Origin of the sequence: Trichlorobacter lovleyi, assembly GCF_015239775.1 — a bacterium.
Lineage (GTDB): Bacteria > Desulfobacterota > Desulfuromonadia > Geobacterales > Pseudopelobacteraceae > Trichlorobacter > Trichlorobacter lovleyi_B.
Window position 1 is genome coordinate 1,394,400 of the sequence record NZ_CP058409.1, and the last position, 57,671, is coordinate 1,452,070.

Consider the following 57,671-nt stretch of genomic DNA (forward strand, 5'->3'; position numbering starts at 1 on the left):
AGATCATTACCACCGGTCAGGTATGCAGAATAACCACCTGCAGCCAGTGACAGCCACCCGGGCCCTGGTGGTCTGTATCGGTAATGAACTGGTGGCTGATGACGCCGTGGGGCATGCTGTTTTTACCCGGCTGACCGAACAAGGACTGCCGGAAACGGTCCGGCTGGAGTACTGCGGTGTCGGCGGTATCGCCCTGCTGGAACTGCTGAGCGGGCAGGAAGAGCTGATGATGGTGGTTGATGCGGTCCAGCTTGGGAGCCCCATCGGCACGGTGCGGCTCTGGCCCTGGGATGAACTGCCGGCGTTAGAGGGGGGCAGTGCTATCTCTGCCCACGGCATCGGCCTGAAAGATACGCTGGCCATCGGCCGGACCCTGTACCCCGAGCGGATGCCCCGACGGATCCTGCTGGTGGGGGTTGAGGGCTGTTGCTTTGATCAACTGGGGGCAGCCATGACCCCGGAAGTTGCTGCTGCCGTACCGCGTGCGGTAGCGGCCGTCTATAATGAATTGCATCTGTCGCCAGTATCTAATCAGGCAGGAGACCAGCCATGAGTGACCACCAACTGACCGTCTATAACGCCATCCATGCCGTTGCAGAAGCAATGGTGGCAGGCAGGCTTGACCAACGCTGCGATACCACCGGGCACACGACCCAGGATGCTGAACTTTTGCATCTGGTGAATGGCATGCTGGACGCGCTGATTGCGCCGATGCGGTTAGCCGGCCACGCCCTGGACGAGATTGCCCACGGGCGGATTCCTGCCTTTGTGATTGATGACTATCAGGGGGAGTACAATACCATCAAGCAGAACATCAACACCCTGCTGGCCATCCTGTACGGCATGCACAAAGAGACCACCAACCTGACCGATTCGGTGCGTGAGGGGAACCTGAAGACCCGTGGCAATGACTGGGATTACGACGGCATCTGGAAAGAACTGATTCAGGGGATGAACGGCACGCTGGATGCGGTGCTTGACCCGGTTAGCGAGGCCAGCAGTGTACTGGGCCGGTTGGCCGGCTATGACCTGAGCGCCAGGATGCGGGGCCGCTACCACGGCGATCATGCCGTAATCCGTAAGGCCATGAACACCACCGCAGAGGCGCTGCACAGCGCCATCTCGCAGGTGGCGGAAACCGTGGAGCTGGTTTCAGAGGCGGGCCAGCAGATCAGTGAAGGCAATGCGGTCGTGTCTGATGGCGCTGCAGAGCAGAGTAATCAGCTGGCTGAGACATCCAGCAACCTGGAACGGATTGCCGTCGGTGCGGCAACCAGTACCAGCAAGACCAGCGAGGCCAGGGAAAAGGTTCACGAGGCAGCCCAGACCATGGAACAGGCCCAGGAGTCAATGGAGCAGATGCTGGGGGCGATGGTCAAGGTGCGTGAGGCCGCGGAAAATACCACCGCTATTGTCAATGAGATCGACGGGATTGCCAAGGAGACCGGCACCCTTTCCACCAGCGCCATGGACAAGGCGATCAGGATCAGGACCTCGGCAGGCGGATTCGGCGTGGTTGCCCACGAGATCAGGAAACTGGGACAGCGCTGTACCGAAACGGCAAAGGGGATGAAACAGTTCAGCAAACAGGTCGCATTGGGCGATGGTGAAGAGGCTGACAAGCTGCGGGATGACTTCCAGTTGCTGATCGATGATCTGGAAGATGTGGCCATGTTCTCAAACCTGCTGGGGGTGAATGCCGCCATTGAGGCCGCCCATGTGGAGGGGGCCGGTAACGACTTCAAGCTGTTGACCGACGAGATTCACAGCCTGGCCAGCCGTTCTGCCGATGCAGCCAAGCGGACCGAACAGATGACCCGTACCTCGCTGCAGCTTTCCCGCAACGGTGAAGAGCTTTCACGGGATATCAACCGGCAGCTGCGCGGTGCCGTAGAAGGGGCCAGGACCATCAGTCTGCTGACCGACGAGATCTCCAGAGCTACGGCAGAACAGGCTGACGGCATTGACCAGATCAATCAGGCTGTTGCCCAGATCAACCAGGTCACCCAGAAGAACGCCGACAGTGCGGCACACTCATCTGAAGCAGCCCAGGGGCTCGAGCGTCAGGTGGATAAGCTCTCCAGCATGGTACAGAAGTTCAGGTTGGAGACAGCGCCTGCCCAGGCGTGACCAAGCAGCAGCTGCTGCTGAACTATCCCCTCTGTCCTGGATACAGGATGCAACCCGGCATGGGTGGATCACCTTGTAGATAAAGCTGTTATCAGCGTGATCATGATCTGTCTGTTTTAGATTGCGCGTTTACCTCTTCCGTCGTATTCATTTCTCCTCGTTGCCGGCCCATTGCGGCAGGACCGGCAGCATCATGTTTCTGAGGCGCCTGGTTGTATCCGGTGTGGAGTGCACTGCCACTGTTTCTGGCGGGCACGCTCTACTGTGCGGGCCATGCCCTGCGGTTGGAAAGAAGGTTCAGGGGTGAACAGACACGATGATTGATCCGTTATTGAAATCCTACACCAGTGATCTTGCCGTGCTTTGTGTGGAGGATGATCCGGTTGGGGCAGCCCTCATCCGTAAAATGCTGGAGCCGCTCTTTGGTCATGTTTACAGCGCCCCGAACGGGGCTGAGGGGTTGCGGCAGTTTCATCAGCAACAGCCTGACCTGATTGTCAGTGACCTGATGATGCCGATCATGGATGGCATCGATATGCTCAGGGAGATTCGCAAAAGCAACCAGAAGACGCCGGTACTGTTGATGACCGCTTCGCTGGAGCATGTCCATCTGGTTGAGGCGATCAATCTGGGGGTCTCCAAGTTTCTGGCAAAACCGTTGCGGGTCGATGCCTTGCAACGGGCGCTGTTTGCTGTTACCAGAGAGCTGTATCTGGAAAGGGTGGCTGAGCAGGCCCGGCAGCAGGAGGTGGAACTGCTGCAGTACCGCAACCGCTACCACTCCCTGCAGCAGGAACTGGCGCAGGCCAAGGAACGTCATATTGTCAGCAACCTGCTTGAGACACAGTATCTCCAGCATGCTGAGCAGGGTGGCTGGCTGGTTGATCTGGTGCAGCAACCCCGTGATATCATGTCGGGTGACAGCTATTCGGTTGTCAGGACGAGCGACAATACCCTGTTGCTGTTTCTGGCAGATGCCATGGGCCATGGTCTGTCCGCCTCGGTTACCTCCATGCTGGCCACTGCGTTCTTCAACTATGCGGTACAGGGCTACAGCCGCGGGGAGCCTGAATTCGCGGCCCTGGCCACCAGCGTGATGAGCTTTGCCGCCCAGAATCTGCTGGAAGATGAGGTGTTCAGCGGGCTGGTGCTTGAGCTGGACCCACAGCGGAAATCAGTGCAGCTTGCCAGCTGCGGCATGCCGGCTCTGCTGCTGGCGCGTAACGGCAGGGTTGAACGGATACGGGGGGCAAACCCGCCGGTTTCCGCTTTTCTGCCGCCACTGCAACTGCAGCGGATCGACCTGGAGGGGGTCAGCGATATCCTGCTTGCAACCGATGGGCTGGGTGATGCGTCGACCCGGGAAGGCGGGGCGTATCGTGAGCGTCTGAGCACGGATCTGCTCGGCACTGCCACCACCCGTGAACTGTTTGCCCAGTATCGTTCTCAGAGCGATGACAGCCAGAACGATGACGATATCACGATCGTCAGGCTGACTGCCGTGGCTACCGAAGGACAGCGCTATTGCTTTACAGCACCACCGACCCTGGCCGGCCTCTCTTACCTGCAAAGTCAGGCAAGTCAGCAGCTGCAAGCAGCAGGGGCTGCCGGTGAGCGCCTGGACAACCTGGAACTGGCGTTGAGTGAGGCGCTATTGAATGCCTTTGAACATGGTTTTCTGCGTCTTGGGGCGGACAAGCAACGTCTGATGCAGGATGATGCGTACGATGAACTGGTGATGGCGGCAGCACCGGAGCAAGGGGTGGAAATCAGCCTGGAGCTGATACTTGTGCCACGGATGGGCCGTTTGCAGGTGTGGGTCGAGGTGGCGGACCCCGGTCCCGGTTTTGAGGTGCCGCAGCGGCCTGACCGGAAGCCGGTTGCCACGGCAACTGCGGGGCGGGGATTCATGATAATGCAACGTTCGGTTGATCTGGTCAGGTACAATCCGGCCGGAAACCGGCTGCTGCTGATGCAGATGTTCGAAGGTGAAAATACGCTGACCTAAAGGAGCTGGTTATGGAGATCAGGACCGTTGGAAGTCATGAACTGGTTGTCAGTGGCACGATCAAGACCATTAATGACAGCATTTCCGTGCGTGAGGCCTTGCAAAAGCTGCATGATGGCGGAGTAACGGCCATTACCCTGCGGATTGAGGATTCTTTTGCGTTGCCGTCGGCAGTAATCGGCTATCTGATGAAACTGGTCAATCGTGAAAAAGTCAAACTGACCCTGCTGGCAGGAGACAAACGTTTGTGTGAGCTGCTGGAAGAACTGCAACTGACCGATCTCTTCGGTGTGTCCTGTACGGCCTGTTAACAGCCGGCTTGACCTGCTGCCTTATTTTACGCTGTCCCGTTTTTACGCTAGCAGGAGTGCCTGCCGGAACGGCTGAAGGTTGTATCCGTCCGGATCGACTTGTTGCAGCCGGCCGGTGATTCCGCTAATGTCAGTGATCAATGCCAGCTCGAGCTTTTCCGGGCCGCCCTTGCCGGAGGCGCTCTGGTGATTAAATCTCCTGCCGGGCAGGGGATACGAATTTTTATGGAGTTGCCATGTCATTGATCCGATTGGTCATTGCTGATGATCATGCCATGTTTCGTCAGGGGTTATGCTCCCTGATCGCCATGACAGAAGATTGTGAGCTGGTTGGCGCATGCAGCCGGGGTGATGAGGCCCTGGAGCTGATCCGGCAACTGCGGCCAACCGTTGCGGTTCTGGATATCTCAATGCCCGGCCTGGATGGGCTTTCAGTCGTGGCAACCCTGCGGCGCGAAGGTGATACCACGCCGGTGATTATTCTGACTGCCCACGATGATCCGCTGATGCTGGAGCGGGCCAGGTGTTTCGGGGTAAACGGCTACGTCAACAAGGAGTTTGCCTTTGAGCAGCTGCTGGTGATCCTGCGGAAGGTGGCAGATGGCAGTACCCTGCTGAAAGAACATGAACCCGTGACCTCCTCAACGGCATTAACGGAGCGGGAGCGTGAGGTGGTCAGGCTGGTGGCCAGCGGGATGAACAGCCGCATGATCGGTGAATTGCTGGGTATCAGCAACAAGACCGTGGATAACCATCGTACCAATATCATGCACAAGCTGCATATCCATACCACGGCCGAGCTGGTGCGCTATGCCGTTAAGCTGGGGTTGGGGTAAGTGGCCGTGTCTGCCACAGGCAAAAAGATCGAGGCGTTGATCCGTACCGCAGGTGCTACCGCACTGGATCTGAAGTTGGCCCGTGTCTGCGAGCTGTGTCCGGTCTGCCGTCATGCCCGCAAGCAGCAGCAGGGGCTTGCCTTCAGGTTGGTGAAGGGGATTGAGCAGGATATCTGTCCCTTCTGTCGGGCCTATGAACGGGTGCATGGCAGAAAAGCCCATCAACAGAAGCAATAACTGCTGGACGGGTCTCAGGAGATGAGGCTGCTCAGCGCACATGCCGTGTCAATGAACCGGTTGCTTGCACTGGTATCCGCCATGATTATTACCTCTGCATACGGTGCAGAACTGCCTCCCTGTCCGGCATCACCCAACTGTGTCTGCAGCCAGGCAAAAGACAGCCACCGGATCGCTCCGTTTTCAATCAAGGGGGACCCTGACCAGGCCTTGAGACGCCTGCATGCTCTGTTGCTGGAACGCTCAGATACCACTGTGATTGCCGTTGATCAGGATCTGATCAAGGTTGAATTCAGAACCCTGCTGGGATTTGTGGATGACGGCGTGTTTCTGCTGGATCGGGAGCTGGCAGTGATCCATCTCCGTTCGGCTGCACGCCTGGGCTATTGGGATCTGGGTAAAAACCGGCGGCGTATGGAAGAAATCAGGCGGCAGTTTGAACAGCCGTAAGGGGGTGGTTTGACTGAAGACAGGTGGATGTAAAACTGCCATGATAGACAGCCTGCCACCATCCGCCATAGTTACCCGTCCCCGTCTGTTGTTTGTTGATGATGATCCGGGGGTACTGGCTGCCGTGACCCGTTTTATGCGGCGTTACCGGTTTGAGGTGAAAACCGCTCTGCATGGCCAGGTGGGCTTGCAGGAGTTGCAACAAAACGGGCCGTTTCATGTGGTAATTTCAGATTTTCGTATGCCCGGCATGACCGGAGAGATGTTTCTCGGTAAGGTTGCCGAGCTGGCTCCGAATACCCGTAGGATGATCCTTTCGGCATATGCGGATAGTGACCTGCTGCTGGCAGCCATCAATGCCGGACGGGTTCACCGCTACCTGACAAAGCCGTGGGATTCTCAGGAACTGTTGACGATCATTCGTGAGCTGATTGACGAATACCAGCAGGTCGTACTACGGAATGACCAGGTTCAGCTGCTTTCGGATACCAACCAACAACTGGAAACCAGCCTCCATCAGCATACCTCGGAAATGGAGGCCCAGGGCCGCCGGCTCCAGGAGTCAAATCGTCGACTTTCCCTGCTTTCCGCCCATCTTGAAAAAGTACGAGAGGATGAGCGCCGATCAATTGCCCGTGATATTCATGACGATCTGGGACAAACCTTAACAGCTATGCATCTTGAAATAACAGCCATGCTGCACGCTGACAACGTAATTGACCTGACGCCTCGCCTGTGTGATCTGAAAAAACAGGTTGACGCAGCTATTGGCACGGTGCAACGGATCATCTCGACAATGCGTCCTCAAGTACTGGAGGAACTTGGCCTTGAAGCGGCATTGGAAAGTTTAGCCCAAGAGGTGCGAAAGCGTACCAACATTACGTGCGTGACCTCCTGCACGTTGGCAGGAGAGCCTATTTCCCAAGAGGTCGCCTCTTGTCTGTACCGTGTGGCACAGGAGTCTCTCACCAATGTATTCCGCCACTCCAAGGCAACTAAGGTGCTATTGACAGTGCGGCGTCGGGATGGATGGTTGCAGCTACAGATCAGGGACAACGGGGTGGGCGTTTCAGAAGCACAAACCGCTGCCTCAAATGCTTTTGGAGTGATGGGAATGAGAGAGCGTGTTGCCCGCTGTGGAGGTAGCTTCAGTATCAGTCCCCGGGTTGGCGGTGGAACCATTGTGGAGGCGCAGGTGCCTGAAAAAGTAGAGGAGGCAGGTCTGTGAAGCGGCTGTTACTCGTTGACGATCATGCCATGGTGCGCAAAGGACTGGTGAGTATTCTTTCCGTACTCCAGGAAGATGGCATGCTGCTGAGCTGCGATGAGGCCGGATCCGGAGAGGACGCCTTGGGGCTGCTCAAACAGTATAGGTACGACCTCGTTGTCCTTGATATAGCAATGCCGGAGCTTGGAGGGCTGGAGTTGCTGTCAATTATTCATGAGAACTGGCCAACACTACCGGTGCTTATGCTCTCCATGTTTCCTGAAGAACAATTTGCCCTGCGTTCCTTAAAGCTGGGAGCTTCGGGGTATCTGACCAAAAAGGAGGCTGCTGATGAGTTGTTACTGGCGGTGGGTCAGCTTTTAAAAGGTAAGCGCTACCTGAGTCAGAGTCTTTCCACTAGTCTCATCAACCAGGCCCTTGCCAGCGGTGATAACAGCCGCCCCTCCCATGCGACACTCTCTAACCGCGAATTTCAGATCCTGCGTAGCCTGGCAACAGGCAAAAGCCTTAAGGCAATTGCGCTTGACCTGGAACTGAGTATCAAGACAGTCAGTACCTATAAAGCCCGTCTTTTCGCAAAACTGGGTTTTCATAACGATGTTGACTTGATCGCATACGCCAACAATCATCAGCTTACTTGAAGCGCAGCTATCCTGGCTCCTCAATATTCCCTCCTGCTCTTCCTTCCTGCTGCATCTGACAGCAATCCTTTATTGTAGGATCATTCTTACGGTCATTTTGTCAGTGTCTGTTGTACTCCGACAGCTATTTTCCGAATTGTTTCCTGTTCTTTCCCGAGGCATGCTGATAACGACAGCAGACCGTTCTATCCTGCGAAAGGGGCAGTCTCATGGTGAAGATACTGCTGATTGATGATGACAGGCGTTTCAATAGCCAACTGAAGTCACATGTGGCTGAGTACTACCCCTGCCTCAGTATGGTTGCCTGTGCAGATCCTCTGGAAGCCCTGTTACTGCTCAGAATAGAAAAGTATGACCTGCTTTTGATTGATTATGAAGTGCCTCCTTTTGATGGGCAAAAGTTGTTGCAGTATGCCATTCAGGCCGGTGTTGAACGCAACAGAATTGTGCTGCTTTCAGGTCATGATGCAGCATTTCTGCATAAGGTCTGTCCTTCCGGTCGTTGTCTGGCTGTATTGAATAAATTTGAAGCGGCCCAACGTGAAGTGCTGGATATGATTTTGTCATCTCTTAATGACAAAGCAGAAAAGGCCATGTCTCACGACAGTATTGTACCGCAGATATAGTGCTTGTCCTGTTTTGCGACGAAGTGTTGTGACCGCCGAACCGTTTTATCTGTCTCAGAGTACGCACAGGCTGTGATTGAATCGTGTCATTTTCAATCAGAAACCATGGAGGTTGCTCTTGTGAACAGTTCTGAAAAATGTGGCGCAACATCTGCAGGGGAACCGCCCTGCTGGGAACAGTTGCAGGAACTGCGAGATCTCTTTCAGGAAGAAGTGCTACGCGGCCTTGAAAAGGATCGTATTCTACTCCAGCAGGATAAAATGGCCTGTATCGGCCAGCTTGCAGCTGGCGTAGCCCATGAGATAAACAACCCGATGGGGTTCATTATGAGCAACCTGGGTAGTCTTAAAGAGTACGTTGAGAATTTGACCCAGTATATTCAGGTGCTTGAAGTGATGCTTGATCGTTTTTGTCCCCCTGAGCAGAAGGGGCATGTAGGGGTTTTGCGTGAGCGGCTCGACATTGCCTTTATCTGTGATGATGTAGGCTCTCTAGTACGGGAGTCACAGGACGGGGCCAACCGAGTCAAGCAGATTGTGCTTGATTTGAAAGACTTTGCCCGGATTGATGAAAACATGGTGAGAGAGTCTGATCTTAACCAGTGCATTCGCCGTACCACCAATATCGTAAAAAATGAACTCAAGTACGTTGCACAACTTGATCTGCAGTTGGGAGATCTGCCACCAGTGTACTGTAACAGTCAGCAGATTAATCAGGTTGTCACCAACCTGCTGGTAAATGCAGCTCAGTCAATCACAGGAACAGGCACCATTACAGTAAAAACATGGCACGAACAAAGCGAGGTGCTGATTCAGATCGCAGATACCGGATCCGGCATTTCCCCTGAAATTGTTAAACGTATCTTTGAACCGTTCTTTACTACCAAGCCGGTCGGCAAGGGAACCGGTCTGGGGCTCACCATTACCTATGACATTATCAGGAAACATAACGGATCAATTACCGTTGAAAGTGAGCTAGGAAGGGGAACAACCTTTACGGTGCGTCTACCGATTAATCAGGGAGAGGAGGATGTATGAAAGCTGATACCCGGATCCTGCTGGTTGATGACGAACAGTCTGTTCTGAATGCCCTGCATCGATTTTTCAGGCGTTCCGGCTACCAGGTGATCAGCTGTACATCCGGTCGTGATGGATTGACTTTACTTGAATCATCAGAACCGTTTCAATTGGTCATTTCTGACTACCGCATGCCGGAAATGAACGGTGTTGAATTTTTGAAGGCGGTGCGAATCCGTTGGCCAGACACGGTGCGCATGGTCCTGTCAGGCTTTGCCGACACCAGTGCCATTATTTCTGCCACCAATGAGGGGAATATCTACAAGTTCATTCCAAAACCCTGGGATGAGGAGTTTCTTTTGCAATCAGTACAGGAGGCCATCGAGATTCACGCCGCAAACAGGCGTTCAAAGGAACAACTACAGGCTCTGAGCGAGTCAATAGACTGCCTTGATCTGCTGCACACAAAAAATCTGAATAATCAGACTATTACTATCTCTGCGTATCATACACTGCTGGATCAGATGCCGGTGGGGCTGATCGGTATTGACCGGAACTCTGAAGTTGTCAGCATGAATGAACGTGCCAGGCTGATACTGGGATTATCCGTTGCTCCGCTGGGTGAATCGGCTACCTCTGTATTGAACGGCATTTACGATGCAGTACTGCGTCACTATATCCCGAAGCAGGAGAACTGCATTATTACGGTTAATGAAAAGCAGATCAGGGTGCTGACCAAATTCCTGCAGGAAGGGAAGTCGGATGGCGTAATGCTGATACTGGTTCTGCTGGAAGAGGGGGGCTGACCATGGAGGTTGTGGCAGACAGCGTAGACCGCATTGAGACAACGGTCTTACTGGTTGATGATGAACTCAATATCCTCCAGGCACTTCAGCGCCTGTTACGGCGGGAAACCTTCAGGATTGTTACGGCAGCATCTGGAACAGAGGCTTTGCAACTACTTTCTCAGCTACGTGGTGTTGCGGTGATTCTTTCTGATATGCGGATGCCAGCTATGAATGGTGCAGAATTTCTGAAACGATCCCGTGAGTTTGCGCCGGAATCGGTCAGGATGCTCTTGACCGGTTATTCTGACATAAGTGACGCCGTTGATGCCGTTAACCAGGGGGGGATTTCCCGTTACCTGAGCAAACCCTGGAATGATACGGATCTGCTCCAGGCAGTGCGCATTGCTGTGGAAAGCTACTCGTTGAGCTATGAAAACAAGCGGCTGCAAGAACTGGTCAGCAGGCAGAACAAAGAACTGCAAGACTGGAATCAGAACCTGAAAGAGCGTGTCCTGCAGCAGACCGCCGCTATACGCCAGAAGAATGAAGAACTGCATAATTTCATTAAACAGCAGAAAGAGGCCTTTCAGAGTTTGATCAGTTCGTTTGGTTCGCTGGTTGAGATGCGCGGAGCCAGGAGCAGGCAACACGCAGCCAATGTGGCAAAACTCTCGGTGCTGGTTGCAGGCGAGATGGGGCTTGCTAAGGATGATCAGGAGATTATCCGTACTGCCGCTATGCTGCATGATATTGGGGAGATAGGGCTTTCAGAACGGATTACACTGGTTAGCCCCGAGTCACTTTCGCAGGATGATTTTGTTGAATACTCTCAACACCCGATCCGGGCCCAGCTGCTGATAGATCCGATTGAAGAATTGCGGCCGGCAGGTGTTCTGATCAGGCATCATCACGAGATGTTTAATGGTAACGGTTTTCCGGATCATCTGGCAGGCGATGAGATTCCGCTCGGAGCGAGAATCATTGCGTATGCAGATCTGATGGATCGTGCTGCCCGCCAATGTTCGGGCAATGTGGCTGAGCAGGCGCTCCAGTGGACTGATATCCATGTCGGAAAGGCGCTTGACCCTGCACTGCGTACGCTGTTTCGCAAGTTTACCAAGTATGTCTACCTACCTCCTCCCAGGTTCAGTGGCGGTCTGGAATCCGGGGAGCGGGATGTCAAACTGGACGACCTGGAACCTGGCATGACGCTGGCGAGGAGTATCTACAGCGGCAGCGGAATACTGCTGTTGCATGTTGGCGTTACCCTTGGTGCCAAACATATTGGTGCCTTACGGCGCTATTTTGAGCTCGATCCAACGGATGAACCGATCTGTATCCTGCGGAAGGGGCGGACAACAGCCGGAGTAATGGTCTGAGAGGTGGAGGCTATGTCTGACACAATTTTACTGGTAGATGATGAACCTTCGGTGCTTTCTGCCATAACCAGGGCGCTGCGGGGCGAACCATATGAGGTGGTGAGTGAGTTGAGTGGTGAGCTGGCATTGGAGCGGATGGCGGCACAGCCATTTAAAGTGGTGCTCTCTGATGAACGGATGGCCAGGATGCAAGGCTCAGAGTTTCTTGCCATTGCACGAAGCAGGTACCCGGGTACGGTGCGGATTCTGTTGACTGGTCATGCCACGCTGGACGCGGCCATACGGGCTGTTAATGACGGCGGAATTTACAAGTTTCTGACCAAGCCTTGGCAGGATAATGATCTGAAACAGGCTATTCGTGATGCCCTGCTGAAACATGATACCGAGCAGGAGGCCTGGCGTCTTTTCGGGCTACTCCAGCAGCAGCATGACATGGATGACCTGGAGAAGCTGCATCCAGGGATCAGCCGACTGGAGCGGGATCAGGAGGGTAACCTGATGCTGCCGGAACTTTCCGATGATGCGCTTAATGATCTGCGCAGGCAGTGCGAGAAGGCCTTTCTGGATCTTGATCCTGCCTCAGATTCTGCCTCAGATCCTGCTGATATGGTGCGTGGTATGTTCCTGCATGGAATTAGAAACTAACAGCAAGAAAACAATGAAAACGATACTGATTATAGATGATCACACCATGTTCCGTCAGGCGTTACGTTCGATGTTGATGGAGCGGATGCCTGCCGGCACGATCACCTGTGATGATGCTGGCAGTGCTGCTGCAGCCCGGGACAAGCTTGCTCATCAGGACTTTGATCTCATTGTTCTCGATATCGGCATGCTTCACACCAATGGTATGGAGTTACTGCCTGAGCTGAAATCCTGCTACCCGGCGCTGCCCGTGCTTATGTTGAGCATGTATCCTGAAGAACAGTTTGCCTTGCAGACTTTGAAACTTGGCGCAAGCGGTTACTTGACCAAACAGGAGGCTGCTGATGAATTGTTGACGGCCATTGAAAAGTGCCTGGCAGGAGAACGGTATCTGAGTAGCTCTTTTTCATCTTTGCTGATCAGCCAGGTCTTACAGCACTGTAAAGCTGAGGAGCTACCCCATACACGGCTATCTCGAAGAGAAATGGAAATATTCAGGCTGCTTGCCAGGGGATATATGTTGAAACGGATTGCCAACGACCTCGGCTTGAGCATCAAAACAGTCAGTACTTACAAGGTCCGGCTCAGCGCCAAGATGGGCTTCAAGGATAACGCGGCTCTGATCCGTTATGCTGTGGCTTATCAACTGAACTGATATAGCGTCGATATTCATTGATAGATATGAGTAAAATACCCACCGGGTCCAAACTGTCTTAAAGAGAAGAGTGTCCTGATGTCCCAGAAACCTGACCGGTTATTTGATGTCGTACAGTGGCAGCAGGTCTTTGAAAGTGCAGATTTTTGCCTTGCCCTTTCTGATGTGGCTACAGAGCGGTTTGTTTCGGTAAATTCCGCTTTTGCCACCCAACTGGGATATCAACCTGAAGAGCTGGCAGATGCTTCAATTTTCACGATATACGCGCCTGAAGTCCATGATCAAGTCCGTGAGCTGCTTGTTGACCTTGATAGGAAAGGCCATATTGTTTACGAGTCAATTCATATCCGTAAGGATGGTAGTCGCTTTCCTGTACGAGTTGAGGCGACAATCTTCAGAGACAGCCACGGTTGTACTGCTTTTCGAGTTTCAACAAGTACTGATATATCTATTCAGCGTATGCAGGCGGAGCGTTTTATTAGATATATGCGTTGCCAAAATGCTCAACTGAAACTGTATGCTGCTGGCTATAGCTGCTGTAACGAGCTGCTTGATTCTGCGCTCGAAGAAGCTGTTGCACTGACAGAAAGTTGTGTCGGCTACATATTTATCTATGAAGAGGATTCCCGTCTCCTGACTTTGTATGCCTGGTCGCATGCTGTGGCATCATCCTTCACAGCGCAGGTGGAGCGAGGGGTCTGGGAGCTGGATGGGATCGGGCTGTGGGGCGAGGCAATCCGGCAGCGTAAGCCGATTATCACCAATGACTATGTTGCTGACAATCCGTTAAAAAAGAACTTCCCGGAGTGTTCTCTGCTGCTTGAGCGATATGTTAGTTTGCCGATCATGCGCAGCAACAGAATTGTCGCCCTGGTCGGAGTTGGCAACAAGGAACAACCCTATACTGAAGATGACGTCCGGCAGTTGCAGCTGTTCATGGGCGGTTGCTGGAATGTACTGGAACGGCTAAAGGCCAGAGATGAGTTAATGGCGGTTAAAGAGCTTGCCGAGTCGTCAGCCAGAGTCAAAGGCGAGTTGCTTGCCAACATCAGCCATGAGTTACGTACGCCGTTAAACGGTATTTTGGGTGGTACACAGCTGATGGCACTTACCGATCTGACACCAGAACAGCAGACATATCTTGAGATGATTGAGGTCTCTTCTGCCCATGAATTGAGTTTGATTACATCGTTACTTGATCTGGTTAGTTTGGAGTCAGAAGGGATACAGGTGGCAGAACAACTGTTTTCCCTAGTAGTTGCAGTAGAGGACGTAATCAAGCATTACCGGTCGGTAGCCTCTGAAAAGGGGTTGCGATTGTTACTTGATATCGCCCCGTTGACACCCGAGCAAGTGATTGGTGATAGCGTACGTATCAGGCAGATACTGCATAGCCTTGTCGGCAACGCAATCAAGTTTACTGATCAAGGCGACGTTATTGTTAATCTCTCCGTTGTGGTAGAAGAAAACGGCGCGGCGTTAGTCCGGTTGACTGTTAGTGACACAGGCGTTGGCATTGCTGCAGAGCAGCAAAAACTGATCTTTGATATTTTAACTCAGTCAGATATGTCAAATACCCGCCAGCATGGAGGGCTTGGTTTAGGGCTTGCTATTTGCAATCGATTGGTAGCGGCATTAGGTGGGAGGATCTGGGTTGAAAGCACACTATCTTTGGGTAGCACGTTTAAGGTGGAGTTGCCGATTATTGTCGTTACTAACGAACGGCAGTGGACGCAGGATTTTTCGGTGCTGTTAGTTGAGAATGATCATTTGAGCGCCCTGACCGCAACCGGGCTGTTACGCAAGATGGGGCTTGCAGTGACAGTGGCTGTAGATGCATACGAAGGGCTTTCAATCTGGCAACGGCAGAGTTTTGATCTGGTCTTGATGGATATCCAGATGCCGAAGTTGAGCGGTTTTGAAGCTGTTCAAAAGATTCGGCAGGTTGAAAATGAACAGGGCAGAAAACGGACACCAGTCGTTGCCCAGGCCGTCTATGCCCGTCGTAACTTTCATGAATCATTTCTAGGGGCGGGCTTTGATGGTTTGATTTCCAAGCCACTGATGCGTGCCGACTTGGAAGAAACGATAAAGCTTTTCTGTAGGTGATTTGTTTTCTTACCCACCCTGAGCCAAAACATGGTGATTGTAGGTCTGGTCTTACATCTGCTCTGCTGTTTCCAGCCTTCTTCTGACGGAGGTTTTCCTAATTGCTTCAAGCCTGTAAACGGTCCATGCTGCAATTACAGCCAGTTCATTTCCATGGACAGGAGACTCATGTGTTAGAAACGCACATTCTGATAGTTGATGATGAACAACATGTGCTGCAGTCTTTGAGCCGGGCACTGCATGCTGAACCATACATTCTGCATTTGGCATCTGGAGCTGAGCAAGGGCTTGACCTGCTGAAACAACAGCCGTGTAAAGTGGTGCTATCCGATCAGCAGATGCCCGGTAGGCAGGGACTTGAATTTATTAGAGAGGTAAAAGAAATACAGCCAAAAGCAGTCTGTATTTTGCTGACCGGAAAAGGCAGTCTTGAACTGTATGAGGAGGCTTTCTTCGAGACTGACGTCTTTAATCTGCTCCTGAAACCATGGGACACTAGACAGTTAAAAGCTGCTGTACGTAGCGCAGTACTGCAGTTTGGTCAGCAGTCAGAACAGAAAGCGACAGACTGGCGGCATTTGCGGTTTCTTAAATGATGTAACGTAAGATTTCCGGGTAACCGAAGAGGAGGTATCTATGAAGAGTATAGTCATATTTGTAACGGTCTGTGCCATGCTGTTGCTACAGTTTGTGCAGGCAACGGCAGCAGATATCCTGGTTATTGGCGTGGCGCCCCATACCAGCGCCCGGATCATTCTTGAGATGTATCAGCCGTTACGTTTACATCTGGAAAAGTCATTGGGGATGCCGGTGGATATTGTCACCGCTACTGATTTCAATGCCTTTGCCAGGCGTGGACTGGCGCAGGAGTTTGATGTTGCAATAACCACAGGGCAGCAGGCCCGACTGTTGCAGGTTGATGCCGGTTATCAGCCCCTGGTGACCTATAAGGCGGACTTCAAGGCGGTCGCCTTGGTGCCGTCAACTGCGCACTACCGCTCAGCAGCGGACCTGAAAGGAAAAACGGCTCTGGGGTTGAGTCCCACATCGCAAGTGACCGTATGGGGGCAGCATTGGCTTGCCGATAATAGCCTGCAGGGGATGCCGATTAAGTATGTCAGCGCCTCTGACAGTGTTGCCCACCTACTGGTGGCTGGTGAGGCTGCAGTCGGTTTTACTTCTCTGGCAAATTATCAGAAACTGCCGCTGGATTTGCGGGGCAAACTACATCTGTTTGCCCAGAGCAAGTCAATGCCCGGACGTGTCTATATGTTGAATAAACGCCGGGCTGCACTGAAGAAGAAGATTGAAGTGGCTTTGCGCGGGTTTGCTGCCAGTGCTGAAGGGAAACAGTATTTCAACTCAAACAAGCTGGAAGGCTACCGTCTGCTCAAACGTGATGAATTGAAAAGCATGGATCATTTTGCTGAAGAAGTGCGCAAAGTGCTGGCCAGCGAAAAATGAAACAGTCGATGCTCTGGCAGACCGTTAGAGGGCGGCTTTTACTGCTTGCCATTGGGGTCGAGCTACTAATGCTGACTCTGCTGGTACTTAACAGCGCCCGCCTCTTGCATGGGGCCATGACCAAGCAGGCGGCATGGCATGCCAAGCAGATTGCACCGGTTCTTAATGCAGCATTGACGGCTCCCTTGGCGCAGCGTGATTTTGCGACCTTGCAGGCTGTACTGGATGAAAGCAGAGCCACAGAGGAGCTGGTCTATCTGGCCGTTAGTGACCGTTATGGTGCGCGGGTTGCCTCCAGCGGTCGGATTGATACTGTTCAACCATCAGTTCAGGCAGGCAGTACGGTGAAGATGGCGCTGCATCCCTTGTTGCCGCAGTATGTGGTTGCGGTGCCGATCAGTCAGAGCGGTCAGCAACTGGGGGTGCTCCACTTTGGTCTCGACCTTTCCAGAATTTATGAAGCACGCAGCAAACTGATCATGCAGGGGGTCGGCATCGCTGCTGTCGAGCTGGTACTTTCTTCGATCGTACTTTTGCTGATCGGTCTCTGGATGACCCGCCATCTGAGTACACTGACAAAAGTCAGCCTGGAGGTGGCTGCCGGTAACCTGAGCCCAACGGTTCTACCGGAGGGGAGGGATGAACTCGGACAACTGGGAGCTGCCTTCAATACCATGTCTAGCGCCATTTTCGAGCGGGTGCAGGAACTTGACCGTCAGAAGGCGTTGCTGTCTGCCACAATTAATTCAACCACTGATATCATGTTTTTTAAGAATTTACAGGGGGTCTATCTCGGATGCAACCCGGCCTTTATGGAGTTTGTAGGCAGGTCGCGTGAAGATATTGTCGGCTCAACCGATTACGATCTTATGCCCAATGATCAGGCGGAATTTTTCAGGGAGCAGGATCGCCAGATGCTGGCAATCGGCATGCCCCGCAGCAATGAAGAATGGATCAGCTATCCTGACGGGCGCAAGGTGCTGGTAGAGACGAAAAAATCCCCTTTGCGTGATCAACAGGGACAGATTATCGGCTTGATAGGGATCAGCCGTGACATGACTGAGCGCAAGAAGTTGGAAGATGAACTACATCAACAGGCGGCACAGCTGGAACTGGAAATGGCAGAACGTCAGAAGGCGCAGGAAGCATTGCAACTGCGTGCCGGAGGTCTGGAAAGCCTTAATCTGACGCTTGAAAGCCGGGTCCAGGATGAACTCCGTAAAAACCGGGAAAAAGATGCGATTATGCTGCAGCAGGATAAGCTGGCCTCCATAGGGCAGTTGGCTGCAGGAGTTGCCCACGAGATCAACAACCCGATGGGGTTCATCATGAGTAATCTGTCCACGTTGCGGGAATATAGTGCCATCCTGATCCGCTATCATCGCTTTCTTGAACAGCAGCAGATGACCGGAGCCGGATCTTCTGCCGAACAGCAGGCAATTTTAAAAGAGCTGGATATTGCTTACATACTTGAGGATATGCAACCGCTGGTTGACGAATCGCTTGAAGGGGCCGAGCGGGTCAAGCGGATCGTGCAGGATTTAAAGAATTTTGCGCGTGCCGATGAGAATCGCTTTGTGAAGGCCGACCTGAATCAACTTGTTCAGAGCACCATCAATATCGTGCGTAATGAGATCAAGTATGTTGCTGATCTTGAGCTTCACTTGGGCGAAATCCCCGAGATCGTCTGTATCCCACAGCAGATCAATCAGGTTATTACCAATCTGTTGGTAAATGCGGCCCAGGCAATGGATAAACAGGGACAGATTACTATTACTACTCGGCAGGATGGCGACAGGGTGCTGCTGAAGGTACGCGACACAGGTTGTGGTATGACCGATGAGGTCCGCCGCAAGATTTTTGATCCCTTTTTTACTACCAAAGAAGTCGGCAAGGGGACAGGTTTGGGGTTGGCAATCTGTTACGACATCATCCAGAAACACCAGGGAGAGATAGAGGTGGAAAGTAAGTCGGGTGTCGGTACCCTTTTCTGGGTCTGGCTGCCGACGGCAGGCCTGTCGGTAACTGAAGAGTCATTACAGCCCTGATCATGCAGATAACATTGAACGTGCGGTTTGTGGTGACTCCACCAGCAGTGGAACCTGACTGGCAGTATTTTAAAAATGGCTGAGAAGTCCGTCTACAACATTGCACCATAGCGCAACTCCGTGTACCCTGTAACAAGTACATAGAGGGAGCGATCATGTCGTTGGTGCATGTTTTTATGCTATCGGGTGGGCTGCTGCTGGGGGCGGCAGCGGGATTTGTAATGCACCGGTCCGGCTACTGTGTGGCCGGTATGTTCCGTGACCTGTTTATGTTTCGTAGTACGCTGTTGCTGAAAAGCCTGATTCTTCTGCTTGCCGTTTCCCTTCCACTGTTTGAACTGATCCATTTAAGCGGGTTTGTTGCTTTGCCGTTTCCCTTCTTTGGTCCTCCTTCGCTGGCTAACCTGCTGGGGGGGCTGCTGTTCGGGATCGGTATGGTGCTGGCAGGCGGTTGTGTGGTGGGTACCCTGTATAAACTGGGCAGTGGCAGTTTTCCTGCTCTGCTTGCCCTGGCCGGCCTGGTCGGAGGAAGCACACTCTACGCCTTTTTTCATCCCACCTGGGCGGTCTTTGCCAAGGCGGTTGCCTTTCCTACCAGAGCAGTAACCTTGTCGCAACTGTTGCTGCAGCCACCCTGGCTGCTGGTTGTGGTGCTGGAGGTGCTGCTGATACCGCTGCTGTTTGTCTGGTTTCGGCAGCGCCGGATGGAGCGGCCTGCCGTGGTGGCGAGCTACCTGCAACCCTGGAAGGCAGCACTGTTGCTGGCATTGATTGGGACGGCCTCAGTGCTGTTGGTGGGGATGCCGTTGGGGATCACGACATCGTACAGCAAGATGGGGGCCTTTTTGCTGCAACTGGTTATGCCTGATGTCGCTGCAGGAGTGTCCTATTTTAAGCTACTGCCACTTAACTATACCCCGCCATTGGGAGGCGGGGTGCTGGTTGGCGGGCCTGGGGCGGCATTCGATGGTGTTGCTCTGGTGCAGTATCCGCTGATTATCGGGATTATTGTCGGTTCAGCTCTTTCCGCGTTATTGCTGGGGGAATGGCGCATGCACTTCGGGCTGCCCTGGCGCCAGGCCGTCTCGGTGTTGCTGGGGGGTGTGATCATGGGGCTTGCTTCGCGCATGGCTCCAGCCTGCAATATCTGGCACCTGTTCGGCGGGCTGCCGATACTGGCATTGCAGAGCATGCTGTTTTTGCTCGGGCTGTTACCGGGAGCCTGGCTTGGCGGGTTGTTGTTAACGCATTGGGTAATGCCTGCTGATATTGAGTGAAGGAGTGGTGGTCATGTCGTCTAGCCAGTGTAAAACCATTGATCTGCGTGGTCAGATCTGTCCTTCGACCCTGTTGACCGCCCTGCGGGAGGTCAACAGTCTGAAGATGGAGCTGAAAACAGGTGATTGCAGTCTGCTGTTTTTGTCCGACAACCGTAACTCGGTGACCCACATTAGCGATGCGGTGGGGAGTATGGGCTATCAGGTTACGGTGGTGAAAGAAGAGGATTACTACCGGGTTGTTGTCTGCAGGCAGGGGTGACGTGAGCGAAAACGGAATGCAGGATAGAGCAACGGATCGTAGCCAGGAGTTGATCGGCTATATCCGGGCAAAGACCAACCGGTTGCTGGAGGTGATGGGAACGGTACCGCTGAATCCGGAGGAACTGGATGACGCTACCTTACTGGCAGTGGACCCGATCGGGATTGTTACCGACTCCTTTGAACAGGTACTGGAGCACCTTCAGAAGACCAACAGCGAATTAGCCGCCACCAGGGATGAGTTGCAGGCGATCTTTGATTCCGCCGGGGGCGCTATTGTGGTGGTTGATGAGAAGATGGAGGTGGTGGCCTGCAATTCTTACAGTCAGTGGGCCTTGTTTGCCGGTGAACGTAACGTAATGGGTAAAAACCTGCGTTCCCTGATCTGCGGCCATGATCAGGAGGAATGCATCCTGGAACAGATTCTGACTACTCAACGCCGGGTTGAACAGAACGATTTTCTTCATGACGGACGCCATTATCATCTGGTGGGGACACCGCTGAAAAATCACGATGGTGCCATCAGCAGGGTGGTACTGCTCTATACCGATATTACCGAGCGTCGTGCCGCTGCGGAAGAAATTGAACGCTTAGCCTTCTTTGACAGTCTGACCGGCCTGCCCAACCGGGTGCTGCTAAAGGATCGGTTGGCTCAACTTTTGACCAGGGCCGGACGCTACAATGAAATGGTGGCAATCCTCTTCATCGATCTGGACCGTTTTAAGGAAGTAAACGATACCTTGGGGCACGGCACGGGGGATCAACTGTTGCAGGTAGTGTCCGAACGGCTGACCGCCTGTCTGCGTAGCTGCGATACCGTGGCTCGTCTGGGGGGGGATGAGTTTGTCGTGCTGCTGCCGGGTATTACCGAGCGCGACTGCGTCGGCGATATTGCGGCAAAACTGCTGCAGTCGCTGTGCAAACCGGTGCAGTTGGATGCGCGAGAAGTCTTTACCAGTGGGAGTATCGGTATCTCGCTCTGGCCGATTGATGGCGATTCGGTAAGTACGCTGTTTAAGAATGCCGATACGGCCATGTATCACGCCAAGGAACAGGGCAGAAATACCTATCGTTTTTACACGCCTCAGATGCACGCCACTTCTATGGAACAGCTGACCCTGAGCAACGATCTGCGCTACGCCTTGGAACGGGGAGAGTTACATCTTTGCTATCAGCCTCAGGTCAGCTTTGAGACCGGTGGACTGATCGGCGTAGAGGCACTGCTGCGCTGGATTCATCCAAAGCTCGGTATGATTCCGCCTGATCGCTTTATCCCTTTGGCCGAAGATACCGGTTTGATCGTGCCGATCGGGACCTGGGTGTTGCACGAAGCCTGTCGGCAGGCCATGATGTGGGTAGCCCAAGGCCTGCCATCACTGCGGGTGGCGGTTAATATTTCGGCCAAACAGTTCCGGGAGTCAGATTTCAGTGATACGGTCAAGGCAGTCCTGCAGACGACCGGACTGGCGCCCAACCTGCTGGAGCTTGAACTGACCGAAGGGATGCTGATTGAGAATGTTACCCAGACCAAGTTGACCCTGCAGAGTTTAAAGGATATGGGAGTGACTCTGGCCATCGATGATTTCGGCACCGGTTACAGTTCACTCAGCTACCTGAAGCATTTCCCGCTTGACCGGTTAAAGATCGACAAGTCCTTTGTGAAGGAGATTGCAGAGAAGTCAGGTGACGCTGCTGCCATCGTTGAAGCTGTGGTGGCTCTGGGGCACAGCCTCAAGCTGACCGTGATTGCCGAAGGAGTGGAACAGCAGGATCAGGTGGATTTTCTGCACAACCGCAAGTGTGATGAACTACAGGGCTACTTCTTCAGCCGTCCCCTCACACCCCAGGCCTTGGAAGAACTGCTCCGCAAAGGAGTGAATGGGCCGGAGTTTTGTCTTTACCGCTACCAGTGATTTCGTTTTCATTACGTGACGTTTTGGGACTGTCTCTTCAGAGCCGCCTCCAGTAACCAGAGCCCGCTGACCGGCTGGCGCACCAGGGATGGCAATACGCTGCTCAGTACCTCATCTGTACGTTTTTCCCATTCGGGCTTGGCGGTACATTTGGCCAGTGTCACCAGGTTCATGACCAGGGCTGCCGGCCCGGATGGAATCACCCCATCATGGTTGTCTGACAGTGCCAGTGGAAGCTGTTCCTGATCATTTCCGACGGTGACAAGCCGTCCATCTTCTGTTCTGAACAGATGAAGCGCATCCCTGCAGAGCTGTTCGGCTGTTGCAAGGTCTGCAGCGTCTCCTCCGGCCTTGAACAGTTCCAGAAAGCCCCAGCCCAGAAAGGCGTAATCCTCCAGAAACCCCGGAATGGTTGAGGGCGTGCCGCACCAGCTGCGCAGCAGGCGGCCATCGGCACGGGTCAGGGAGCTGCTGATAAAGGCTGCTGCCCTGCGGGCCGCTTCCAGCCAGCGCCGGTTGTTGGTCAGCGCTGCTCCCCGCGCCAGTGCCGCGATGGTCAGGCCGTTCCAGCCGGACAGGATCTTGAGATCCCGCAGCGGCTGCTGACGCATAGCCCGTACCTGCAGCAGCTTCTGTCCGGCTGCCTTGATCACTGCCGGTTCTTCAGCCGCCGGCAGGGCCTGGAACAGGACATTCTCTCCCGGCTCTTCAAAATTACCCTGCTCGGTTACCCCGTAATACTGGCAAAAGAAGGCCGCCTGATCTCCCAGAATCTGCTCCAGTTCCTGTTTCTTCCAGACATAGCAGGCCCCTTCACGACCTTCAGAATCAGCATCCAGCCCGCAGTAGAAACCTCCCTCCGGTGCGGTCAGTTCAGCCAGCACAAACTCCAGCAGATTGTCTGCCATCTCCAGATAGCGGTTCTCTTTGGTCAGGGCATAGGCCTTAAGCGCTGTGTATGCCACCAGGGCCTGATCGTAGAGCATCTTTTCAAAGTGGGGCACCAGCCAGTGCTGGTCAGTGCTGTAACGGTGGATGCCGCCACCCAGCTGGTCCCAGATCCCGCCCTGCCGCATTGCCTGAAGTGTATTGAGCGCCAGCTCCTGTTCGATCCGGTTGTCCCTGCCCAGCAGAAACAGCAGGTAGGGTGGCATCGGAAATTTGGGGGCCTTACCGAAACCGTGGTATCGGGGATCATGGATCTTGCGCAGGGTGGCAACAGCACTGTCCGCCAGCTCCTTCAGGTCTGGCGCGGTGGTTTGCACCGGGGCTGCAGCCATCTGCCCCAGCGCCTCCATCAGCGATCGGGCGTTGCGCTCAACCGCTTCCTGTTTGTGTTGCCAGACCCTGGCAATGTTCTCCAGCAGTTCCAGAAAACCGGGCATGCCGCGCTTAGGCTCTTTGGGCAGGTAGGTCAGTGCATAGAACGGGGTGCCGTCCGGCTTCAGAAAACAGTTCAGGGGCCAGCCGCCGCTGTTGGTCAGGCTCTGGCAGGCAGCCATGCAGAATTCATCCAGATCGGGCCGCTCCTCCCGATCCACCTTGACCGGCACAAAGGCATGGTTAAGGATATCGGCCACCTCATCATCCTCAAAGGATTCATGGGCCATGACATGGCACCAGTGGCAGGTGGCATAGCCGATGGAGACAAACAGCGGCAGGTTGCGCTCCTGCGCCTCCTTTTGTGCGGCCGGTCCCCATTCCCGCCAGTCCACCGGGTTGCGGCTGTGCTGCAGCAGGTAAGGGGAACGGGAAAAGATCAGGCGGTTGAACTCAGGCCTGCCGTCTTCAGGCAGGCTGGAACGGTCAAGGGCCAGCAGGGTCTGCAGTTCGTGGTTGGTCATGGGGGAAGATCCTCTAGCTGTAGTTTACCATAGAATACCGCTTGTTTTGTCCAAAGGAGGTGTTATAGTAAACAGTACCTAAAACGGTACTGTTGGAGGTGGGTATGAATGCGCTTACTGCTCAAGAGTTAAAGCGACGTGGTGTTGCCGCAGTGGAAGAGTTGTTGGGAAATGGACCGGTTCACGTCATCAAACGGAACCGTCCTGCTTTTGTTGTCTTGAGTGAAGAAGAATATGCCCGTCTTTCCAGCGGCTACGGAGAACCTGATCTGGAGGGCTGGACGGTCTCTGATCTTTTCAGGCAACCTGCCTGGGGTACCAAAACAAAAACAGAACTTGATGCCCGCCTGCAGGAAGAACGGGATGCCTGGGGTGATTGATGACTATTTTTTTGGATGCCTGCAGTATCATCTATTGGGTGGAAATGGCAGAACCCTATTACTCCAGTCTTACGGCCTATTTCCATGGTCTGGAACAGGAGTGCGGTGGAGCGGTTGTCTATGCGGTTTCCCGTCTCAGTATTCTGGAATGTCTGGTTAAGCCGCTACGTGATAACGATCAGGCACTGATCAAGCGCTATGGGCAGTTTTTTTCATCACGAGACCTGAAAATAATTGAACTTTCACCTGCCGTTATAGATCGAGCCACCCAGGTACGGGCTTACTGCAGCATCAAAACACCTGATGCTGTCCAGGCAGCCTCTGCGTTAAGTATCAAAGGGCCGGTTCGTTTTGTTACCAATGATAAACGGTTTGGACTGGTTCCGGGGTTGACTATCAGCCTGTTACCTGAATAAGAGGAGTCTTCAATGTTTGATTATAATGAACGTCCTGATCTGGCCCCTTTTGCCTGCACCAGTGCTGCTTCCAAAGGGCGCAAGTATCCTGAAGAATCCTCTGATCCCCGCCCCATGTTTGAGCGTGACCGTGACCGGGTCATCCACTGTGCCGCTTTCCGCCGCCTGGAGTACAAGACCCAGGTCTTCCTGAATCACGAAGGGGACTACTACCGCACCCGCCTGACCCATTCACTGGAGGTGGCCCAGATCGGCAAGGCGGTTGCCCTGCGGCTGCGTCTGAATAGCGACCTGACCGAGGCGCTGGCCCTGGCCCATGACCTGGGGCATACCCCCTTCGGCCATACCGGTGAAGAGGTGTTGAACCAGCTGATGCAGGGCTACGGGGGATTTGAGCACAACTATCAGTCCTTCCGGGTGGTGAATGAACTGGAAGAACGCTATGCCGAATTTGATGGCCTGAACCTTTCCTGGGAGGTGCGGGAAGGGATCCTGAAACACTCCTCGCCCCATGATGTGCCCACCAGGATTCTGGACGAGTTCCTGCCCGGCGTAGTCCCCTCCATTGAGGGGCAGTTGATCAACTATGCCGATGAGATCGCCTATAACAACCACGATATTGATGACGGTATCAAATCCGGCTACCTGACCCTGGACCAGCTGAAAGAGGTTGAGCTGTGGCAGCGGATGGTCAGCCGGGTACGGGAACGCTATCCGGCCATTGATGACAAGCGGCTGGTGGCCCGTACGGTCAGCGCCCTGATTGGCATGCAGATCACCGATATCTGTGAGACCACCTGGGCCAACATCCAGCAGTACGGCATCAACAGCCTGGATGACCTGCGCCGGGTCAACCGGGTACTGGTCCATTTCAGTCCCCAGGTTGAACAGGAAAACATGGCCCTGAAGAAGTTCCTGAAGGAGAAGCTCTACCGCCACCACAAGGTAGACAAGATGCGGGTCAAGGCCGAGCATGTCTTAAGCAAGCTGTTTGAAGCCTACCTGAAACGGCCCAACCTGCTGCCACCCAAGTACCACCGCCGGATAGAGCAGAACGGTGTGGAACGGACCGTGGCGGATTACCTGGCCGGCATGACCGACCGCTATGCGCTGGATGATTACAAGACGTTGTTCGAGACCTTTGAGCGGGTGTAGGTCGCGGTGACAGCTTCGGGCGATACCTGCGTTGCCTCGTCGGTGTCTCCTCGACGTACCAGGAGTACGCCTGCGTCGCCCCCTCCTCGTCGCCTTGGTGTCATCCCAAATCTGTCGCCGCTTTGCTGAATAGTGTGGAATGAGTAGCAGGATACTTGTCCGGGTTGTAAAACTGCTGTTCAGGCTGGTTGGCTCTCTTTAAGCTGTTTAAGGCAAAGCTACGGAGTTATCGAATGTTGATTAATACGAGTGCCAAACTGACAACTGGCGGATTATGGTAATGAACTGGCTCTCCCACATCGGCAAACAGGCCTCGCGCCTGGCCTCACTGGAGCTGTTCCGCTACATCGGCCCCGGCTTCTTTGTCACCGTCGGTTTCATTGACCCCGGCAACTGGGTCACCAACGTGGCTGCCGGTTCGCAATTCGGCTACCAACTGCTCTGGGTGGTGACCCTCTCCACGGTGATCCTGATCGTTGTTCAGCACAACGCCGCCCACCTGGGGATTGTCACCGGCCTCTGCCTTTCCGAGGCGGCCTCAAAATTCTTCAAACCATGGTTGAGGGTGCTCATGCTGGGAAGTGCCATGGTCGCCTGTGTTGCCACCGCGCTGGCAGAACTGCTGGGGGCCGCCATCGGCCTGAATATGCTGACCGGCCTGCCGCTGCTGCTTGGCGCGCTCTGTTCGGCTCTGTTTTCAGCCTGGATGCTCTTCTCCAAAAACTATCAACGGCTTGAAAAATGGATCATGGGGTTTGTCTCCCTGATCGGCCTGGCCTTTGTCTTTGAAATCTGGCTGGCCGACGTCTCCTGGGTCCAGACCTTTACCGGCTGGGTAACGCCGAGCTTTCCCGTTGGGGCGCTGCCGGTCATCATGGGGGTGCTGGGGGCGGTTGTCATGCCCCACAACATCTTCCTGCATTCAGAGGTGATCCAGAGCCGTCAGTGGAACGTGCATGGCGATGATGTGATCAGGAAACAGCTGAAGTACGAGTTTCTGGACACACTGACCGGCATGGGGGCCGGCTGGGCCATCAACAGCGCCATGATTATCATGGCCGCCGCCGTATTCTTCAAAGGGGGCATCGTGGTCAACGAACTCCCCCAGGTCACCATCACTCTGGCACCGGTCTTCGGCAAGGCCTCAGCGGTGGTCTTTGCACTGGGTCTGCTCTTTGCCGGGCTTTCATCGTCAGTCACCGCCGCCATGGCGGGCGGGAGCGTCTTTGCCGGCATCTTCAGTGAGCCGTTCGATATCAATGATCCCCATTCCCGGGTTGGCCTGGGTATCACGCTGGTCGGAGCGCTGGCGGTCATCATGCTGTTGGCTGATCCCTTCAAGGGGATCCTCTGGAGCCAGATCGCCCTCTCGCTGCAACTCCCGCTTACCATCATCCCGCTGATCCTGCTGACCTCGTCAAAAGCGGTCATGGGGAGCTATGCCAACAAACCCTACGGTGCCGCCGTACTCTGGATCACCGGCCTGGTTGTCATCGGCCTTAACCTGGCGCTGTTGATCGATATGGCGCGGTAAGCCGGAACAGCTGCGCCCTGTCGCCGAGGGGATGAATGCCACGCTGAAGAAGCAGGGCGCTGCGCCGGAGATAAAGGCGTAGGAGATCTGTTCCATTTGGGGGGATGAGCGGTTCACGCGCGCGTGAACCGCTGAAGAAGGAGTTGCACCGAATCCTTGGAGATCAAATGAGACAGCCTAAGAACCGCAACACGTGGCGCGAAACGTTGGTCTACAAGCATACCAAGGCGAACCGAGAGACGATTCGCCGCGCTTATCGACAATGGCGTACTCAAGAAGGCCTGCCCATGCGCTGCGATAATCCAGAATGCAAGTTTCACAAAGAGGAGTTGACTTGGAACGAGAAGAGTCTCCCGTTGATTCTCGATCATGAAAATGGCAACAATTTAGACAATCGGCCCGAGAATCTTCGCTATCTCTGTCCCAATTGCGACTCCCAACTTCCTACGCGCGGGGGTGGGAACATCGGAAGGGTCAGGGCTAACTGGGAGAATGGCTTTCTAATTGTTGAGAAAGATGGCCGCCAATCTCAAACGCACATTCCCTCTGGCGGAGCAGTTGCTGGTGGTTCTGCGGAGGTTTCGTTCCATCGTGCCGGGGAAAGCGAAGATGTCACGTCTACACATTGACAGTATGGAGTATATGTCCCAGCTAAGATAGTAGGACCGGCCTGAACCGCCGGTCAACTTCATGCCCGTTAGCCCCGGCCGACTCTTTACCCCCGAAAGGATATTTCCACAGTGGACATCCCACGGATCTTCAACATCACTGAAAGTGCTCACCGCATCCATAACCCATACACACCCGAAAAACTCGCCACGCTCGGCGCGGCGCTGCGTCTGGAACCCGGAACCAGGATACTTGACCTGGGCAGCGGTTCGGGGGAGATGCTGTGCACCTGGGCACGGGATTACGGTATCATCGGCACCGGCATCGATATGAGCCGGTTGTTTACCGAGCAGGCGAAACTCCGCGCTGCAGAACTCGGCGTTGCCGACCGGGTCGCATTCATCCATGACAATGCTGCCGGTTATGTCTCGGATGAGAAGGTCAATGTGGCAGCCTGTGTCGGTGCCACCTGGATCGCCGGGGGCGTTGCCGGTACGATCGAACTTCTGGCGCGGAGCCTTTGCACCGGTGGGGTCATCCTGATCGGTGAGCCCTACTGGCGGCAGTTGCCGCCGACTGAAGAGGTTGCCAAGGGGTGTCTTGCCACTGCAATCGCCGACTTTCTCCTGCTTCCGGAACTGCTTGAGTCTTTTAGCCGCCTTGGCTACGATGTCGTTGAAATGGTGCTGGCTGACCAGGACGGCTGGGACAGGTACGAGGCGGCCAAATGGCTCACCATGCGCCGATGGCTTGCAGCCAATCCCGATGACGAGTTAGTCAAAGAGGTGCGGGCTCAACTGACCTCGGAGCCTGTGCGTTACGCCAGGTACACCCGTGACTACCTGGGCTGGGGTGTGTTTGCGCTGATGCCGCGGTGATACCGTGATGCATCCGGCGGATTGTTAACGGCTGGGCAGAACCCCGGAGATGGTGTACATGATTCAGCAGAGATAACGCGACGGTCCCCGGAGTAGTACCTCCTCCGCAGCTGGAAGGTGCCTTCTCAACATCCGGGGACTCCTGTGGATGGCTGTTGCAAACAGAAGATTTGAATGCTGCCCGACACCGGTGGTGCCGCGATGGGGATGAAATGAATAAGCTGATCCATGCACTTATTCTTATGGTAATTGCCGGGACTGCCGGTGCCGCTGAACGTGAGCAGAGCGTCTGTTACGGAACAACGGCAAAAGGGCGGCTTGAAAAGGCATGGCAACTGCCGGGCTCCGGGAACAACTTTACCGTTTACAGCCGTGCCGGAGTTGCTGCGGGCCGGAATTATGTACACAGCTCGGTATATGCGGTTGTGCTTGATGCCTACCAATCCCTGCAACAGAATTTTCCTGATAAAAGGTATGTCTACGGCGAAACGGGCCGGGAGCGTGGCGGGCTGTTCCGCCCGCACAAAACTCATCAAAACGGACTTTCTGTGGATTTCTTTGTCCCTGTTGTTGATCAAGGCGGAAGATCAGTTCCGCTTCCGATAACCCCTTTGAACAAGCTTGGTTACGATATCGAGTTCTCAAAGGATGGACGGTTTCAGCAGTACAAAATTGATTTTGAAGCTATGGCAGCACACCTGCTCGCCCTGAAAAAGGCTGCCGATCTCAATGGGGTGAAGATATGGCGTGTGATTTTCGATAACGATCTGCAAGCGCTTTTGTTTCGGACATCACAAGGAAAAGAGCTTCGGGCGCAACTGCTGTTTTCAAAGAAAAAACCTTGGGTGCGGCATGATGAACACTACCATGTTGATTTTATCGTGCCTTGCAAGGAGTAGTAGCAAGCATTGTGTGGAGCAGGGAAGTCAGCCCACCATCCTCAATATCGCAGGTAAGTTACGAAAGCAGATACCATGAAACCAACCGCACCAACCGACCGTCATGACTTTTTCGCCTTTCTGGCCCGGATGCAGTACATCAACCGCTGGGGGCTGATGCGCAATACCCAGCCGGAGAACATCAAGGAACACTCCCTGGATGTGGCCATGCTGGCCCATGCCCTGGTGGTGATCCGCAATACCTTTTACGGCGGTACGCTGGACCCGAATCAGGCAGCCATGTACGGTATCTTCCACGATGCCAGCGAGATCTTTACCGGCGACATGCCAACACCGGTGAAGCATTTTAATCCCCATTTCAAGAAGTCGTTCCACCAGCTTGAGGACCGCGCCCGCCGGAAGCTTTTGGCCATGCTGCCGCCGGAGCTGTCACAGGTCTACGAGCCGCTGTTCTTTTTTGAGGAGCAGGATGAGCAGTACAAGCCGGTCATCAAGGCGGCCGACAAGATTGCGGCCCTGATCAAGTGTCTGGAAGAGGAAAAGTCAGGCAATCTGGAGTTCAAGCGGGCAGGGCAGGAACATCTGGAAAACCTGCGCAAGAGTCCCTTGCCTGAGGTCATCTATTTTCTGGACCATTTCCTGCCGGGATACCGGCTGTCTCTGGATGAACTGTATCTGGGGTAGGGGAGGTCGTGCTGATGGACGATCAACAGGCTGAGGCGGCTGAACGGGAGTACCAGCGGGCCTGCCGGGCGCTGGATTCCGGCAATGTGCTGGCGGCGTTGCTGCTGCTGGAGGCTGCCCTGCGGCAGCAGGACAATCTGCAGTGGTATGCCATGCTGGGATACTGTGTTGCCCGTGAGCGGGGGCAGGTCGCCCGTGGCACGGAGCTGTGCCGTTCTGCGCTGGAGCGGTTCCCTGAAAACCCTGAACATTACTATTACTATGCCAGGCTGTTGTTGATGGCGGGGCAGAAGGCCGAGGCGGTGCAGGTGTTGCGGCAGGGGCTGGCCCATGGCGAAAGCCCTGCCATTCTGAATCTGCTGCAGGAACTGGGCACCCGCAAGCCGCCGCCAATCCGCTGGTTGCATCGCAATAATCCCCTCAATAAATATCTGGGCATCCTGCTGGCGCGGACCGGTTTGCGCTAGCCGGCTGCTGCCATTGGATAAAACAATTTGTCAGCCTTGCAGATTGCCATTTTTCCGCTAGAGTAGGAGACACCAAAAGCGGGGTGCACCCATGGCTGACAAAGCGATACAACTGCATCAGGTGGAGAACCGGCTGTTTCGGCTGGCAACGGATCTGCTGGCAACGGTCCGCGATACCGCCGGTTTTGCAGCCACCATGTCGGCCTATACCGACCTGGCTGAGCAGCTGGCCGGGCATAAAACGGTTGCCTGCAAGGCCGGTTGTTTTCACTGCTGTGTCCTGAATGTGTCGGTGCTGCTGCCTGAGGCGGTTGCCATTGCCGGCTGGCTTTCCCTGCACTGTTCCGGTGCCGGGTGTGATGCCCAGCTGCAGCGTCTGCAGTCCCATGCGCTGCGTGTGCGCTGGATGGAGGACAGTGAGCGGATACACCGCCAGACCCTTTGCCCGTTTGTTGATGCCCAGGGGAGCTGCAGTGTCTATCCGGTGCGCCCCCTGGTCTGCCGTGCGGTGACCTCGCTGGATAAAGCGGACTGTCTGACCGCCCTTGATCCCAATCAGTCTGAAGACGGCCATGGCGTCCCGATGGACACCACGCGCCGGATGGTCATGGATGCCGCATTCTGTGCCCTGGCGCGGGCAATGAATCAGCAGCCGATGATGAGCCGCAGCATAGAACTGAGCAATGGTGTGACCGCCTTCCTGACAGACCCCGGCCTGGTGGCCGCGCTGATTTCCGGTGCGAATCTGCCGGACAGCCTGTGGGATTAGGCAGGCCTTCCTGCCTGAAACGTTGCCTTGGAGTAATTTATGAAGATGCCCAGAATACGACATGCACCGCTGCTGGTGGCCGGGATCATTACCCTGCTGATGCTGCTGGCAACACTGCTGCAGTGGTATCCGCTGCAGCTGCTTGAGTACAAGAGCTACGACCTGCGGGCCAGGTTGCGGGCCAGGAAGCCGGTTGCGCCGATAGTGGTGGTGGCCATTGATGATGCCAGTATTGAACGGCTGGGGCGCTGGCCCTGGCCCCGGGGCTATATGGCGGAGTTGACCGCCCAGATCGCCTCCTATGAACCGGCCCTGATCGGTACCAACATCCTCTACACCGAGGCGGATAAAAATTCAGGCCTGGAAGAGATCAAGGCGCTGCGGGAGTCGGTCAGCAAGCTGGGGGGCAGTCCGGCAGTGCTGGAGGCGATCAGCCAGTCTGAGCAAAGACTGGATAATGATGCCCTGCTGGCTGCCTCACTGGCCAGTACCAACAAGGTGATCCTGCCGCTGTTCTTTACCCTGGGCGAACAGGCCGGCAACCCTGATCCCAACCTGGCTGACTATCTCAAAAAGTCTTCAAAGGAGCAGGCCGGTCCGGCCGGTCTGCAACAGGCCCGTGAGCTGGCAGCGCCGATCCCGGCCTTTGCCGACAAGGCCCTTTCCCTGGGGCATATCAACATCCTGCCGGACAGCGACGGCACAGTGCGGCGCGAGTCGCTGCTGGTCTATTACCGCGGGCGCCTGTTTCCCTCCTTTGCCCTGCAGTCGGTCCTGACCTATCTGCGGATACCCCCCAAAGATCTGCAGATCTCCGGCGGCCGGTTGTCAGCCGGACGGCTTTCGATCCCGGTGGATGAACGGGGCCAGATGCTGCTCAGCTACAACGGCGGGTTCGGCAGCTTCCCCACCTATTCCTTCTTTGATGTGGCTGCAGGCAGCGTCAAACCGGAGCTGTTCAAGGACAAGATTGTCCTGATCGGTCCGGTGGCCACCGGCATTGCCGGGTTTGCCGTGACCCCTTTCCAATCCACCTATCCCGGTATTGAGGTGGTTGCCACTGCCATTGAAAACCTGCTGAACAACAACGTGATTGCCCGTCCGGCCTGGGCACGCTGGGCCGAGTTGGCAGCGATGCTGTTGTTCGGCCTGTTCCTGGCGCTGGCCATGCCCCGGCTGAAGGCCGGTCTAAGCGCAGGTATCGCCGCAGGTCTGCTGTTGATCTGGAACGGTGCGGCGGTCTGGCTGTTTGCAGGGCAGGGGATCTGGCTGGGCATGGTGGGGCCGACCCTGTTGCTGGCCATCGGTTACACGGCACTGGTCTCCATGCGCTACCGGATGACGGAGCAGCGCAACGAGCTGGTGGAGAGCGACAGTATCGAGACCAACAAGATGCTGGGGCTGTCGTTCCAGGGGCAGGGGTTGCTGGATCTGGCCTTTGAGAAGTTTCGCAAGTGCCCGATTGAAGACGATACCATCAAGGATCTGCTCTACAATCTGGCCCTTGATTTTGAACGCAAGCGGATGTTCAACAAATCTGCTGCCGTGTATGAGCATATCCTGACCGCCGGTGATTACAAGGATATCAAGGAGCGGATCGCCACCATGAAGGTGGCGGGCGAGACCATGATCTTTGGCGGCGGCGGGCGGCGTGAAGGCACGATCATTGCCGGTCCCGGCGGGGTGACTGTCTCGGCTCCGACCATCGGGCGCTATGAGATTCAGAAGGAGCTTGGCCGTGGCGCCATGGGGGTGGTTTATCTGGGCAAAGATCCCAAGATCAACCGGCTGGTGGCGATCAAGACGGTACGCTTTGAAGAGGTGGACCCGGACCTGCTGGAGGAGACCAAGAAGCGCTTCTTCCGCGAGGCCGAGGCGGCCGGTACCCTCAATCACCCCAATATCGTCACGATTTATGATGTTGGCGAGGAGGAGGATTTGGCCTATGTGGCGATGGAGCTGCTGGAAGGGTCTGACCTGACCCCCTATATCAAGAAGGAAAAGCTGCTGCCGGCCAAGACCCTGCTGAAGATCATCGGCAGCGTGGCCGAGGGGCTGGCCTTTGCCCATGAGAAGGGGATCGTGCACCGCGACATCAAACCGGCCAACATCATGCTTTTGAAGGACGGCACGGTCAAGATCGCCGACTTCGGCATCGCCCGTATCACCACCTCGTCAGCCACCCAGACCGGTACCGTGCTGGGTACCCCCAGCTACATGTCGCCGGAACAGGTGGCCGGCCAGAAGGTGGATGGCCGCTCCGACCTCTTCTCGCTGGGGGTGGCGATGTACGAACTGCTCTGCGGCCAGAAACCATTCAGCGGTGACAGTATTGCGGCGCTGATGTACGCCATTGCCAACAAGCCGCCGCTGTTGATTACCCAGATCGATCCGAATATCCCGCAGTGCTGCGCCTATATTGCCCACCGCCTGATCACCAAGGATCTGACCAAGCGCTACCAGAACGCACGGGAAGTGGTGGAGCATGTCAAGATGTGCCTGCAGAAATTGGGGTAAGCTATGGAACTAACCGCCTTTGGACAGACCGACGTGGGTCAGGTGCGCCCCCATAACGAAGACTCGATCCTGTTGGAGCCTTCCCTGCAGCTGTATGCCGTGGCCGACGGCATGGGGGGACACAAGGGGGGCGAATTTGCCAGCCGGATCTGCCTGGACACCCTGCGGGACTACCTGCAGATGGCAGCCAGGGGGCATGCGCCGTTGGTGGGTGAGGCGGATACCGCCCATTCAGAGGCAGCCAACCTGCTGGGCTCTGCGGTCCGTTTTGCCAACCGGGCGGTATTTGAGGCGGCGTTTTCCAAGCCGGAGTGGCGCGGCATGGGCACGACCATCGTGGCCCTGACCGTTGCAGACAACAGGGTGGCGATCGCCCATGTGGGGGACAGCCGGGCCTATCTCCTGCGTCAGGGCGTATTCCGGCAGCTGACCGAGGACCATTCCTGGATCGAAGAGCAGGTGCGGGCCGGACTGATGAGCCGTGATGAGGCGCTGTTTGCCAAGGGGCGCAACGTCCTGACACGGGCCATCGGGCAGGAGGAAACGGTGCAGGTGGATCTGGATGAACTGGAGCTGCAGGCGGGAGACGCCCTGCTACTCTGCTCCGATGGTCTGTTCGGCATGGTGGCGGATGAGGAGATTGCTGCGTTGATCGGGGTGGCCAGGAACCCTGAGGAGGCCTGCCGGGAGCTGGTGGCCTGTGCCAATGGCCGTGGCGGACGTGACAATATCTCGGTCATCCTGCTGACTGCCGGAGAGGAAAAGGGGCTGCTGGCCGGGATGAAACGCCTGTTTACGAAAGGTTGAGAGAACTTACCAGCAGTACGGTCTGACCGATGCCGATCCGGTCCCCCTGCTTCAGCTCCCGCTGGGTAATCGGTTCGTTGTTGAGGGTGGTGCCGTTGGTGCTGTGCAGGTCGATCAGCAGCAGTTTGCCGTTGATGATCTGGATGGCAGCGTGGCGTTTGGAGACCATCGGGTCGTTGATGATGATGTCGGCATCTTTTCTGCCCAGCACGCAGGGGAGTGAACCGCCCAGTTCACTGCCTGCCTGGGTTCCTTCAAGCACCTTCAGCCGCAGCTGGTCATGGTGCTGAACGGTCAGCTTGCCGGGGGCGATGGTCTGTTCGGTATCTTCGACTGCAGCAAACAAGCGTACCAGCCCCTCCAGCGAGATATTGGAAGAGTCTTTGGACTGCATGGTGTTAAGGGTCTGGTAGATGGCGGCGTTGACCGGAACGGTTGTTTCCTGATAGGCGTACAGCAACATCTGCTCATCCACTGACAGGCCGTCCTGGCCCTGTGTCAGTCCGTCCGACCAGTAGGCAGCGGTCTTGCTGCCATCCAGGAAGAAGAAAAAATTGCAGCAGCCTTCCTTTTCCAGAATCACCAGGGCATCAGCAGCATTAGCCTGGATCTGGCGTACCATCCCCTCCAGATTGATCAGGTTGACCGGCCCCTTGGCCGCCGGCTCATCCTGAATAAAGACCAACAGGCACTTCAGCAGCACCGGATCGGTTTCGTGCAGGGAGATGGTCCCGCTACCATCATGGAGAGTGGCTATCTGGGCACAGAAATTGGTGATGGTCAGCGGGGTCGTTTTTTCGCCAACGGCAAGTCCGGCCGAGTAAGGTGCGCCCTGGAAGATGAACAGCAGGAAAAGACGGTCATTGCTGGTAATGGCAAGGTAGCCGGTGAACGAGGAACCTGACAGACCTTTCAACTGCTCAACCATGGTTTCACGGCTGTAGGTTGTTGTTGTCGCTTGAATCGTTCCTATGGGCAGGGTCAGGGCTGTCATGTCCGGAACTATACGGTGGGGTTGTCCTGCTGTCAAGTGAGCCCCTTTCAAAATTGCTGCTGAGGCCGTCTACGGTGTTGTGCGCTACTTACTCCTTTGTCTGGCTGCGTACGCCAGGTCTCAGCCGCTGCGTGACCTGGGCCCGGTATCCGGGCTTCCTTGTAACATTTTGAACGAGGCTCACGCCGCAGGGGGTTTTGCTTGCCCTTGACCGGCTGGAATGGTAATCTTCCGCGCATTATCTCACAGTAGGAGACGGCTTATTATGCGCTACATTACCGCTGGCGAGTCCCACGGACCCCAGTTGACTGCCATTATTGAAGGTCTGCCCGCCGGTCTGGAGATCTCTCCGGAGATGCTTGATCTGCAGCTTGCCCGCCGTCAGCAGGGCTATGGCCGGGGTGACCGGATGAAGATTGAGCGGGACCGGGCCGATATCCTGTCCGGTGTCCGTTGGGGCAAGACTCTGGGCTCCCCCGTGACGCTGGTGGTCAAGAACCGGGATTGGGAAAACTGGCTGGAGAAGATGTCACCCCTGGCCGAGCATGAAGGTCAGGCTGAGGCGGTGACCCGTCCCCGCCCGGGGCATGCCGACCTGTGCGGTGCCATGAAGTACGGCCACCGTGATGTGCGTAATATTCTGGAACGCTCCAGTGCCCGTGAGACCGCCGTGCGGGTGGCGGTAGGTGCGGTGGCCCGTGGGCTGCTGCATGCCCTGGATATCCGGATTGGCGGTGTGGTGGTGGAGGTTGGCGGTGTGGCGGCGAAGCCTTCTGCGGAACCGTATCCGCAACAGTGGGCTCAGGCCGCTGCTTCAGAAATGTTCTGCTGTGATCCGGCTGCCGAGCTGGATATGAAACGGCTGATCGATCACACCAAATCAATTGGTGATACCCTGGGTGGTGTGGTTGAAGTCCAGGTGCTGGGGCTGCCCCCCGGCCTGGGGAGCCATGTGCAGTGGGATCGCAAGCTGGATGCCCGTCTGGCCATGGCACTGATGAGTATCCAGGCCATCAAAGGGGTGGAGATCGGTCTGGGGTTTGAGGCTGCCCGCCGTCCCGGTTCCAAGGTGCATGACGAGATCACCTGGAATCCGGCCCGGCTGCAGCAGGGTGAGTTGACCCCGTACCAGCGCCCCAGCAACCATGCCGGCGGTCTGGAAGGTGGTATGACCAATGGTGAACCGCTGGTGGTGCGGGCTGCCATGAAGCCGATTCCAACCCTGTACACACCGTTGCAGTCAGTGGATATTGCCACCCATGAACCGTATGAGGCGTCGGTGGAGCGCTCCGATACCTGCGCCGTACCCGCCGCCCTGGTGGTGGCCGAGGCGGTGGTGGCGATTGAGCTGGCCCAGGCCCTGCTGGAGAAGTTCGGTGGCGATTCGCTGGACGAGATCCGTCGTAACCGTGACAGCTATCTGGCTGGTCTGCGGAATTTCTGATGCCTGAGTCGATCATCCTGACCGGCCCGATGGGGAGCGGCAAGACCAGTGTGGGGCAGTTGCTGGCTGCGCGGCTGGGCTACCGGTTTCAGGATCTTGATGCCCTGCTGGTTGAGCAGGCAGGCAAGAGCATCAATCAGATCTTTGCTGAGGAGGGCGAGGCTGCCTTCCGGGAGCGTGAGACCGCGCTGCTTGCAACGCTGGTCGGCCAACACGGCATCATACTTTCAACCGGTGGCGGTGTGGTGATCCGCGAGGCTAACCGCAGGCTGTTGCATGCCGGCGGTCTGGTGGTAAACCTGACCGCAACGGTGCCGGTGCTGGCCGGGCGTTTGGCCCGGGCTGACGACCGGCCTCTGCTGAAGGGTGACGAGGCGCTTGAGGCACGGATTGAGCGGATTATGACGGAACGTGAGCCGTTTTATGCCGATGCCGACATAAGAATTGACACCACCGGGAAAACATTGGAAGATGTTGCCGCTGAAATCCTTGCATTTTACGCTGAAAAGCGTTCAGGAGTATTGTGAAAACCATCACGATCCAGCTTGATTCACATTCCTACGATATCGGCATCGGCGAAGAGCTGCTGGCCGGTATCGGTGCTGCCTGCAAGGCCGTGGGACTGGCAGGGGCTGCTGCCGTGGTTACCAATCCAACGGTTGCCCCGTTGTATGCCGGGGTGGTTACCGGTTCGCTGCAGCAGGCCGGTTTTACCCCGGTGGTGATAGAGATCCCTGACGGTGAAGAGTTCAAGACCGGCGCAACCCTCAACAGTGTCTATGACCGGCTGCTTGAGGCAGGTCTGGATCGCCGTTCCTTTATTGTTGCCCTTGGTGGCGGGGTTGTCGGTGATCTGGCCGGGTTTGCAGCGGCCACCTTTCTGCGCGGCATCCCGTTTGTGCAGGTGCCTACCACGTTGCTGGCCCAGGTGGACAGCAGTGTTGGCGGCAAGACCGGGATTGACCATCCTCTGGGCAAGAACCTGATCGGCGCCTTTTATCAGCCCCACCTGGTTCTGTCCGATGTCAGCACCCTGAAGACCCTTTCTGAGCGTCATTACCGGGCCGGACTGGCCGAAGTGATCAAATACGGTGCCGTGCTTGACGCTGAACTGTTTGCCCTGCTGGAGGCAAAGGTGGATGGCCTGCTGAAGCGCGATCCTCAGCTCCTGGGGCGGGTGATTGCCCGCTGCTGCGAAATCAAGGCCTGGGTGGTTGAACAGGATGAGCGCGAAGGCGGTCTGCGGGCCGTGCTGAATTACGGCCATACCCTGGGACATGCCTTTGAAACCCTGTCCGGCTACCGCGATCTGGTGCATGGCGAAGCGGTTGCCATCGGTATGGTACAGGCGGCACAGCTGTCACAGCGTGAAGGCTACTGCAGCGTCGGTGATGTCGAGCGGATTACCACACTGATACAGCAGGTCGGCTTGCCGACAGATGCCCCGACCGTGGCCACAGAAGATCTGATTACATCCCTTGCCAAAGATAAGAAGAACCGTTCCGGTACCCTGCAGTATGTCTGCAATCGCGGTATCGGCTCCTATGTATTCCATCAGTTTACCCCGGCCCAGCTGGCCGAAGCCTGTTGCTCAGGGAGGTAAAGGCGCCTATGCAGTCGTCAACGGAGTCCTTCTGGAGTGAGATCAAGAGGTATGAGGAGCGCTTGAAGAGCGATCCGGCCTCTTACTGTTTTGCCCCCCTTGCCGAGGTGTATCTGCGGGCCGGTCTGCTGGATGATGCCCTGGCGGTTTCACGGGCCGGTGTTGCCAGATATCCAGGTTACGTGGCCGGCCAGATGGCGCTGGCGCGGGCCTGCCATCAGAAAGGGCTGATCGATGAATGCCGCCGCGCCCTTGAGGCGGTCGCATCTGCGGTGCCGGATCATGCCGAAGCACAGCGTCTGCTGGCGCGGCTCTATGCCGAATCGGGCCAGACACAGGCAGCATGTCAGGCGCTTCAAACCCTGCTCGATTTCTGTCCGGGGGAAGAAACGGCACGTATTGAGCTGGAATCATTGCAGCGCCGGTTGACTGAGCTGCCCCATGATGATGAGCTTGAGCTGATTGAATTGACTGAGGCGGATATCCTTGAGGAACTGGAGGAGGCCGGTCAGCCGGTTACCCCGGTTGTTCCGGCAATGCCGGCTGCTGCTGCTGTTGTGGAAAACCCCTGGTCAGGTGTTTCTGATGCACTTCAGCCGACGTCGGAGCTGGAGGCGGTCTGGGCACTGCCTGAACAGAAACTTGCTGCAGCGGTTGCACCACCTGCTGAGCAGGACCCGCTGACCACAGCGACTCTGGCAGAACTGTACGTTTCGCAGGGATTTACTGACAAGGCCGTTGAGATCTATCGCAGGATTGTTGCCACCGATCCCGGGAACCAGGAGGCAGCCGACCGGCTTGCGGAGTTGGAACGTGCGGAGGCAGCAACTGAAACAGAAGCCGGCCAGGCTGCCGTTGTGGCTGCCGATCTGGCTTCGGCGCCGGTGAACCTGCCGTCAGAGGGCGCTGCTGATCAACAGGCCGTAGTGACAGTTCTGGAAGGATGGCTTGAGAACATCCGGAGGTTACGGGTATGTCGTTAAGAGAACAGTTGACCTCAATGCTGGAGCAGGTTGAAGGTGCCTTCGCCGTGATGCTGATGGGGTACGACTGCATTGCCATCGATGAGGTGCAGCAGGGAGCAGCCGGCTTTGATGTCCAGACCATGGCGGTTGAGTATGGCACGGTCATCAAGGAGATCCGTCGCACCATTGAGGTGGTGGGGGCAGGGGAGATGGAGGAGATCACCATCACCACCGCCAATTCGCGCATGATCATCCGGGTGTTGAATGACGAGTTTTTTGCCGCCTTTGTGCTGTCCAAGGAAGGAAATTTGGGCAAGGCACGCTATCTGTTGCGCGCCAAGGCACTGGAACTGGTTGAGGCGGTGGGTTAGTCATGCGGATTCTGGTGGTGCACGGTCCGAACCTGAACCTGCTGGGTAAACGGGAGCCTGAAATATACGGTACCCTTTCCCTTGACGATATCAACGGGGCGCTGGAGGCGCTGGGGGCTGAATTTGAATCGGACCTCGGCTTTTTTCAGTCAAACAGCGAGGGTGCCCTGGTGGATGCGATTCAGCAGGCACCGGAAAAGTATGACGGCATTCTGATCAACCCGGCTGCCTACACCCATACCAGTGTTGCCTTGCGCGACGCCCTGGCGGCAATCGGACTTCCCTTTGTGGAGGTCCACCTTTCCAATATCCACCGCAGGGAAGAGTTTCGCCACCATAGTTTTCTGGCACCCCTTGCCCTGGGTCAGATCTGCGGTTTTGGCCTGGACAGTTATCTGCTTGGACTGCGCGCGCTTTTTAATCATATTAAAAATTAGTCTAGGAAGCTCTTGGAAACTTGCCAACTTCGTGAGAATTCGGTTGAGGGGTCGCTTTCAGTTATGCTAAAAAGCAGACGCCAAAGGCTGATGCCGTTCTTTGAAACCCATGATCTTGACCTGCTGCTGATTGAACACCCGGTCAACCTGCGCTACCTGTCCGGCTTCAGCGGCTCTGAAGGTGCGTTGCTTCTTTCGCCGGAGGGGGGCTGGTTTCTGTGTGATTCCCGTTACACCGTGCAGGCAGCCCAGGAGGTCGCCGGTCTGCAGGTGATTGAACAGGCCCAGCGCCAGGAGGGGATTGCTGATCTGGTACGTCAGAGCGGGGGATGCCGGCTTGGCTTTGAGGCCGCCCACACCACGGTTTCCAACCACCAGGGGCTGGCAGCGCGATTGCCGGGCGTGACCCTGGTAGGGCTTGGCCAGGAGCTTGATGCGGTACGTACCTGCAAGGATGCCAGTGAGCTGAGGTTGCTGGAGCAGGTTGCCGGTCTTGCTTCCGCTTCGCTTGAGTCAGTGTTGCCGCTGTTACAGCCAGGTATCCGGGAAGACGAGTTTGCCCTGCAGCTTGAGTTCGAGATGCGTCGTCGGGGGGCAGATGGCCGCGGTTTCGATTTTATCGTGGCTTCCGGTGTGCGGGGGGCGATGCCCCATGGCCGGGCCTCGGACAAGACCATTCAGGCCGGTGAACTGGTCACCATCGATTTCGGAGCTGTGCAAAACGGCTACCATTCGGATGAGACGGTGACGGTAGCCGTTGGTTCGATTGGTGAACGGCAGCAACGGATCTATCAGACCGTCCTGGAGGCCCATGACCGTGCCATTGCCGCGGTTAAACCGGGAATCAGCTGCCGTGAGCTTGATGCGCAGGCTCGTGACCATATCAAGGCAGCGGGGTTTGGCGATTATTTCGGTCATGGACTGGGACATGGTGTCGGGCTTGACGTCCATGAAAAACCGGTTGTTTCACCGCGCAGTGAGGCTGTTATCGAGGAAGGAATGGTCATTACCATTGAACCGGGTATCTACGTCCCCGGTTTGGGGGGCGTACGGATTGAAGACACGGTGGCGGTCACGGCAGATGGCTGCCGCCTGCTGACCAAGGTGTCAAAACAGCTTGTCATTGTGTAGAACTCATTTTATTGCAGATACCAAGAGAAGGAGAATAGACATGGAAGTGAAAGACCTGAAGCAGTTGATAAAGATGATCACCGAGACCGACATTACTGAATTTGAGATGGACAACGCTGAAGAGAAGATCGTGATCAAACGCGGCCAGCGGACCGAGATCGTACAGATGGCTGCTGCCCCCGCCTATATGCCTGCCCCTGCAGCCGTGGCTGCTCCGGCTCCTGCTGTTGCGGCAGGTGCTGCTCCTGCTGCTGCGCCGGCTGCAGAGCTGGCTGGAGAGACCATCAACTCACCGATAGTTGGTACCTTCTACCGTGCCGCCTCTCCTGAGGCAGCACCGTTTGTTGAAGCGGGACAGGTTGTCGAGAAGGGACACGTGCTCTGTCTGGTTGAGGCGATGAAGCTGTTCAACGAGATCGAGGCTGAGTTCAAGTGCAAAATCGTCAAGGTCTGTGTTGAAAATGCCCAGCCGGTTGAGTTCGGTCAGCCCCTCTTTGTTATTGAAAAGATCTAGGAGTAGGTAATGTTCCATAAAATACTCATCGCCAATCGCGGCGAGATCGCCATTCGGGTTATCCGGGCCTGTAAGGAACTGGGGATCAAGACGGTAGCGGTCTATTCCACTGCCGATGCTGATTCGCTGCATGTCAAGCTGGCCGATGAATCGGTCTGTATCGGTCCGGCCCCCAGCAGCCAGAGCTACCTGAATATCAATGCCATCATCAGTGCTGCTGAACTGACCGATGCCGAGGCAATTCACCCCGGCTACGGTTTTCTGTCTGAAAACGCCAAGTTCGCCGAGATCTGCGAGCAGTGTGGCATTACCTTTATCGGCCCCTCCGCTGAGAGTATGCGGGTCATGGGTGATAAAATCTCGGCCCGTCAGGCGGTGATCGAGCATGGTGTACCGATCCTGCCCGGCACCAAGGAGAACGTGAAGACGGTTGACGAGGCGGTCAAAATCGCCAAGCAGATCGGCTTCCCGGTCATCATCAAGGCCACTGCCGGTGGCGGCGGGCGGGGCATGAAGATTGTCCATTCCCAGGCCACCCTTGCCAACGCCTACGCTACGGCCAAGGCGGAGGCTCAGGCAGGTTTCGGCAACCCTGATGTCTATATTGAAAAATACTGTGTTGAGCCGCGCCATGTCGAGATACAGGTGCTGGCTGACAAACACGGCAACTGCATTCATCTGGGGGAGCGGGATTGCTCCATCCAGCGCCGCCACCAGAAGATCATTGAAGAGGCCCCCTGTCCGGTCCTGACTCCCGAAACCCGCAAGGCGATGGGGGATGCAGCGATCAAGGCTGCCAAGGCGGTCAATTACTCCAGTGTCGGTACGGTTGAGTTCCTGCTGGACAAGAGCGGCGAGTTCTATTTCATGGAGATGAATACCCGGATTCAGGTGGAACATCCGGTCACCGAGATGATCACCGGAGTTGACCTGATTCGTGAGCAGATCCGTTCTGCTGCCGGTCTGCCGCTGCGTTACACACAGGAGGATATCAAGATCACCGGTCACGCCATTGAGTGCCGGATCAACGCTGAAGATCCGTTCAAGTTCACTCCCTGCCCCGGTAAGATCACCGCCTACCATCAGCCCGGCGGCCTTGGCGTGCGGGTGGACTCATTTGTGTATGACCAGTATAACGTGGTGCCCCACTACGACTCAATGATCGGCAAGCTGATTGTGCATGCCGAGACACGCGAAGATGCGATCCGCCGTATGGCCCGTGCCCTGGACGAGTATATTATTGAAGGGATCAAGACCACGATCTTCTTCCATAAACGGATCATGACCAACAAGGATTTTATTGAGGGTAATGTTGATACGTCATTCCTTGACAGGATTGTGCTGGAGTAGGGTATGGAATTTCCGGAAGAGCTGAAATATTCCAAGGAACATGTCTGGCTGAGAATCGAAGGAAACCGGGCCGTGGTGGGGATCACCGACTTTGCCCAGGAAGAGCTGGGTACCATTGCCGCAGTAGAGCTGCCGGACGAAGGTGATCAGGTGGAGCAGGAGGACTCGATGGGTTCCGTTGAGGCCCGCAAGACCGTGGCAGAACTGTATGCTCCTGTGACCGGAACGGTGCTGGCGGTGAACGAGGAGGCCGTGGACACCCCCGCACTGCTGAATGATGATCCCTATGACGGCGGCTGGCTGCTTGAGTTGGAGCTGGAGGACCGGGATGAGCTGAAGACCCTGATGTCGGCTGATGATTACGCTGATTATGTCGAAGACAAGGATGTGTAAAACAGCCTTCAGGTGTGCTATAAGGAGGGCGGGATGCATATCCCGCCTTTTTGCGTTTTATTCCGATTCCACTACAAGGCCCTATCTTCGCTGCTTCGTCTTTGGCCCCTCAACGCACCGGGTGTGCGACTGCGTCGCCAAGCTGCTTGCCGCCTTGCTATCGCCCTTGAATTGGAGTTGGCATGACAGGGCGACAAGCTGCGTGGTGTGGGGTGCGGTTGTGAAGAACCTTCTGGTCGTAGTGCTGGTGTTGGGTTTTGGTGCGGTGACTGAACTGCGGGCTGAACCGGTTCGGTTGACCATGGCTGATGCTGTAAAAATGGCTGTTGAGAAAAATCTTGATCTGCGGGTGGAGTTATACAACCCTGCCCAGCAGGAGGCAGAATATCAGAAAAGCCGCGGGATCTACAATCCGGCCCTTACCCTGCAGACCAGCTACAACGACACTACATCCTACTCTGCCAGCCTGCCTGCAGGCAGATACTGGAACCGGAGTACCCAGCTGAATGGCGGTATCAGCCAGCTGCTACCCAGTGGAGCCACTGCCGCACTGGGGTTCAACAACAATTATCTCTCCTCTGATGTAACCTCGGCCTCAAGCGGATTGTCCTCCTACTGGCAATCAAGTCTTGGGCTGACCCTGAACCAACCCTTGCTGAAGAACTTTGGCCGTGAACCCACTGAACTGACCATTGATACTGCCCGCCTGACGAAAGATGCCTCTCTGGAAAAGCTGAATACCAAGCTGATCAGTGTGGTGGCCCAGGTGCGGACCGAGTACTATAAGCTCTACAGCCTACGGGAGGAGCTGGCTGTCAGGAAGGTCTCCCTTGATCTGGCCCGCCGTATTTTGAGTGAAACCCAGGCCAGGGTTAAGGCCGGTGTCATGCCTGCCATGGAAATCCTGAATGCTGAGTTTGGTGTGGCCAGCCGTGAAAAGGAGCTGATTGACGCTGAGCGGGCAGTGCAGGACCAGGTCGATGTGCTGGTGCAGCTGCTGCAGCTTCAACCGGCCCAGGGGCAAGGGGTTGAAACCGTTGAGGTGCCCTCAAAGGGGCGTTATGAGGTGTCTGAACAGGCTGAGATCAAACGTGCCCTGAACAACCGGCCGGAGCTGAAAGAGCTGAAGCGTAATCTGGAACTGCTTGAGCTGCAAACCAGGGTGTCCGGCAACCGGACCCGTCCTGACCTGTTACTCTCTGCCTCTGCTGCAACAGCCGGTCTTGGTGCCACCTATCCGCGGGATCTTGACCGTCTCTCTTCCGGTACCTATCCCGCCTGGGGGGTCGGTCTGGCCTTCAGCTACCCTTTGGGCAATCAGGCTGCAGAGAATGAATACCGCAAGAACCGTTTGAAGCTTGATCAGTCTGCCCTGCAGATCAGAAACCAGGAAGAGCTGATTGCCAATGAGGTCCGCTCGGCAGTACGGGCGATTGAGGCGAACTACAAACAGCTTGATGTGGCAGACCGGGGACGGGCTTTTGCCGAAGAGCGGTTACGGGCCTTTGTACGCAAGGCTGAGGTCGGGCTTGCCACCAACAAGGATGTGCTTGATGTGGAAAATGACCTGGCTACTGCCAAAAATAACCAGATCAAGGCTCAGGTTGCCTATGCCAATGCCATCACCCAGCTCTGGAAGGCAACCGGCGAGATCCTTGCCAAAGAACAGGTCAGGGTGCTAACCCTTGAACCGGACTCACTTTACAAGAGCGTGAACTGATGTTGAAAATCGGACGGATAGACTATGCCAACTGCACGCCGCTTTTTATGCAATTGGAAGATAAACTGCCGGGTGAGACCACGGCTATTGTACATGGTGTGCCGGCAACGCTGAATGCCAGGCTGGCAGAGGGAGAGATTGATATCTGTATCTCTTCGTCAATTGAGTTTTCCCGCCATGCAGATGACTATGCCATCTTACCGGGGCATTGTATCGGTTCCGTTGGTCCGGTGAAAAGCGTGCTGCTGTTTACCAGCCGCCCGGTGGAGGAGTTGGCTGGAGAGCAACTGCTGGTGACCAGTGAATCGGCAACGTCAGTTGTCCTGTTGCAGATATTGCTGGCAAAGCGCTGGGGGGTGACCGGCTGTTCCTTGCAAACCACCTCCCTGCCGTGGCAGGAAGCGTTGCAGCAGTCTCCGGGGCTGCTGCTGATCGGCGACCGCGCTTTGCAGGCGGCATCTGACAGAGCCGCTGTCCACTGTTATGACCTGGGACAGGAGTGGAATACCTTGACCGGCCTGCCTTTTGTCTTTGCCCTCTGGTTAATCAACCGGACTTCAGCCAAGGGAAAGGAACGTGCGCTAACTCACTTCAGCCAGCTGCTGGAGCAGGCCCGTGAGCGGATTGAGCCGGACGCCGAGCTGCTGGCTGCACGGGCGCCGGAGTCCGCCTGGGTCGGCGTGGAGGCGCTGGCAGACTACTGGCGTCATGCGATTACCTATCAGCTTGATGCGGCACACCTGGCTGGGCTCGAACGTTTTTACGCCTATGCGGCTGAACTTGGACTGATCCCTGCCGCCCCCCAACCGGTATTCTACCCTTTATGACCTCCTTGCCCTCTCAGGATCAATCTGCTCAGTCCAGCCCGGCCTGGTTTGATTCGCTGTCACAGCTGATCCAGCCGGATGGCCGGAACCGCTCTATCGGAGAGCGGCTGGCGGAGCAGTGTGTCCGGGTATCCTTGATGGTCAAACTGCGCTGGGCCATGCTGGCGGCATTATTCTGTTACGTGCTGCTGGCAGAACTGTTCCTGGCGCCGGACATTGACCTGCCGATCTTCCATCTTGAACAATGGAGCGTTTCTCTCAAGGCCACGGCAATCTTCTTTGCCGTGGCCTTTCCTATGGTGTCGCTCCCCTGCAGTGTCTGGAGAAACTGCCGCCTGGTGATCTATCTGCAGGTGCTGCTTGATCTCTTGTTTGTGACTGCAGCAATACACTGGAGCGGCGGTGTTGTCAGCTGGCTTTGGCCGGCTTACCTGCTGGTCTCGCTGGAATCGGCCTTCCTGTTTGAAAAGAAGCGCGAGGTCTGGGGCATCGGTCTGATCGGCGCAGTGCTTTACGGGGTACTGCTCGCGGCTGAACAGCTCGATTTTATCGCAACGGTCAGGATGCCGTTTATGGAGGAGGAAAGCCCCAGTATCCTGTTTGAACTGTTGATGTGGCTCTGGGTTGCCGGGGTTAACACGGTGGTTTCATTCTTTGGCGCCTTCCTGATGGGTAAGATCCGCTCGGACCATCAGAAGGTCAAACAAAGTGAAGAGGCCTTGACCGGCTTTATTGCCACGGCCCACGATCTGATTTTCTGCAGCCGCCAGGATGGAACCCTGTTGTATCTGAATCAGGTCGGGCAGGATATGATCGGCCCGTTAGAGACGCTACCCGACGGTGTCAACCTGTTCAGTCTGACTGATGAGGAGGGTAAGGGGTTGCTGGCGCGCCAGTTTGAGAAAGTGACACGGCGGATAGATGCCGGTCACTTCGAGATGCGCCTGCTTTCTCCGGTCGCCGGCAGGGCCCTGGATCTGGAGGTGAGTCTCTCCATCTGCTGCAGTGAGGTGCCGGACCAGGTCATCTGGGGGGTCTGTCACGATATTACGGAACGGAATCTGGCCCAGCGTGAACTGATCAAGCTGGCCCACCATGACGTGCTGACCGGTCTGCCCAACCGGATACTGCTGCATGATCGACTGCAGCAGGCCCGCGCCCTTGCCCATCGGATGAACTCCCGCTTTGCCTTGTTGTTTCTGGATATGGATCGTTTCAAGATTATCAATGATACGTTGGGACATGCGGTGGGGGATGATCTGCTGAGGATGATCGCCCAACGCCTGAAGCTCTGCTACCGTGAGACCGATACCATTGCCCGGATCGGTGGTGATGAGTTCGTTGTGCTGATGCTGAATGTGGCTGATCGATCCGATATTGTCGCCATGAATGACAAGCTGCTTCAGGAGCTTGCCCAGCCGTTTATGATCCGCAGCCATGAGTTGTTTGTGACCACCAGCGGCGGTGTCTGTGTCTATCCCGATGATGAGGACGATGTCGAGATCATGATGCAGAAGGCGGATATCGCCATGTATCATGCCAAGGCACTGGGGCGGAACAATGTCCAGTTCTACAATGACGGCATGGATCAGAACGCCTCCCGTCGTTTTACCATTGCCAACTCCATGCGGCGCGGACTGGACCGCGGAGAGTTCCGGCTTTATTACCAGCCCAAGCTGGATGTCTCAAGCGACTGTATTGTTGCCACCGAGGCACTGGTGCGCTGGCAGCATCCGGAGCTTGGCCTGCTGTCACCAACCGAGTTTATCCAGCTGGCCGAGGAGAGCGGTCTGATTGTCGAGCTCGGTGAATGGGTGTTGCGGGAGGCCTGTCGCCAGAATATGCTCTGGCGCCAGGAGGGGATACATGGCCTGCGGGTGGCGGTCAATCTCTCCGGCTACCAGTTGCAGCACAGCCGTTTGGTGGAAACGGTCCGTGGAATTCTTGATGAGACAGGCATGCCGGGTGAGCTGCTTGAGTTTGAGATTACCGAGAGTGTGATCATGCAAAACCCTGATTATGCGGTGGAGGTACTGAATGAGATCACCGGACTCGGTATCCATATCTCGATTGATGATTTCGGGACCGGCTATTCATCCCTTGCGCACCTGAAACGCTTTAGTGTCAATACCCTGAAAATAGACAAGTCATTTGTGCGGGATGTCGAGAACAACACCACCGATGCCGCAATTGCCTCTGCCATTATTGCCATGGGGAGCAGTCTGAATCTGAAGGTGATTGCCGAAGGGGTTGAGACGGAACAGCAGATGGATTTCTTGCGGGATAACAACTGCGACCAGGTACAGGGTTTTCTGATCAGCCGTCCGCTTCCTGCTGACCAGGCCCTGAAGGTGTTACGTCAAAAATGTATCGGCGGGCTGCTGCAAGGGCACGAAGCCCTGAAGGAACGGTAATCAGCCAATATTCCGGCATGGTCAAAGCAAAGCGGGGAGGGTAACTCGTCAGGCGAAAACAGGGCCAGCTCTGCAGCATCGTCAGCAGCCTGGGGGGTCCCGGTTGCCTGCGCGATGAAGACGGTTGTGATGGTATGCATCCGCTCATCCCGCGCCGGATCGGAGTAACAGCCGAGCAGACGCAGGTTCTGGATTGCCAGTCCCGTCTCCTCCTGAGCCTCCCTGATGGCTGCGGCCTCAAGAGACTCCCCGTAGTCGACGAATCCACCCGGCAAGGCCCAGCCATGGGGTGGATTTTTACGTTTGATCAGGACGATTGAGTTGTCCAGTTCAATAATAATATCCACCGTGGGAAACGGGTTGCGGTATTGTCTGACCGCTGCCCCGCAGGATGGGCAGGTGAGACTGGTGAAGGACATGGTTGTCTCCGGGAGTATGTACAAAAAAAGGGAAGCGCTGAGCTTCCCTTTTTAGTGCCTGTATGGATGAAGTTACTTCTTCTTGCCGCCAGAGGCCTTCTTGGAGGCTTTGAGCGGGTTGACCTTGAGGTCTTCCACCTTGATTTCAACCTTGACGTGGGTAGCGAAGTTGCAGATGCCGTTGGCCCACTTCTTGGCAGGCGCCGGATATGCGCCACAAACCTGGCCGATGCTGCCATCAACAATACGTTCACATCCTTCACAATTTTCTACTACGGTCTGGCAGGAACCATCAGGGAATACACATCCGCTCTTTGCCATGAAGGTACACTCGGTACCGGGAAGCACGGTTTGACACTGCATACTTCATCCTCCTCAAAGTGATTCAGCTCAACTGGAATTAAACTGTAGCAATTATGAAAAGAAAAAGTCAATACCAAAAACTGCACCAACTGTCTATAAAAATATATCGGGCAGCAGTTGTGGGGTGCCGTTTGACTTGACGCTGATCCTGCACTATAGTAGCCTAACAAGATAAAAGCTGTCTTATTTTCTCATGCAGGGAGGGATCATGGCTCACATCGCGTTCGGCACTTCCGGGTGGCGGGGAATCTTGTGCGAAGATTTTACCTTTGAGAATGTCAAGATTGTAACCCAGGCCATTGCCGACTACCTGAAGGACTCTGGTGAAGCCGGTAACGGTGTGATTGTCGGTTGTGATACCCGTTTCATGGGGAAGAGATTCACGGAGGAAGCTGCTGCAGTGCTGGCAGGTGCAGGGATCAAGGCGCTGCTGTGCAGCCGGGATGTCCCAACACCGGTGATTGCCTTTGAAATTCTGCGTCGTGGCGCTGCCGGCGGAATCAACTTTACGGCCAGCCACAATCCTCCTGAATATAATGGCATTAAATTCTCTCCGTCCTGGGGCGGACCGGCCTTGCCGGAGACCACCAAGCAGATTGAACGCCGTGCCAATGAGATGATGGGAGATTTCTGCTACAGTGAACTCTCTCTTGAAGAGGCCAAACGGCGTGGCCTGCTGGAGGTGATTGATCCCCATAGTGCCTATCTGTCCGCCCTGGAACAGAAGGTCGATTTTGATGCCCTCAAGACCATCGGCAAGTTGGGATTGAACCCGCTCTATGGTACGGCCCGCGGCTATCTGGACGCACCGCTCAAGAGTCTCGGTATCCCTTACGCCATTATCAACGACCATCTTGATCCGTACTTTGGCGGGCAACCGCCGGAGCCGTCCGAGGCGCATATTCCGGACTTTATCGCGCTGGTGAAGAATGATCCCACCATCCGTCTGGGACTGGCCACTGACGGGGATGCTGATCGTTTCGGCATTCTGGATGCCGACGGTACCTATATTGAACCCAACTATATTATTGCCCTGCTGCTGGATTATCTGATCCGTGTCCGCAAGCTTTCCGGCGGTGTGGCTCGCAGTGTGGCAACTTCTCATTTTGTTGATGCCGTGGCAAAAAAACATGGTGTGCCTGTTTATGAGACACCGGTCGGCTTTAAATATATCGGCGAATTGATTGCCCAGGACAAGATCGTGATTGGTGGTGAAGAAAGTGCCGGACTCACCATAAAAGGCCATGTGCCTGAGAAGGATGGTATCCTGGCCTGCTTTCTGGTGGCTGAAATGGTGGCCCGCGAGGGCAAGACGGTACGGGAATTGCTTGAGCGGATGTATGCTGAGGTTGGCAGGTTTGTTACCCGCCGTGATAACCTGAAGCTCTCCCCGGAACTGGAAGCCGCCTATCCCGCCAAGGTGGCGGCAGTACCCAAAGAGATTGCCGGCTCTGCAGTAGCAGAGGTAAGTACCCTTGATGGGGTCAAGCTGATCCTGTCGGACGGTTCCTGGATGCTGTTCCGTAAATCCGGCACTGAACCGGTGGTTCGCCTCTACGGCGAGGCCTCTTCCGAGGCGCGCCTGGCCGAGGTCATGGCGGCAGGCAAGGCATTTATTCTGAACTAAAAACTGAAACTGGAGGAACATGACAGATGTGGGATTACACACCAAAAGTAAAAGATCATTTTCTCAACCCCCGCAATGTGGGCGATATAGCTGATGCTGATGCTGTGGGTGAAGTAGGCAGTCTGGCCTGTGGTGATGCCCTGAAGCTGTATCTGAAACTGGATGAGAACAAGGAAAAGATTGTTGATGCAAAATTCCAGACCTTTGGCTGCGCCAGTGCCATTGCTTCTTCCTCGGCCCTGACCGAGATGGTGAAAGGCAAGACCCTTGATGAGGCGTTAGCGGTCAGCAATCAGGATATTGCCGAATTTTTGGGCGGGCTGCCGGAAGAGAAGATGCATTGCTCCGTGATGGGGCAGGAAGCGCTTGAGGTTGCCATCTTCAAATACCGCGGCCTTGAAGTGCCTGATCATGATGCCGAGCATGACCACGGCCATGCCTATCCCGACTACGAGGGAACACTGGTCTGCAAATGCTTCGGTATCACCGATGCCTTCCTGAAGAAGGTGATTGCCGACAACCATCTGACCACCTCGGAACAGGTCACCAACTTCACGAAGGCCGGCGGGGCCTGCGGTAGCTGTATCCCCAAGATCAAGGAACTGATTGCCGAGGTGCTGGGGCAGGCCAAGGAGGCCGCTGCCAAGCCCAAGCTCTCCAATCTGAAGAAGATGCAACTGGTGCAGGAAGTGCTGGAGCGGGATATCCGCCCCATGCTGCGGGCCGACGGCGGTGACCTCGAGCTGATTGATATTGATGGCGACCATGTCCAGATCGCCTTCCGCAAGGCCTGTGCCGGTTGTGCCTCCTCAGGCAATACCGCCAAGTTTGTGGAAATGAAACTGCGGGAGCTGGTGTATGAAGGGCTACACGTGCAGGAGGTCTCGGCATGAAAGAGATCTATCTGGACAATAACGCCACCACCAAGGTGGATGAAGCGGTCTTTGAGGAGATGAAACCGTATTTCTGCGAGCTGTATGGTAACCCAAGCTCCATGCACTACTTCGGTGGACAGGTGCAGAGCAAGGTGACCGAGGCTCGTAAACGGGTGGCTGACCTGTTGGGGGCCTCGCCGGGGGAGATCATCTTTACCGCCTGCGGCACCGAGAGTGATAATACCGCGATCCGTTCTGCCCTTGAGGTGCTGCCGGACCGTCGTCATATCATCACCAGCCGGGTTGAACATCCGGCTGTGCTGACCCAATGCCGCAACCTGACTGCCAAAGGCTACCGGGTTACCGAGATCGGGGTGGACGGCGCAGGTCGTCTGGACATGGATGAATACAGGAAGGCGATTGACGACGATACCGCGATTGTCTCCTTTATGTGGGCCAACAATGAGACCGGTGTCATCTTTCCGGTTGAAGAGGCGGCTGCCATTGCCAAGAAAAACGGCGCCCAGTTTCACACCGATGCAGTCCAGGCAGTGGGTAAGATCCCGATCAACATGGCTGACTCAAAGATCGACATGCTCTCCCTGTCCGGACACAAACTGCATGCTCCCAAGGGGATCGGTGCGCTGTATGTCCGTAAAGGCACACCGTTTCGTCCGTTGATGGTTGGCGGCCACCAGGAAAAGAGCCGCCGTGCCGGTACCGAGAATGCCGCTGCCATCATTGCGCTGGGCAAGGCCTGCCAGCTGGCCGGCGAGTTTATGGAGGCGGAGAACACGACGGTCAAGGCCAAGTGTGAACGCCTGGAGAACGCGCTGATGGCTGCCATTCCCCATGCCCGTATTAACGGCGGCGGTGCAGAGCGTCTACCGAATACCACGTCGATCGCCTTTGAATTTGTGGAAGGTGAGGCGATCCTGCTGCTCCTGTCAGAGCTGGGGGTTTGTGCCTCTTCCGGCAGCGCCTGTACCTCCGGTTCTCTGGAACCGTCCCACGTGCTGCGCGCCATGGGCGTGCCGTTCACCTGCGCCCACGGCTCGATCCGTTTCTCGCTTTCACGCTACACCACCGATGCCGAGATTGATGCTGTTATTAAAGAGATGCCTCCGATCATTGCCCGCCTGCGGCAGATGTCTCCCTTTGGACGGGAGTTTCTCAAGTAGGCCGCCTGTTGGCAGATTGCGATCGGATCATGAAAAAGCGGAGCCCTGTGCTCCGCTTTTTCATTTCTGGCTGCTGCAATCACTGCCGAAGCTGGTATACTGTCTGCCAGTTAGTATGAGACCGCTACCGGGGAGATCAGATGAACCGCCTGCTTATTCTGCTGATATGCCTCTGTTTTGCACTGCCCTGGATGCCGGTCCATGCAGGACAGCCTCCGCTTACGCCAACCATCAGGATTCAAACTGATCTGCACAGCGCCAAGATTATGGATGTATCTGCCAGTGGTGATGGCGCCCTACTGGCCACCGCCTCGGCTGATAAGACGGTAAAACTCTGGGAAACTGCCAGCGGCAGGCTGCTCAGGACCATCAGACCGCCGATTGCAGCAGGGAGCGAGGGAATGCTGCATGCCGTCGCCCTTAGCCCCGATGGCAGGCTGGTCGCAGCTGCCGGCTGGACCGGGGTAAGTTGGGACGGCAGTTACTCGGTCTATCTGTTTGACACGTCCAATGGCGAGATGCGTCAGCGGCTAACCGGGTTTCCCAAACCGCTCAAGCGGCTTGCGTTCTCGCCGGACGGCAAGAACCTGGCAGTCGGTCTGCACAGCTCCGGGGGGGTCTATCTGGTCAGGGTCTCAGACGGTAAACGGCTGATGTTTGATGCATCCCTTAACGGCACCTGTTTCGGTCTGTTATTTGACCAGAAGGGGGGATTGCTGGCCGGTAGTGACCAGGGGCAGCTCCGGCGCTATACTCCTGACGGAGGGCGGGTGTATGCCGTGCAGACTGAGGAACGGACTAAATTACTCTCCATGGCCCTTTCACCTGACAACAGCTATCTGGCCTTGGTTTACGGCGATGGTCATCAAGTTGAACTGCGTACAGCGGCAGACGGCAGGTTTGAGAGCGTACTGCAACGTCCCGGTGGACGTTTCTTCAGTGTGGCCTGGTCCCGTGACGGCAAACAGATTCTGGCTGCCGGAAACCTCAAGTCCGAGGATGGGCGCAAGCTGCTGGTAAGCTGGTCCAGTGAACAGCGCCGTCCTCAGGAACTGGTGCTGCTGCCGAGCAAGAGCGGCATTACCCAGCTCCTTCCGTTGCAGGATGGAGCACTGGCCGTTGTCTCCCGCTTGACCGGCTTCGGGCTGCTGACGCCTGAGGGCAGCACCACGGTTCTGCCTGCAACAGGGGTGGGGCGGGGGAAGAAACCGGGGTTGCGTAACCTTGCCATGCTGGAACGCCAGCCGGCGTATTTTCATCTTCTGGCAACTGCGGACTTTCAGAAGAACCATGACCTGTTCCGGATTTCGGCCGATGCGGCTTCCGTGTTGTTCAGCTACGAGCGGAACGGTCAGGCGCCAGCCAGGTTTGACCTGAAAAAGCGGCGTCTGGTGACGGTACATCCTTCGATGGAGAACCTGCTGCCCCACCGCTTTACCGCAGAAGGGCTTGATGTCCAGCACTGGCAGGGAGGGGCTCAGCCGCTGCTGAATCGCGTCCCTCTGGCTGGATTTATCCCTCTGGAACGGAGCCAGAGTCTGGCAATCCGTCATGACGAGAAAGGGTTTGTCCTGGGTACCAGTCACTTCATCCGCGCCTATTCCGCCAAGGGGGCACTCCTTTGGAAGAGCAGGACGCCGTTTACGGCCTGGGATGTTGCCTTGTCGGCCGATGACAGTACGTTAGTCGCGGCGCTGGATGATGGCAGTATCCGTTGGTTTCGCATGCTGGACGGCAAAGAACGTTTTGCCCTTTTTCCGCACCCGGACAGGAAACGCTGGATTATCTGGACCCTGGACGGTTTTTTTGATCATGGCGGCGGTTCGGAGAACTTGATCGGTTTCCAGATGAACCGCGGTGCTGAGCAGGCTGCAGTCATGGTTGGTGCAGAGCGTATGTTTGATCTGCTGTATCGGCCTGATCTGCTGGACAGGGCCATTGCCGGTGAAGACCTTAACCCGTACCTGCAACGCTTGCAGATACGGGCCGACGGCCGGATGGCCCTGGCTGTGCCTGACAGTCACCTGGTGCCGGCCGCGGCCCTGAAAAAACAGACAGATCAGGGAACGCGGACCGGGGGACAGCAGGACGCTCAGGAACGGCAAGTCAGGCCGGCCCAGGAACAGGCGGCTGCAGAGCAGAAGGGGCTCTTGGCTGCTGAAACGGTGCGTGCCGGCATGCACCAGGGGGATGCCGGGCGACTGCCGCATCAACCGGCAGAGCCGGTTGATGAAGCGGAGCAGGAAACTGAGCTGCCGCCGACTGTGGAGGCCGAACCGCAGCAGGCTGAACCGAAGACGGCGCTGGCCAGTCTGGTCACGGCGGCAACAATGCCGCCCAAGGTAAGGTTTTTAACGTCCTCAGGCGTAACCGGTCTGCGTGACATGCGGTTGCAGGCAGAGCTGTGTGATGCCGGTGGTGGTCTTGGTGATGTAACCCTTTATCTCAACAAGATGCCGATCGTCTTTGAACAGTCGAACCGGGGGCTGGTTGCGCTTGCGAAAGACAGGAAAGGTGACTGCATCAGCTTTGAGCGGGTCGTTACCCTGGCTGCCGGTGAGAACCAGATTGAGCTGATGGCGTTCAACCGGGCCAACAGCATTGAGTCTGAACGCAGCCGGATTGTCGTGCGCTATAATGCTCCGGAACCGGCCAAGCCGCGGCTGCATCTGCTGACCATTGCGGTGAACAGCTATCAGGAAAGGACACTGGGGCTTAAGTACTCGGTCAATGATGCGGATAACGTGGCAAAACTGGTTGCCGAAAAGGCCCAAAAACTCTTTGCCGGAGTTGCTGTCTATCGCCTCTCTGACCAGCAGGTGACCAGACAGGGCTTGGAGCAGGTCTTTGCAGAGATCAGCGCCAAGGTAGAGCGGGGAGATGTGTTTGTGCTCTTTCTGGCTGGTCATGGCCTGACTGATGAGCTTGACGGCATGTACTATTTTCTTCCGGCAGATTTCCGTCTCAATAATGGAGCGTCTCTTGCCCGCCAAGGGATATCAATGCATGATTTCAAGCAGTACATCAGTTCGATCAAGGCCACGAGGAGTCTGTTCCTGATCGATACCTGCAGCAGCGGGGCATTCAGCGAAGGGATGGCGGGGCAGACCAGCGCTGAACACGCTGCCCTGAACAAGTTGGCTCGCAGTGTTGGCAGGGCGACCTTGGCTGCAAGTTCCCGCGATCAGGTCGCCCTGGAAGGACATCAGGGGCATGGTGTCTTCAGTTTTATCCTGCTGCAGGGGCTGCAGGGGGCTGCCGCCAACAGGTCCGGGCGTATTACCATCACCAATCTGGCCCTGTTCGTGGAAGAAACCCTACCGGAGCTAACCATGAAAAAGTGGGGGTATGAACAGATACCGCAAAAGGCTCTGATCGGTTTAGACTTTCCAATCGGGATAAAGTGAGGCGTACATGCTACATCATTACTTACTGACAGTTGTACTCTTTGTCTGGTGTTTGCTGATTCCGGTTTCGTCGCATGGCTTCTGGTCCACTGAGCCCGGCTCATTGAAGGAACTGGCAGCCGGTGTGGCAACTGAGTTGAAGGAGAAGTCCGGTTCTGCCGGGAAGCTGTATCTGGATAAGGCCAATGTCAAGGATAGTGTCAGTGGCGAAACCTCAAACCTCTCAGCCTTTCTGGTGAATGAGCTGGAAAGTGCCCTTTCGTCTGCCGGCTTCAGTTTTACTGATTTCATGGAGCAGGCGGATCAGGTGGTGGGGGCCAGTTATCAGCGCGACGGCGACCGGTTGAGGATTTTTGTCAAATACTGCCCGGCAAAAGACAGCAGCAGCTGTAAGAGCCTTGCAGCTGCACTGGCACTAAACAGGCTGCCCAAAGAGAGTTTCAGTGAATCGATGGACAGCCGCTTGAAGCGGCTGGTGCAAAAGGTGGGTGGGAGCAAGAATGGCCTGAAGGTCTTTATCAGCCCGGTGGTTGAACGCAGGAACCGTTACGCAAGCGAGTTTTCCGAGTATGTGACTGCCAAGGTCCGGAGCTACCTGGTCAACAGCCAGCAGTTTGAGGTGCTGGAAGAACAACCGGTAACCCGTTCTCTCTC

General features: G+C 55.8%; 58 protein-coding genes (2 of these 58 cut by a window edge). 53 read left to right on the top strand and 5 right to left on the bottom strand.

Annotation, left to right across the window (positions count from 1 at the left end; all coding sequences use genetic code 11):
• The 5 genes from FY034_RS06375 to FY034_RS06395 form a co-directional block, all read left to right on the top strand.
• Nucleotides 1-50: the final stretch of a hypothetical protein gene (locus tag FY034_RS06375; RefSeq protein ID WP_265554552.1), read on the top strand. 412 nt of this gene lie to the left of the window's left edge; the window shows 50 of its 462 coding nt (coding positions 413-462); its start codon lies beyond the left edge, outside the window; it ends in the stop codon at nt 48-50.
• Nucleotides 23-553 carry a hydrogenase maturation protease gene (locus FY034_RS06380; RefSeq protein ID WP_265554553.1) on the top strand — a complete coding sequence of 177 codons (531 nt, stop codon included), beginning with the start codon at nt 23-25 and terminating at the stop codon, nt 551-553. The genes FY034_RS06375 and FY034_RS06380 overlap by 28 nt, the downstream gene beginning before the upstream one ends.
• Complete coding sequence (locus FY034_RS06385; RefSeq protein ID WP_265554554.1) at nt 550-2,130, top strand: methyl-accepting chemotaxis protein; 1,581 nt, start codon at nt 550-552, stop codon at nt 2,128-2,130. The genes FY034_RS06380 and FY034_RS06385 overlap by 4 nt, the downstream gene beginning before the upstream one ends.
• 316 nt (nt 2,131-2,446) lie before the next feature.
• Nucleotides 2,447-4,138, top strand: coding sequence for a response regulator (locus FY034_RS06390; RefSeq protein ID WP_265554555.1), 1,692 nt, complete (start codon nt 2,447-2,449; stop codon nt 4,136-4,138).
• Between the two features lie 11 nt (nt 4,139-4,149).
• Entirely contained in the window at nt 4,150-4,449 is a 300-nt protein-coding gene (locus FY034_RS06395; RefSeq protein ID WP_265554557.1) for a hypothetical protein, read from the top strand.
• A gap of 42 nt (nt 4,450-4,491) precedes the next feature.
• On the opposite strand, the gene FY034_RS06400 is transcribed toward FY034_RS06395, so the two are convergent.
• Nucleotides 4,492-4,692: a hypothetical protein gene (locus tag FY034_RS06400; protein WP_265554558.1), complete on the bottom strand. Its 201-nt coding sequence runs from the start codon at nt 4,690-4,692 to the stop codon at nt 4,492-4,494.
• Here FY034_RS06400 and FY034_RS06405 point away from each other — a divergent pair.
• From FY034_RS06405 to FY034_RS06490, 18 genes are all read left to right on the top strand, one after another.
• Nucleotides 4,686-5,285 carry a response regulator gene (locus FY034_RS06405; protein ID WP_265554559.1) on the top strand — a complete coding sequence of 200 codons (600 nt, stop codon included), beginning with the start codon at nt 4,686-4,688 and terminating at the stop codon, nt 5,283-5,285. The two genes, FY034_RS06400 and FY034_RS06405, sit on opposite strands and share 7 nt — an antisense overlap.
• A 6-nt stretch (nt 5,286-5,291) precedes the next feature.
• The gene (locus FY034_RS06410) at nt 5,292-5,522 is read left to right on the top strand and encodes a hypothetical protein (RefSeq protein ID WP_265554560.1); all 231 of its coding nucleotides are present in this window, start codon (nt 5,292-5,294) and stop codon (nt 5,520-5,522) included.
• Nucleotides 5,523-5,543: 21 nt separating this feature from the next.
• On the top strand, nt 5,544-5,972 hold the full coding sequence (locus tag FY034_RS06415; RefSeq protein WP_012469621.1) for a DUF1499 domain-containing protein: 429 nt from the start codon (nt 5,544-5,546) through the stop codon (nt 5,970-5,972).
• Between the two features lie 40 nt (nt 5,973-6,012).
• On the top strand, nt 6,013-7,200 hold the full coding sequence (locus FY034_RS06420; RefSeq protein ID WP_012469622.1) for a response regulator: 1,188 nt from the start codon (nt 6,013-6,015) through the stop codon (nt 7,198-7,200).
• On the top strand, nt 7,197-7,841 hold the full coding sequence (locus FY034_RS06425) for a response regulator transcription factor (RefSeq protein ID WP_012469623.1): 645 nt from the start codon (nt 7,197-7,199) through the stop codon (nt 7,839-7,841). Before FY034_RS06420 ends, FY034_RS06425 begins: the two co-directional genes overlap by 4 nt.
• A gap of 209 nt (nt 7,842-8,050) precedes the next feature.
• Nucleotides 8,051-8,467 (top strand): response regulator transcription factor, encoded by a 417-nt coding sequence (locus FY034_RS06430; protein WP_012469624.1) that lies wholly within the window; start codon nt 8,051-8,053, stop codon nt 8,465-8,467.
• 120 nt (nt 8,468-8,587) lie between these two features.
• A complete protein-coding gene (locus FY034_RS06435) occupies nt 8,588-9,505 on the top strand; it encodes a sensor histidine kinase (RefSeq protein WP_049759617.1) in 918 nt (305 codons plus the stop codon).
• Nucleotides 9,502-10,290 carry a response regulator gene (locus tag FY034_RS06440; RefSeq protein ID WP_012469626.1) on the top strand — a complete coding sequence of 263 codons (789 nt, stop codon included), beginning with the start codon at nt 9,502-9,504 and terminating at the stop codon, nt 10,288-10,290. The genes FY034_RS06435 and FY034_RS06440 overlap by 4 nt, the downstream gene beginning before the upstream one ends.
• A gap of 2 nt (nt 10,291-10,292) precedes the next feature.
• Entirely contained in the window at nt 10,293-11,651 is a 1,359-nt protein-coding gene (locus FY034_RS06445; RefSeq protein WP_265554562.1) for an HD domain-containing phosphohydrolase, read from the top strand.
• Between the two features lie 12 nt (nt 11,652-11,663).
• Nucleotides 11,664-12,296: a response regulator gene (locus FY034_RS06450; protein ID WP_012469628.1), complete on the top strand. Its 633-nt coding sequence runs from the start codon at nt 11,664-11,666 to the stop codon at nt 12,294-12,296.
• Nucleotides 12,280-12,951 (top strand): response regulator transcription factor, encoded by a 672-nt coding sequence (locus FY034_RS06455; protein ID WP_012469629.1) that lies wholly within the window; start codon nt 12,280-12,282, stop codon nt 12,949-12,951. The genes FY034_RS06450 and FY034_RS06455 overlap by 17 nt, the downstream gene beginning before the upstream one ends.
• A gap of 78 nt (nt 12,952-13,029) precedes the next feature.
• The gene (locus tag FY034_RS06460) at nt 13,030-15,060 is read left to right on the top strand and encodes a hybrid sensor histidine kinase/response regulator (RefSeq protein WP_012469630.1); all 2,031 of its coding nucleotides are present in this window, start codon (nt 13,030-13,032) and stop codon (nt 15,058-15,060) included.
• Nucleotides 15,061-15,230: 170 nt separating this feature from the next.
• A complete protein-coding gene (locus FY034_RS06465) occupies nt 15,231-15,656 on the top strand; it encodes a response regulator (protein WP_049759620.1) in 426 nt (141 codons plus the stop codon).
• A 40-nt stretch (nt 15,657-15,696) separates the two neighbouring features.
• Complete coding sequence (locus tag FY034_RS06470) at nt 15,697-16,524, top strand: phosphate/phosphite/phosphonate ABC transporter substrate-binding protein (RefSeq protein WP_012469632.1); 828 nt, start codon at nt 15,697-15,699, stop codon at nt 16,522-16,524.
• A complete protein-coding gene (locus tag FY034_RS06475; RefSeq protein WP_265554567.1) occupies nt 16,521-18,572 on the top strand; it encodes an ATP-binding protein in 2,052 nt (683 codons plus the stop codon). Before FY034_RS06470 ends, FY034_RS06475 begins: the two co-directional genes overlap by 4 nt.
• A 155-nt stretch (nt 18,573-18,727) precedes the next feature.
• Nucleotides 18,728-19,849 carry a YeeE/YedE thiosulfate transporter family protein gene (locus FY034_RS06480; protein WP_265554568.1) on the top strand — a complete coding sequence of 374 codons (1,122 nt, stop codon included), beginning with the start codon at nt 18,728-18,730 and terminating at the stop codon, nt 19,847-19,849.
• A gap of 13 nt (nt 19,850-19,862) precedes the next feature.
• A complete protein-coding gene (locus FY034_RS06485) occupies nt 19,863-20,111 on the top strand; it encodes a sulfurtransferase TusA family protein (protein ID WP_265554570.1) in 249 nt (82 codons plus the stop codon).
• Nucleotide 20,112: 1 nt separating this feature from the next.
• Nucleotides 20,113-22,023, top strand: coding sequence for a putative bifunctional diguanylate cyclase/phosphodiesterase (locus FY034_RS06490; RefSeq protein WP_049759622.1), 1,911 nt, complete (start codon nt 20,113-20,115; stop codon nt 22,021-22,023).
• An 11-nt stretch (nt 22,024-22,034) separates the two neighbouring features.
• On the opposite strand, the gene FY034_RS06495 is transcribed toward FY034_RS06490, so the two are convergent.
• A complete protein-coding gene (locus FY034_RS06495) occupies nt 22,035-23,867 on the bottom strand; it encodes a thioredoxin domain-containing protein (RefSeq protein ID WP_265554574.1) in 1,833 nt (610 codons plus the stop codon).
• Nucleotides 23,868-23,971: 104 nt separating this feature from the next.
• Here FY034_RS06495 and FY034_RS06500 point away from each other — a divergent pair, with 104 nt between their 5' ends.
• The 12 genes from FY034_RS06500 to FY034_RS06555 all read left to right on the top strand — a co-directional run bounded on the left by FY034_RS06500 (nt 23,972) and on the right by FY034_RS06555 (nt 34,982).
• Nucleotides 23,972-24,247 carry a hypothetical protein gene (locus tag FY034_RS06500; RefSeq protein ID WP_265554576.1) on the top strand — a complete coding sequence of 92 codons (276 nt, stop codon included), beginning with the start codon at nt 23,972-23,974 and terminating at the stop codon, nt 24,245-24,247.
• On the top strand, nt 24,247-24,663 hold the full coding sequence (locus FY034_RS06505; RefSeq protein WP_265554578.1) for a type II toxin-antitoxin system VapC family toxin: 417 nt from the start codon (nt 24,247-24,249) through the stop codon (nt 24,661-24,663). The genes FY034_RS06500 and FY034_RS06505 overlap by 1 nt, the downstream gene beginning before the upstream one ends.
• A 12-nt stretch (nt 24,664-24,675) precedes the next feature.
• Nucleotides 24,676-25,818: a deoxyguanosinetriphosphate triphosphohydrolase gene (locus FY034_RS06510; protein WP_265554580.1), complete on the top strand. Its 1,143-nt coding sequence runs from the start codon at nt 24,676-24,678 to the stop codon at nt 25,816-25,818.
• 280 nt (nt 25,819-26,098) lie between these two features.
• Entirely contained in the window at nt 26,099-27,352 is a 1,254-nt protein-coding gene (locus FY034_RS06515) for an Nramp family divalent metal transporter (RefSeq protein ID WP_265554581.1), read from the top strand.
• A gap of 167 nt (nt 27,353-27,519) precedes the next feature.
• Nucleotides 27,520-27,981 (top strand): hypothetical protein, encoded by a 462-nt coding sequence (locus tag FY034_RS06520; RefSeq protein ID WP_265554582.1) that lies wholly within the window; start codon nt 27,520-27,522, stop codon nt 27,979-27,981.
• Between the two features lie 111 nt (nt 27,982-28,092).
• The gene (locus FY034_RS06525) at nt 28,093-28,839 is read left to right on the top strand and encodes an SAM-dependent methyltransferase (protein WP_265554583.1); all 747 of its coding nucleotides are present in this window, start codon (nt 28,093-28,095) and stop codon (nt 28,837-28,839) included.
• Between the two features lie 212 nt (nt 28,840-29,051).
• Nucleotides 29,052-29,738, top strand: coding sequence for a penicillin-insensitive murein endopeptidase (locus FY034_RS06530; protein WP_265554584.1), 687 nt, complete (start codon nt 29,052-29,054; stop codon nt 29,736-29,738).
• Nucleotides 29,739-29,813: 75 nt separating this feature from the next.
• Nucleotides 29,814-30,422 carry a 5'-deoxynucleotidase gene (yfbR, locus tag FY034_RS06535; protein WP_265554585.1) on the top strand — a complete coding sequence of 203 codons (609 nt, stop codon included), beginning with the start codon at nt 29,814-29,816 and terminating at the stop codon, nt 30,420-30,422.
• Between the two features lie 14 nt (nt 30,423-30,436).
• Nucleotides 30,437-30,889: a tetratricopeptide repeat protein gene (locus FY034_RS06540; RefSeq protein ID WP_265554586.1), complete on the top strand. Its 453-nt coding sequence runs from the start codon at nt 30,437-30,439 to the stop codon at nt 30,887-30,889.
• 91 nt (nt 30,890-30,980) lie between these two features.
• Entirely contained in the window at nt 30,981-31,658 is a 678-nt protein-coding gene (locus FY034_RS06545) for a YkgJ family cysteine cluster protein (RefSeq protein ID WP_265554587.1), read from the top strand.
• A gap of 39 nt (nt 31,659-31,697) precedes the next feature.
• A complete protein-coding gene (locus tag FY034_RS06550) occupies nt 31,698-34,175 on the top strand; it encodes a CHASE2 domain-containing serine/threonine-protein kinase (protein WP_265554588.1) in 2,478 nt (825 codons plus the stop codon).
• Between the two features lie 3 nt (nt 34,176-34,178).
• Nucleotides 34,179-34,982: a Stp1/IreP family PP2C-type Ser/Thr phosphatase gene (locus FY034_RS06555; protein ID WP_265554589.1), complete on the top strand. Its 804-nt coding sequence runs from the start codon at nt 34,179-34,181 to the stop codon at nt 34,980-34,982.
• Here FY034_RS06555 and FY034_RS06560 read toward each other — a convergent pair.
• Nucleotides 34,969-36,012: an FHA domain-containing protein gene (locus FY034_RS06560; RefSeq protein WP_265554590.1), complete on the bottom strand. Its 1,044-nt coding sequence runs from the start codon at nt 36,010-36,012 to the stop codon at nt 34,969-34,971. The genes FY034_RS06555 and FY034_RS06560 overlap by 14 nt on opposite strands.
• A 226-nt stretch (nt 36,013-36,238) precedes the next feature.
• Between FY034_RS06560 and aroC the strand changes: the two genes are divergently transcribed.
• From aroC to FY034_RS06625, 13 genes are all read left to right on the top strand, one after another.
• On the top strand, nt 36,239-37,420 hold the full coding sequence (gene aroC / locus FY034_RS06565; protein WP_322573241.1) for a chorismate synthase: 1,182 nt from the start codon (nt 36,239-36,241) through the stop codon (nt 37,418-37,420).
• Entirely contained in the window at nt 37,420-37,947 is a 528-nt protein-coding gene (locus FY034_RS06570; RefSeq protein ID WP_265554592.1) for a shikimate kinase, read from the top strand. Before aroC ends, FY034_RS06570 begins: the two co-directional genes overlap by 1 nt.
• A complete protein-coding gene (gene aroB, locus FY034_RS06575) occupies nt 37,944-39,023 on the top strand; it encodes a 3-dehydroquinate synthase (RefSeq protein WP_265554593.1) in 1,080 nt (359 codons plus the stop codon). Before FY034_RS06570 ends, aroB begins: the two co-directional genes overlap by 4 nt.
• Nucleotides 39,024-39,031: 8 nt before the next feature.
• A complete protein-coding gene (locus FY034_RS06580; RefSeq protein WP_265554595.1) occupies nt 39,032-40,006 on the top strand; it encodes a tetratricopeptide repeat protein in 975 nt (324 codons plus the stop codon).
• Nucleotides 39,997-40,359 carry a roadblock/LC7 domain-containing protein gene (locus FY034_RS06585; protein ID WP_012469652.1) on the top strand — a complete coding sequence of 121 codons (363 nt, stop codon included), beginning with the start codon at nt 39,997-39,999 and terminating at the stop codon, nt 40,357-40,359. Before FY034_RS06580 ends, FY034_RS06585 begins: the two co-directional genes overlap by 10 nt.
• A gap of 2 nt (nt 40,360-40,361) precedes the next feature.
• Complete coding sequence (aroQ, locus tag FY034_RS06590) at nt 40,362-40,796, top strand: type II 3-dehydroquinate dehydratase (protein ID WP_265554596.1); 435 nt, start codon at nt 40,362-40,364, stop codon at nt 40,794-40,796.
• Between the two features lie 63 nt (nt 40,797-40,859).
• Nucleotides 40,860-41,927, top strand: a complete 1,068-nt coding sequence (locus tag FY034_RS06595) for a M24 family metallopeptidase (RefSeq protein WP_265554597.1) — start codon at nt 40,860-40,862, stop codon at nt 41,925-41,927.
• A gap of 40 nt (nt 41,928-41,967) precedes the next feature.
• The gene (accB, locus tag FY034_RS06600; protein ID WP_265554599.1) at nt 41,968-42,441 is read left to right on the top strand and encodes an acetyl-CoA carboxylase biotin carboxyl carrier protein; all 474 of its coding nucleotides are present in this window, start codon (nt 41,968-41,970) and stop codon (nt 42,439-42,441) included.
• Nucleotides 42,442-42,450: 9 nt separating this feature from the next.
• The gene (gene accC, locus FY034_RS06605; RefSeq protein WP_265554601.1) at nt 42,451-43,791 is read left to right on the top strand and encodes an acetyl-CoA carboxylase biotin carboxylase subunit; all 1,341 of its coding nucleotides are present in this window, start codon (nt 42,451-42,453) and stop codon (nt 43,789-43,791) included.
• A 3-nt stretch (nt 43,792-43,794) separates the two neighbouring features.
• Entirely contained in the window at nt 43,795-44,184 is a 390-nt protein-coding gene (gene gcvH / locus FY034_RS06610; RefSeq protein WP_265554602.1) for a glycine cleavage system protein GcvH, read from the top strand.
• Nucleotides 44,185-44,404: 220 nt separating this feature from the next.
• Nucleotides 44,405-45,904: a TolC family protein gene (locus FY034_RS06615; protein ID WP_265554603.1), complete on the top strand. Its 1,500-nt coding sequence runs from the start codon at nt 44,405-44,407 to the stop codon at nt 45,902-45,904.
• The gene (locus tag FY034_RS06620) at nt 45,904-46,731 is read left to right on the top strand and encodes a menaquinone biosynthesis protein (protein WP_265554604.1); all 828 of its coding nucleotides are present in this window, start codon (nt 45,904-45,906) and stop codon (nt 46,729-46,731) included. Before FY034_RS06615 ends, FY034_RS06620 begins: the two co-directional genes overlap by 1 nt.
• Nucleotides 46,728-49,145, top strand: a complete 2,418-nt coding sequence (locus FY034_RS06625) for a putative bifunctional diguanylate cyclase/phosphodiesterase (RefSeq protein WP_265554606.1) — start codon at nt 46,728-46,730, stop codon at nt 49,143-49,145. Before FY034_RS06620 ends, FY034_RS06625 begins: the two co-directional genes overlap by 4 nt.
• Here FY034_RS06625 and FY034_RS06630 read toward each other — a convergent pair.
• Nucleotides 49,091-49,564 (bottom strand): NUDIX hydrolase, encoded by a 474-nt coding sequence (locus FY034_RS06630; RefSeq protein ID WP_265554607.1) that lies wholly within the window; start codon nt 49,562-49,564, stop codon nt 49,091-49,093. The genes FY034_RS06625 and FY034_RS06630 overlap by 55 nt on opposite strands.
• Nucleotides 49,565-49,636: 72 nt before the next feature.
• Nucleotides 49,637-49,927: a PxxKW family cysteine-rich protein gene (locus tag FY034_RS06635; RefSeq protein ID WP_012469662.1), complete on the bottom strand. Its 291-nt coding sequence runs from the start codon at nt 49,925-49,927 to the stop codon at nt 49,637-49,639.
• A gap of 208 nt (nt 49,928-50,135) precedes the next feature.
• Between FY034_RS06635 and FY034_RS06640 the strand changes: the two genes are divergently transcribed.
• From FY034_RS06640 to FY034_RS06660, 5 genes are all read left to right on the top strand, one after another.
• Nucleotides 50,136-51,554, top strand: a complete 1,419-nt coding sequence (locus FY034_RS06640) for a phosphoglucomutase/phosphomannomutase family protein (RefSeq protein ID WP_265554608.1) — start codon at nt 50,136-50,138, stop codon at nt 51,552-51,554.
• Nucleotides 51,555-51,580: 26 nt separating this feature from the next.
• A complete protein-coding gene (gene nifU, locus FY034_RS06645) occupies nt 51,581-52,447 on the top strand; it encodes a Fe-S cluster assembly protein NifU (RefSeq protein ID WP_265554610.1) in 867 nt (288 codons plus the stop codon).
• Nucleotides 52,444-53,610, top strand: coding sequence for a cysteine desulfurase NifS (gene nifS / locus FY034_RS06650; RefSeq protein WP_265554612.1), 1,167 nt, complete (start codon nt 52,444-52,446; stop codon nt 53,608-53,610). Before nifU ends, nifS begins: the two co-directional genes overlap by 4 nt.
• A 140-nt stretch (nt 53,611-53,750) precedes the next feature.
• Nucleotides 53,751-57,017 carry a caspase family protein gene (locus FY034_RS06655; RefSeq protein WP_265554614.1) on the top strand — a complete coding sequence of 1,089 codons (3,267 nt, stop codon included), beginning with the start codon at nt 53,751-53,753 and terminating at the stop codon, nt 57,015-57,017.
• A gap of 7 nt (nt 57,018-57,024) precedes the next feature.
• Nucleotides 57,025-57,671: the 5' end (the start) of a DUF4384 domain-containing protein gene (locus FY034_RS06660; protein WP_265554615.1), read on the top strand. 769 nt of this gene lie beyond the right edge of the window; the window shows 647 of its 1,416 coding nt (coding positions 1-647); the start codon lies at nt 57,025-57,027; its stop codon lies off the right edge, out of view.

Coding starts and splice junctions, on each gene's coding strand:
- FY034_RS06380 (WP_265554553.1), top strand. CDS start 23: ATGCAGAATAACCACCTGCAGCCAGTGACAGCCACCCGGGCCCTGGTG.
- FY034_RS06385 (WP_265554554.1), top strand. CDS start 550: ATGAGTGACCACCAACTGACCGTCTATAACGCCATCCATGCCGTTGCA.
- FY034_RS06390 (WP_265554555.1), top strand. CDS start 2,447: ATGATTGATCCGTTATTGAAATCCTACACCAGTGATCTTGCCGTGCTT.
- FY034_RS06395 (WP_265554557.1), top strand. CDS start 4,150: ATGGAGATCAGGACCGTTGGAAGTCATGAACTGGTTGTCAGTGGCACG.
- FY034_RS06405 (WP_265554559.1), top strand. CDS start 4,686: ATGTCATTGATCCGATTGGTCATTGCTGATGATCATGCCATGTTTCGT.
- FY034_RS06400 (WP_265554558.1), bottom strand. CDS start 4,692: ATGACATGGCAACTCCATAAAAATTCGTATCCCCTGCCCGGCAGGAGA.
- FY034_RS06415 (WP_012469621.1), top strand. CDS start 5,544: ATGAGGCTGCTCAGCGCACATGCCGTGTCAATGAACCGGTTGCTTGCA.
- FY034_RS06420 (WP_012469622.1), top strand. CDS start 6,013: ATGATAGACAGCCTGCCACCATCCGCCATAGTTACCCGTCCCCGTCTG.
- FY034_RS06430 (WP_012469624.1), top strand. CDS start 8,051: ATGGTGAAGATACTGCTGATTGATGATGACAGGCGTTTCAATAGCCAA.
- FY034_RS06440 (WP_012469626.1), top strand. CDS start 9,502: ATGAAAGCTGATACCCGGATCCTGCTGGTTGATGACGAACAGTCTGTT.
- FY034_RS06445 (WP_265554562.1), top strand. CDS start 10,293: ATGGAGGTTGTGGCAGACAGCGTAGACCGCATTGAGACAACGGTCTTA.
- FY034_RS06450 (WP_012469628.1), top strand. CDS start 11,664: ATGTCTGACACAATTTTACTGGTAGATGATGAACCTTCGGTGCTTTCT.
- FY034_RS06455 (WP_012469629.1), top strand. CDS start 12,280: ATGGAATTAGAAACTAACAGCAAGAAAACAATGAAAACGATACTGATT.
- FY034_RS06460 (WP_012469630.1), top strand. CDS start 13,030: ATGTCCCAGAAACCTGACCGGTTATTTGATGTCGTACAGTGGCAGCAG.
- FY034_RS06470 (WP_012469632.1), top strand. CDS start 15,697: ATGAAGAGTATAGTCATATTTGTAACGGTCTGTGCCATGCTGTTGCTA.
- FY034_RS06475 (WP_265554567.1), top strand. CDS start 16,521: ATGAAACAGTCGATGCTCTGGCAGACCGTTAGAGGGCGGCTTTTACTG.
- FY034_RS06480 (WP_265554568.1), top strand. CDS start 18,728: ATGTCGTTGGTGCATGTTTTTATGCTATCGGGTGGGCTGCTGCTGGGG.
- FY034_RS06485 (WP_265554570.1), top strand. CDS start 19,863: ATGTCGTCTAGCCAGTGTAAAACCATTGATCTGCGTGGTCAGATCTGT.
- FY034_RS06495 (WP_265554574.1), bottom strand. CDS start 23,867: ATGACCAACCACGAACTGCAGACCCTGCTGGCCCTTGACCGTTCCAGC.
- FY034_RS06500 (WP_265554576.1), top strand. CDS start 23,972: ATGAATGCGCTTACTGCTCAAGAGTTAAAGCGACGTGGTGTTGCCGCA.
- FY034_RS06505 (WP_265554578.1), top strand. CDS start 24,247: ATGACTATTTTTTTGGATGCCTGCAGTATCATCTATTGGGTGGAAATG.
- FY034_RS06510 (WP_265554580.1), top strand. CDS start 24,676: ATGTTTGATTATAATGAACGTCCTGATCTGGCCCCTTTTGCCTGCACC.
- FY034_RS06515 (WP_265554581.1), top strand. CDS start 26,099: ATGAACTGGCTCTCCCACATCGGCAAACAGGCCTCGCGCCTGGCCTCA.
- FY034_RS06520 (WP_265554582.1), top strand. CDS start 27,520: ATGAGACAGCCTAAGAACCGCAACACGTGGCGCGAAACGTTGGTCTAC.
- FY034_RS06530 (WP_265554584.1), top strand. CDS start 29,052: ATGAATAAGCTGATCCATGCACTTATTCTTATGGTAATTGCCGGGACT.
- yfbR (WP_265554585.1), top strand. CDS start 29,814: ATGAAACCAACCGCACCAACCGACCGTCATGACTTTTTCGCCTTTCTG.
- FY034_RS06540 (WP_265554586.1), top strand. CDS start 30,437: ATGGACGATCAACAGGCTGAGGCGGCTGAACGGGAGTACCAGCGGGCC.
- FY034_RS06545 (WP_265554587.1), top strand. CDS start 30,981: ATGGCTGACAAAGCGATACAACTGCATCAGGTGGAGAACCGGCTGTTT.
- FY034_RS06550 (WP_265554588.1), top strand. CDS start 31,698: ATGAAGATGCCCAGAATACGACATGCACCGCTGCTGGTGGCCGGGATC.
- FY034_RS06555 (WP_265554589.1), top strand. CDS start 34,179: ATGGAACTAACCGCCTTTGGACAGACCGACGTGGGTCAGGTGCGCCCC.
- FY034_RS06570 (WP_265554592.1), top strand. CDS start 37,420: ATGCCTGAGTCGATCATCCTGACCGGCCCGATGGGGAGCGGCAAGACC.
- FY034_RS06580 (WP_265554595.1), top strand. CDS start 39,032: ATGCAGTCGTCAACGGAGTCCTTCTGGAGTGAGATCAAGAGGTATGAG.
- FY034_RS06585 (WP_012469652.1), top strand. CDS start 39,997: ATGTCGTTAAGAGAACAGTTGACCTCAATGCTGGAGCAGGTTGAAGGT.
- aroQ (WP_265554596.1), top strand. CDS start 40,362: ATGCGGATTCTGGTGGTGCACGGTCCGAACCTGAACCTGCTGGGTAAA.
- FY034_RS06595 (WP_265554597.1), top strand. CDS start 40,860: ATGCTAAAAAGCAGACGCCAAAGGCTGATGCCGTTCTTTGAAACCCAT.
- accB (WP_265554599.1), top strand. CDS start 41,968: ATGGAAGTGAAAGACCTGAAGCAGTTGATAAAGATGATCACCGAGACC.
- accC (WP_265554601.1), top strand. CDS start 42,451: ATGTTCCATAAAATACTCATCGCCAATCGCGGCGAGATCGCCATTCGG.
- gcvH (WP_265554602.1), top strand. CDS start 43,795: ATGGAATTTCCGGAAGAGCTGAAATATTCCAAGGAACATGTCTGGCTG.
- FY034_RS06620 (WP_265554604.1), top strand. CDS start 45,904: ATGTTGAAAATCGGACGGATAGACTATGCCAACTGCACGCCGCTTTTT.
- FY034_RS06625 (WP_265554606.1), top strand. CDS start 46,728: ATGACCTCCTTGCCCTCTCAGGATCAATCTGCTCAGTCCAGCCCGGCC.
- FY034_RS06630 (WP_265554607.1), bottom strand. CDS start 49,564: ATGTCCTTCACCAGTCTCACCTGCCCATCCTGCGGGGCAGCGGTCAGA.
- FY034_RS06635 (WP_012469662.1), bottom strand. CDS start 49,927: ATGCAGTGTCAAACCGTGCTTCCCGGTACCGAGTGTACCTTCATGGCA.
- FY034_RS06640 (WP_265554608.1), top strand. CDS start 50,136: ATGGCTCACATCGCGTTCGGCACTTCCGGGTGGCGGGGAATCTTGTGC.
- nifU (WP_265554610.1), top strand. CDS start 51,581: ATGTGGGATTACACACCAAAAGTAAAAGATCATTTTCTCAACCCCCGC.
- nifS (WP_265554612.1), top strand. CDS start 52,444: ATGAAAGAGATCTATCTGGACAATAACGCCACCACCAAGGTGGATGAA.
- FY034_RS06655 (WP_265554614.1), top strand. CDS start 53,751: ATGAACCGCCTGCTTATTCTGCTGATATGCCTCTGTTTTGCACTGCCC.